Source organism: Flavobacterium sasangense DSM 21067 (genome assembly GCF_000686885.1).
Lineage (GTDB): Bacteria > Bacteroidota > Bacteroidia > Flavobacteriales > Flavobacteriaceae > Flavobacterium > Flavobacterium sasangense.
In genome coordinates, this window is record NZ_JMLU01000021.1 from 1 (window position 1) to 57,671 (window position 57,671).

At 32.4% G+C, this 57,671-nt stretch carries 46 protein-coding genes and 1 riboswitch (1 of these 47 running past the window's edge); of the genes, 15 read left to right on the forward strand and 31 right to left on the reverse strand.

Annotation, left to right across the window (positions count from 1 at the left end; all coding sequences use genetic code 11):
* Nucleotides 1–469: 469 nt before the first annotated feature.
* Nucleotides 470–1,702 carry an ABC transporter permease gene (locus BP92_RS0109620; RefSeq protein ID WP_026725877.1) on the reverse strand — a complete coding sequence of 411 codons (1,233 nt, stop codon included), beginning with the start codon at nucleotides 1,700–1,702 and terminating at the stop codon, nucleotides 470–472.
* Nucleotides 1,703–1,709: 7 nt separating this feature from the next.
* On the opposite strand from BP92_RS0109620, the gene BP92_RS0109625 reads away from it, so the two are divergent.
* Together BP92_RS0109625 and BP92_RS0109630 are read left to right on the forward strand one after the other, a co-directional pair.
* Nucleotides 1,710–2,942 carry an exo-beta-N-acetylmuramidase NamZ family protein gene (locus tag BP92_RS0109625; protein ID WP_026725878.1) on the forward strand — a complete coding sequence of 411 codons (1,233 nt, stop codon included), beginning with the start codon at nucleotides 1,710–1,712 and terminating at the stop codon, nucleotides 2,940–2,942.
* Nucleotides 2,943–2,977: 35 nt separating this feature from the next.
* Nucleotides 2,978–3,244, forward strand: a complete 267-nt coding sequence (locus BP92_RS0109630) for a hypothetical protein (protein WP_026725879.1) — start codon at nucleotides 2,978–2,980, stop codon at nucleotides 3,242–3,244.
* A 221-nt stretch (nucleotides 3,245–3,465) separates the two neighbouring features.
* Here BP92_RS0109630 and BP92_RS0109635 read toward each other — a convergent pair whose 3' ends face one another.
* On the reverse strand, nucleotides 3,466–3,963 hold the full coding sequence (locus BP92_RS0109635) for a YkgJ family cysteine cluster protein (RefSeq protein ID WP_026725880.1): 498 nt from the start codon (nucleotides 3,961–3,963) through the stop codon (nucleotides 3,466–3,468).
* 70 nt (nucleotides 3,964–4,033) lie between these two features.
* Here BP92_RS0109635 and BP92_RS0109640 point away from each other — a divergent pair, with 70 nt between their 5' ends.
* A complete protein-coding gene (locus BP92_RS0109640) occupies nucleotides 4,034–4,741 on the forward strand; it encodes a class I SAM-dependent methyltransferase (RefSeq protein WP_026725881.1) in 708 nt (235 codons plus the stop codon).
* Nucleotides 4,742–4,907: 166 nt separating this feature from the next.
* Here BP92_RS0109640 and BP92_RS0109645 read toward each other — a convergent pair whose 3' ends face one another.
* Nucleotides 4,908–5,540: a 7-carboxy-7-deazaguanine synthase QueE gene (locus BP92_RS0109645; protein ID WP_026725882.1), complete on the reverse strand. Its 633-nt coding sequence runs from the start codon at nucleotides 5,538–5,540 to the stop codon at nucleotides 4,908–4,910.
* A 140-nt stretch (nucleotides 5,541–5,680) separates the two neighbouring features.
* Here BP92_RS0109645 and BP92_RS0109650 point away from each other — a divergent pair, with 140 nt between their 5' ends.
* The 3 genes from BP92_RS0109650 to BP92_RS0109660 are packed head-to-tail and all read left to right on the forward strand — an operon-like array spanning nucleotide 5,681 to nucleotide 7,933.
* The gene (locus tag BP92_RS0109650; RefSeq protein ID WP_026725883.1) at nucleotides 5,681–7,198 is read left to right on the forward strand and encodes a helicase HerA-like domain-containing protein; all 1,518 of its coding nucleotides are present in this window, start codon (nucleotides 5,681–5,683) and stop codon (nucleotides 7,196–7,198) included.
* A complete protein-coding gene (locus BP92_RS0109655) occupies nucleotides 7,198–7,566 on the forward strand; it encodes a DMT family protein (protein ID WP_026725884.1) in 369 nt (122 codons plus the stop codon). Before BP92_RS0109650 ends, BP92_RS0109655 begins: the two co-directional genes overlap by 1 nt.
* A gap of 4 nt (nucleotides 7,567–7,570) precedes the next feature.
* Nucleotides 7,571–7,933, forward strand: a complete 363-nt coding sequence (locus BP92_RS0109660; RefSeq protein ID WP_026725885.1) for a cupin domain-containing protein — start codon at nucleotides 7,571–7,573, stop codon at nucleotides 7,931–7,933.
* A gap of 27 nt (nucleotides 7,934–7,960) precedes the next feature.
* Here the strand turns inward: BP92_RS0109660 and BP92_RS0109665 are convergent, their stop codons facing one another.
* The gene (locus tag BP92_RS0109665) at nucleotides 7,961–9,301 is read right to left on the reverse strand and encodes an FAD-dependent oxidoreductase (RefSeq protein WP_026725886.1); all 1,341 of its coding nucleotides are present in this window, start codon (nucleotides 9,299–9,301) and stop codon (nucleotides 7,961–7,963) included.
* 149 nt (nucleotides 9,302–9,450) lie between these two features.
* Between BP92_RS0109665 and BP92_RS0109670 the strand changes: the two genes are divergently transcribed.
* The 4 genes from BP92_RS0109670 to BP92_RS0109685 all read left to right on the forward strand — a co-directional run bounded on the left by BP92_RS0109670 (nucleotide 9,451) and on the right by BP92_RS0109685 (nucleotide 13,211).
* The gene (locus BP92_RS0109670) at nucleotides 9,451–10,086 is read left to right on the forward strand and encodes a flavin reductase family protein (protein WP_026725887.1); all 636 of its coding nucleotides are present in this window, start codon (nucleotides 9,451–9,453) and stop codon (nucleotides 10,084–10,086) included.
* Nucleotides 10,086–10,253, forward strand: coding sequence for a DUF2256 domain-containing protein (locus BP92_RS16925; protein WP_084329708.1), 168 nt, complete (start codon nucleotides 10,086–10,088; stop codon nucleotides 10,251–10,253). Before BP92_RS0109670 ends, BP92_RS16925 begins: the two co-directional genes overlap by 1 nt.
* Before the next feature lie 120 nt (nucleotides 10,254–10,373).
* Nucleotides 10,374–11,678 carry a DASH family cryptochrome gene (locus BP92_RS0109680; protein ID WP_245598372.1) on the forward strand — a complete coding sequence of 435 codons (1,305 nt, stop codon included), beginning with the start codon at nucleotides 10,374–10,376 and terminating at the stop codon, nucleotides 11,676–11,678.
* Nucleotides 11,679–13,211: a cryptochrome/photolyase family protein gene (locus BP92_RS0109685; RefSeq protein ID WP_026725889.1), complete on the forward strand. Its 1,533-nt coding sequence runs from the start codon at nucleotides 11,679–11,681 to the stop codon at nucleotides 13,209–13,211. It begins immediately after the preceding gene.
* Between the two features lie 54 nt (nucleotides 13,212–13,265).
* Here the strand turns inward: BP92_RS0109685 and BP92_RS16075 are convergent, their stop codons facing one another.
* The 7 genes from BP92_RS16075 to BP92_RS0109720 form a co-directional block, all read right to left on the reverse strand.
* The gene (locus tag BP92_RS16075) at nucleotides 13,266–13,874 is read right to left on the reverse strand and encodes a hypothetical protein (protein ID WP_245598373.1); all 609 of its coding nucleotides are present in this window, start codon (nucleotides 13,872–13,874) and stop codon (nucleotides 13,266–13,268) included.
* Between the two features lie 57 nt (nucleotides 13,875–13,931).
* On the reverse strand, nucleotides 13,932–14,507 hold the full coding sequence (locus BP92_RS0109695) for an NUMOD4 domain-containing protein (protein ID WP_026725890.1): 576 nt from the start codon (nucleotides 14,505–14,507) through the stop codon (nucleotides 13,932–13,934).
* A gap of 70 nt (nucleotides 14,508–14,577) precedes the next feature.
* Nucleotides 14,578–15,654, reverse strand: a complete 1,077-nt coding sequence (locus BP92_RS0109700; RefSeq protein WP_150111910.1) for an agmatinase family protein — start codon at nucleotides 15,652–15,654, stop codon at nucleotides 14,578–14,580.
* 97 nt (nucleotides 15,655–15,751) lie between these two features.
* The gene (locus tag BP92_RS16765; RefSeq protein ID WP_051604437.1) at nucleotides 15,752–17,851 is read right to left on the reverse strand and encodes a T9SS type A sorting domain-containing protein; all 2,100 of its coding nucleotides are present in this window, start codon (nucleotides 17,849–17,851) and stop codon (nucleotides 15,752–15,754) included.
* Nucleotides 17,852–17,928: 77 nt separating this feature from the next.
* The gene (kynU, locus tag BP92_RS0109710; RefSeq protein ID WP_026725892.1) at nucleotides 17,929–19,212 is read right to left on the reverse strand and encodes a kynureninase; all 1,284 of its coding nucleotides are present in this window, start codon (nucleotides 19,210–19,212) and stop codon (nucleotides 17,929–17,931) included.
* 107 nt (nucleotides 19,213–19,319) lie between these two features.
* Nucleotides 19,320–20,369 carry a tRNA preQ1(34) S-adenosylmethionine ribosyltransferase-isomerase QueA gene (queA, locus tag BP92_RS0109715; RefSeq protein WP_026725893.1) on the reverse strand — a complete coding sequence of 350 codons (1,050 nt, stop codon included), beginning with the start codon at nucleotides 20,367–20,369 and terminating at the stop codon, nucleotides 19,320–19,322.
* A 177-nt stretch (nucleotides 20,370–20,546) separates the two neighbouring features.
* Nucleotides 20,547–22,478, reverse strand: coding sequence for a LamG-like jellyroll fold domain-containing protein (locus BP92_RS0109720; protein ID WP_026725894.1), 1,932 nt, complete (start codon nucleotides 22,476–22,478; stop codon nucleotides 20,547–20,549).
* A gap of 193 nt (nucleotides 22,479–22,671) precedes the next feature.
* Here BP92_RS0109720 and BP92_RS0109725 point away from each other — a divergent pair, with 193 nt between their 5' ends.
* Both BP92_RS0109725 and BP92_RS0109730 read left to right on the forward strand, forming a co-directional pair.
* On the forward strand, nucleotides 22,672–25,530 hold the full coding sequence (locus tag BP92_RS0109725; RefSeq protein WP_084329710.1) for a sensor histidine kinase: 2,859 nt from the start codon (nucleotides 22,672–22,674) through the stop codon (nucleotides 25,528–25,530).
* 1 nt (nucleotide 25,531) lies between these two features.
* Nucleotides 25,532–26,278, forward strand: coding sequence for a LytR/AlgR family response regulator transcription factor (locus tag BP92_RS0109730; protein ID WP_026725896.1), 747 nt, complete (start codon nucleotides 25,532–25,534; stop codon nucleotides 26,276–26,278).
* On the opposite strand, the gene aroA is transcribed toward BP92_RS0109730, so the two are convergent.
* The 10 genes from aroA to BP92_RS0109780 all read right to left on the reverse strand — a co-directional run bounded on the left by aroA (nucleotide 26,275) and on the right by BP92_RS0109780 (nucleotide 37,475).
* Entirely contained in the window at nucleotides 26,275–27,525 is a 1,251-nt protein-coding gene (gene aroA, locus BP92_RS0109735) for a 3-phosphoshikimate 1-carboxyvinyltransferase (RefSeq protein WP_026725897.1), read from the reverse strand. The two genes, BP92_RS0109730 and aroA, sit on opposite strands and share 4 nt — an antisense overlap.
* A complete protein-coding gene (locus tag BP92_RS0109740; protein ID WP_026725898.1) occupies nucleotides 27,525–27,851 on the reverse strand; it encodes a DMT family transporter in 327 nt (108 codons plus the stop codon). Before BP92_RS0109740 ends, aroA begins: the two co-directional genes overlap by 1 nt.
* A 92-nt stretch (nucleotides 27,852–27,943) precedes the next feature.
* Entirely contained in the window at nucleotides 27,944–28,270 is a 327-nt protein-coding gene (locus BP92_RS0109745) for a nucleotide pyrophosphohydrolase (protein WP_026725899.1), read from the reverse strand.
* Nucleotides 28,271–28,273: 3 nt separating this feature from the next.
* Nucleotides 28,274–30,271, reverse strand: coding sequence for a DUF3857 domain-containing protein (locus BP92_RS0109750; protein WP_026725900.1), 1,998 nt, complete (start codon nucleotides 30,269–30,271; stop codon nucleotides 28,274–28,276).
* Between the two features lie 10 nt (nucleotides 30,272–30,281).
* The gene (locus BP92_RS0109755; RefSeq protein ID WP_026725901.1) at nucleotides 30,282–32,180 is read right to left on the reverse strand and encodes a DUF3857 domain-containing protein; all 1,899 of its coding nucleotides are present in this window, start codon (nucleotides 32,178–32,180) and stop codon (nucleotides 30,282–30,284) included.
* A 5-nt stretch (nucleotides 32,181–32,185) separates the two neighbouring features.
* Nucleotides 32,186–32,638 carry a D-aminoacyl-tRNA deacylase gene (gene dtd / locus BP92_RS0109760; protein ID WP_026725902.1) on the reverse strand — a complete coding sequence of 151 codons (453 nt, stop codon included), beginning with the start codon at nucleotides 32,636–32,638 and terminating at the stop codon, nucleotides 32,186–32,188.
* A gap of 67 nt (nucleotides 32,639–32,705) precedes the next feature.
* Nucleotides 32,706–33,683, reverse strand: a complete 978-nt coding sequence (rsgA, locus tag BP92_RS0109765) for a ribosome small subunit-dependent GTPase A (protein ID WP_026725903.1) — start codon at nucleotides 33,681–33,683, stop codon at nucleotides 32,706–32,708.
* Between the two features lie 117 nt (nucleotides 33,684–33,800).
* Nucleotides 33,801–35,456: a hypothetical protein gene (locus tag BP92_RS0109770; protein ID WP_026725904.1), complete on the reverse strand. Its 1,656-nt coding sequence runs from the start codon at nucleotides 35,454–35,456 to the stop codon at nucleotides 33,801–33,803.
* 65 nt (nucleotides 35,457–35,521) lie between these two features.
* Nucleotides 35,522–36,604, reverse strand: coding sequence for a bifunctional 3-deoxy-7-phosphoheptulonate synthase/chorismate mutase type II (locus tag BP92_RS0109775; protein WP_026725905.1), 1,083 nt, complete (start codon nucleotides 36,602–36,604; stop codon nucleotides 35,522–35,524).
* A gap of 43 nt (nucleotides 36,605–36,647) precedes the next feature.
* Nucleotides 36,648–37,475 (reverse strand): prephenate dehydratase, encoded by an 828-nt coding sequence (locus tag BP92_RS0109780; RefSeq protein WP_026725906.1) that lies wholly within the window; start codon nucleotides 37,473–37,475, stop codon nucleotides 36,648–36,650.
* Between the two features lie 264 nt (nucleotides 37,476–37,739).
* On the opposite strand from BP92_RS0109780, the gene gldA reads away from it, so the two are divergent.
* Complete coding sequence (gene gldA / locus BP92_RS0109785; RefSeq protein WP_026725907.1) at nucleotides 37,740–38,645, forward strand: gliding motility-associated ABC transporter ATP-binding subunit GldA; 906 nt, start codon at nucleotides 37,740–37,742, stop codon at nucleotides 38,643–38,645.
* 56 nt (nucleotides 38,646–38,701) lie between these two features.
* Here gldA and BP92_RS0109790 read toward each other — a convergent pair whose 3' ends face one another.
* The 8 genes from BP92_RS0109790 to BP92_RS0109830 form a co-directional block, all read right to left on the reverse strand.
* Nucleotides 38,702–39,091, reverse strand: coding sequence for a tetratricopeptide repeat protein (locus BP92_RS0109790; RefSeq protein ID WP_026725908.1), 390 nt, complete (start codon nucleotides 39,089–39,091; stop codon nucleotides 38,702–38,704).
* 463 nt (nucleotides 39,092–39,554) lie between these two features.
* Nucleotides 39,555–40,511: a methylenetetrahydrofolate reductase [NAD(P)H] gene (metF, locus tag BP92_RS0109800; protein WP_026725909.1), complete on the reverse strand. Its 957-nt coding sequence runs from the start codon at nucleotides 40,509–40,511 to the stop codon at nucleotides 39,555–39,557.
* 1 nt (nucleotide 40,512) lies between these two features.
* On the reverse strand, nucleotides 40,513–43,185 hold the full coding sequence (metH, locus tag BP92_RS0109805; RefSeq protein WP_026725910.1) for a methionine synthase: 2,673 nt from the start codon (nucleotides 43,183–43,185) through the stop codon (nucleotides 40,513–40,515).
* Nucleotides 43,186–43,349: 164 nt separating this feature from the next.
* Nucleotides 43,350–44,348 (reverse strand): homocysteine S-methyltransferase family protein, encoded by a 999-nt coding sequence (locus tag BP92_RS0109810; RefSeq protein WP_035693246.1) that lies wholly within the window; start codon nucleotides 44,346–44,348, stop codon nucleotides 43,350–43,352.
* An 81-nt stretch (nucleotides 44,349–44,429) separates the two neighbouring features.
* Nucleotides 44,430–44,537: riboswitch (SAM riboswitch) on the reverse strand.
* A gap of 152 nt (nucleotides 44,538–44,689) precedes the next feature.
* On the reverse strand, nucleotides 44,690–45,862 hold the full coding sequence (locus BP92_RS0109815; protein WP_026725912.1) for a trans-sulfuration enzyme family protein: 1,173 nt from the start codon (nucleotides 45,860–45,862) through the stop codon (nucleotides 44,690–44,692).
* A 127-nt stretch (nucleotides 45,863–45,989) separates the two neighbouring features.
* A complete protein-coding gene (gene thrA, locus BP92_RS0109820; RefSeq protein WP_026725913.1) occupies nucleotides 45,990–48,404 on the reverse strand; it encodes a bifunctional aspartate kinase/homoserine dehydrogenase I in 2,415 nt (804 codons plus the stop codon).
* A 1-nt stretch (nucleotide 48,405) separates the two neighbouring features.
* Nucleotides 48,406–49,371 (reverse strand): alpha/beta fold hydrolase, encoded by a 966-nt coding sequence (locus tag BP92_RS0109825; protein WP_026725914.1) that lies wholly within the window; start codon nucleotides 49,369–49,371, stop codon nucleotides 48,406–48,408.
* 64 nt (nucleotides 49,372–49,435) lie between these two features.
* Complete coding sequence (locus BP92_RS0109830; protein WP_026725915.1) at nucleotides 49,436–50,728, reverse strand: O-acetylhomoserine aminocarboxypropyltransferase/cysteine synthase family protein; 1,293 nt, start codon at nucleotides 50,726–50,728, stop codon at nucleotides 49,436–49,438.
* Between the two features lie 622 nt (nucleotides 50,729–51,350).
* Between BP92_RS0109830 and metK the strand changes: the two genes are divergently transcribed.
* Together metK and BP92_RS0109840 are read left to right on the forward strand one after the other, a co-directional pair.
* Complete coding sequence (gene metK, locus BP92_RS0109835; protein ID WP_026725916.1) at nucleotides 51,351–52,601, forward strand: methionine adenosyltransferase; 1,251 nt, start codon at nucleotides 51,351–51,353, stop codon at nucleotides 52,599–52,601.
* A gap of 96 nt (nucleotides 52,602–52,697) precedes the next feature.
* Nucleotides 52,698–54,782 (forward strand): tail fiber domain-containing protein, encoded by a 2,085-nt coding sequence (locus BP92_RS0109840; protein ID WP_026725917.1) that lies wholly within the window; start codon nucleotides 52,698–52,700, stop codon nucleotides 54,780–54,782.
* A gap of 39 nt (nucleotides 54,783–54,821) precedes the next feature.
* Here BP92_RS0109840 and BP92_RS0109845 read toward each other — a convergent pair whose 3' ends face one another.
* Complete coding sequence (locus tag BP92_RS0109845) at nucleotides 54,822–57,566, reverse strand: carboxypeptidase-like regulatory domain-containing protein (RefSeq protein WP_026725918.1); 2,745 nt, start codon at nucleotides 57,564–57,566, stop codon at nucleotides 54,822–54,824.
* 68 nt (nucleotides 57,567–57,634) lie between these two features.
* A protein-coding gene (locus BP92_RS0109850; protein ID WP_026725919.1) for a GLPGLI family protein crosses the window boundary here: on the reverse strand, nucleotides 57,635–57,671 show its 3' portion. It continues 791 nt past the right edge of the window; only the last 37 of its 828 coding nucleotides appear in the window; its start codon lies beyond the right edge, outside the window; it ends in the stop codon at nucleotides 57,635–57,637.

Genomic DNA, 57,671 nt, shown 5'->3' on the forward strand with positions numbered 1-57,671 from the left:
ACAAGCGTCAATTTTTTTACTTGATACATCAAGTCCTACAGCATACTTTAAATTCATAACTCTTTGATTTTTAGATAAACAAAAAATTACAGTAGACTTTGCTCATTTTTTATACAGCATCTTTCTATTAAAGCAAGTGCTTAAGTACTATTGTGACTATAATGTAATTAAAACCAAGTAGATTACCCTAGTGTATGCAATATCATCTATGATGTATTTCGCCCCGATAGTATTTTGCAACTTGGTTTTGTTTATCAATTATTACTATTTCAAAGATAAATAATTCATATTTTTAAATCTTAACAAAGATATGAGCCCCGATGGGAGTGAAAATCTTTTTTCTTTTTTGTTGCCTTCGAGTGCCTCAGGCAACAAAAAAGAAAACCTCGAGCAACAAAAAAGAAAAAATTGTAGCGGACAGCGGGACTAAAAGTCTTTATGGAATGTGGGATATATGCTTCTAAAAAAATTAATCGAAACGTATTGCTTTTACTGGTGAAATCTTGGTGATGATATAAGATGGAATTAATAATACCAGCAAACAAACAATCACGGTTCCGATATTTAATAATGCGATGTGAAGTAAATTGATACTTACTGGCGCTTCGTTTACGTAATAGTTTTCGGGATTGAGTTGGATTACGCCGAAGAATTTTTGAATTACTAATAAAGAAATAGCGATTAGATTTCCCCAAAATAATCCGCGAGCGATTAAATAGAAAGCGTTGTACAAAAATATTTTTCGGACATTCCAGTTGTTGGCGCCCATAGCTTTTAGAATTCCGATCATTTGGGTGCGCTCTAAAATTAGGACTAATAATGCGACTACCATATTAATAGTAGCTACGACAATCATTACGATTAGAATAACCAGAATGTTGAAATCGAACAATTTTAGCCATTCGAAAATACTATAATATTTTTCTTCGATGGTGATGCTATTATAAGTAGGCGGAATTTCTTTGTAGACTTCCTCGCCTTTTTCTTTGATTTTGGAGAAATCGTCTACAAAAACTTCGAATGCTCCAACTTCTGTTGGCTGCCATTTGTTGATGAGTTGCACGTGGCGAATATCACCTATTATATAAGTAGCATCGAATTCTTGAAAACCTGAGTTGAAAATTCCAGTGATTAGGAAGTTTCTTTTATTAGGAAGTTTTCCGTTTTCTTTCATGAAAAAGGTTAGAAACTTATCGCCTACTTTTAAATGCAGCCGTTTAGCTAAATATTCCGAAATCAGAACTTCGGTATTGAGTTCGGATTTTAGATTTGGGATTTTACCATCGACTAGATATTCTTCTAGATTGGTAAAATTATAATCTTTCCCAACACCTTTATATATGATGCCTTCGAACGCTTTTTCTGTACGAATGATTCCGGCTTTGCTTGCAACCGCTTGCACATGACTGATGCCTTCTACATTTTTGAATTTAGGATAGAAACTTTGATTGATAGAAATAGGCTCGGTAGTGACTTGCGATTGATTATCATCGAAATTAGAAATAATAATGTGTCCGTTGAAAGCTGAAACTTTCTCGCGAATTTTATCTTGAAGTCCAACACCTGTAGCCACCGCCATAATCATCATAATAATTCCGATGGCAATTGCCGTAATCGCAATTTTTATAATTGGCGAAGAAATACTACTTTTATAACTTTTAGCAGCAATTAGTCTTTTGGCTATGAAATATTCTAAATTCAAGGTTTTTATGACATCTAAATTATTTTTCAAAAGTACATTATTATTTTTTTCTTTACTAATCGTTTCGTGTGGAAGTAGTAAAAAGGCTATTCCGCAGAAAAAATCGAGTAGTGATAATGTGACTTTGACTTCCACTTCAACTGATGTCACTTTTAAAACCGGAGCCGAAAACTTTGAAAGTTATTTGCCACTATTGAAGGATAAACGTGTTGGAATAGTTACGAATCAGACAGGAATTCTTTCAAAAGAGAAGCATTTGGTTGATTTTTTAATCGAACAAAACATCAATCTTCAGAAAATTTATGCACCTGAACACGGTTTTAGAGGAACCGCTGATGCTGGCGAATTAATCGTGGATGGAAAAGACACCAAAACAAATTTGCCGATTATTTCCCTTTACGGAAACAACAAAAAGCCAAAACCAGAGCAATTGGAAGGAATTGATATCTTGGTTTTTGATTTACAAGATGTGGGCGCGCGATTTTACACTTATATATCTTCGTTACATTATGTGATGGAAGCTTGTGCTGAAAACAATATTCCGCTTTTGGTTTTAGACCGACCAAATCCGAATGGAACTATTATTGATGGTCCAATTTTAGAAAAGGAACACACAAGTTTTGTTGGGATGCATGAAATTCCAGTTTTGCATGGAATGACGATTGGCGAATATGCAAAAATGATTAATGGCGAAAAATGGCTAAAAGATAGCTTGCAATGTGATTTAAAAGTAGCGCCTTGTTTGAACTATTCGCACGATATGAAATATAGCTTACCTGTGAAGCCTTCGCCTAATTTACCAAATGATCAATCGATTAATTTATATGCGAGTTTGTGCTTTTTTGAAGGCACGAATGTAAGCTTAGGTCGCGGAACGGAGAAACAATTCCAAATTTACGGTTCGCCCTTGTTACCTGAAAGTGAATTTGATTTTAGCTTTACTCCGCAACCTAATTTTGGAGCAAAAGACCCCGTTCATAATGGAAAATTATGCTTTGGAGAAGATTTAACCGAGATTAGAAAAATACACCGATTGGAATTAAAATGGTTATTGAAAGCTTACGAAAACACAGCAGATAAAACCGTTTTCTTCAATGATTTCTTCACCAAATTAGCTGGAACCAAAAAACTCCGTGAACAAATTGAAGCCGGAATGACCGAAAAAGAAATTAGAAAAACTTGGCATGAAGGTTTGGAACAGTTTAAGGAAGTTAGAAAGAAGTATTTGATTTATGAGTGATGTTAGGTGATGGAAGATTTTAAAATTATATTATTATGAAATTAGTGATTTTGATTACAGAAGAAATACTTTTAGGGAAATTTATTTTTACCTTTTTACTTGGTTTATTATTTATCAGTTTTGGATATTTTTTTCTAAAAAAAGACAACAAAAATTCTATGAGGAAAACGGACATAGACGAAAATAAATATAATTCATATTACAACAAAGTGAATCATCATAAAAACTTAATTGCAATATTTTTAGGATTTTTTATAATTATGCTTTCAATGATTTTCTTATATCAGTATTTAACTTTTTAAAATTTAGAAATACAAATAAATCCTTAAGTGACAACTTTCCTCCATTTCATTCAAATATTAAAAGCACTGATGATTTATTATGAATAATGGAAGATGGAAAAATGGAACACAAATTTACAAATTATCACAAATTATATAAAGAGATTCCTAACGGAATGACAAGATTGCGGATAAAACTGAACATTAATCCCGATAGCTATCGGGAGAACACTGACCACTTACTAAAGAGGCAACTTCTCCTTCATTTTCTCCACAATATTAAATGCAGCTGGACAAATCGCAACATTTAGCAAAGTTAAATCGGTGATTTGTTGGAATTTTTTTCTATCTGTGTGTGGGAATTCTCGACAGGCTTTTGGGCGCACATCGTAGATGAAACATTTGTTGTCGCTATCTAAAAACGTACATGGAACACTTTTTAACACATAATCTTGGTCTTCATCTATACGAAGATATTGGTCAATAAACTGTTGTGGTTTTTGACGCAAACTTTTAGAAATTCGTTCAATATCTGCCGAAGTAAATAACGGCCCCGTTGTTTTGCAACAATTGGCACACTCTAAACAATCCGTTTTTTTGAATTCGGCATCGTGTAAATCTTGCATTACATAATCCAAATTCTTGGGTGTTTTCTTTTTTAGCTTGTCAAAATACTTTTTGGTTTCGATATGTGTATCTTTGGCAAGTTTTCCGAGTTCGTTTAAATTTGGCTTTAGCATTTTATGAATTTTCTTCTGCAAAGTTAAACAACTTTTAAACTCCTAAACCTTTAAACTTTTAAACTTTTTTATGAAAGACCTTTTCGGAAAAGCCATTTTAGATTACCAAACGAATAATTCTCCCGAAGATTTAATCACAGAAACTTCTATTTCAGAAGCGGATGAAATGAGCGTTACTTATTTGTTTCGTGATTTTAAAGACATGCCAAAATTGGAACAAAAAGCGTTACAATTGGCCAAAGGAAAAGTATTAGACGTAGGTTGCGGTGCTGGAAGTCATGCTTTGTATTTACAAGAAAAAGGTTTTGAGGTTACGGCAATTGATATTTCAGAAAACGCGATTAAAGCTTGTGAATTAAGAGGTTTGAAAAACTGTAAAGTTTCGGATGTATTGAATTTAGATACTTCAGAGAAATTTGACACTATATTACTTTTAATGAACGGAACTGGAATTTTTGGAAAAATGAATCAGATTTCGAAGTTCTTGCAAAAACTAAAATCACTTTTAAACGAAGGCGGACAAATTTTAATTGATAGTTCGGACTTAATTTATATGTACGACCAAGACGAAGATGGCGCTTACGAAGTTCCTGCTAATGGATATTATGGTGAATTAACCTTCAGTATTCAATATAAAGGAGAAACCGAAGACACTTTTGATTGGCTATATTTGGATTACAACACGCTACAAAATGCCGCGATTTCTAATGGTTTAGAATGCGAATTGATTTTGGAAGGAAAGCATTTTGATTATTTGGCGAAGCTGACTAATCTTTAATCGGAAACACATAGCCACAATAGTTTTCTTTTTGAGCGAAAAGGCATTTCACTTTACATAGAAATCAATAGAGAAACTTAAAACAGAAACACAGATTAAAGAAATTAGATGAATTTTTAAAATTTCTTAAATCTGTGTTCCAAAAAAATTGAATTTGAAATTTCCGTTATGGAATATTCAAATATTTATGCGTTTGCAACGAAACTCTCCATTTCGGATTATTCATTACATATTCTACAATTAAAGGTGTCATTTCTTCTTTTTTGCTCCACTCGGGTTGTAAAAACAAAATGGCGTTTGGATTTACTTTAGCCGCTTGTTCTTCTGCAAAAATGAAATCATGTTTGTTGTAGATGATTACTTTTAATTCGTTGGCAATATCATAAGCACTTTGAACAGGTAATTTATTTTTCTTTGGCGACAAACAAAACCAATCCCAAGTTCCAGAAACTTCATACGCTCCAGAAGTTTCAATATGTACTTTTAAATTTTGTGCTTTTAATTTAGAAGTCAATAACGTCATATCCCAAGTCAAAGGTTCTCCACCAGTCACAACAACCGTGTCAGCGTACTTTTTAGCATTGGCAACAATAATATCGGTATTCGTTGGTGGATGCAATGCTGCATTCCAACTTTCTTTCACATCGCACCAATGGCAACCTACATCGCAACCGCCAATTCTTATAAAATAAGCTGCTGTTCCTGTGTGATAACCTTCACCTTGAATCGTGTAAAACTCCTCCATTAAAGGCAACATTTCGCCTTTTTCAACCGCTAATTGTACTTCTTTCTGTAACATTTCAAATAAAAATAGTGGGCAAAGATACAACTTGGAAGTTAGAATTTAGAAATAAGAAGTTAGAAATTGATTTTACACTTGAACTTGTTCTTGAAATTTCCTTCGATTTTAACTACATTTGAAATTCAAAATACATCAAAATGAGCAAGACAGAAGATTTTAGCAAACATATAAACGAGGGCTACGCTTGTAAAGGCGAATTCATTACATTAGGTGGTGGAATTTTAGATGGCGAAGCGGTTCCAAATACCCACGTAAACATTCCACTAAAAACCTTAAACCGTCACGGATTAATTGCAGGTGCAACTGGAACTGGAAAAACCAAAACCATTCAAGTATTATCGGAACAATTATCTTTAAATGGAGTTCCTGTTTTGATGATGGATATTAAAGGAGATTTCTCTGGAATTGCAATGCCAGGTGAAGAAAAATCATTCATTACAGAACGTCATGCTAAAATTTCAATTCCATACGAAACAAAAGCTTTTCCTGTGGAATTAATGACCATTTCAGAACAAAACGGAGTTCGATTAAGAGCTACTGTTTCTGAATTTGGACCTGTTTTATTCTCTCGAATTTTAGATTTGAACGACACGCAATCTGGCGTAGTTTCCATCATTTTTAAATATTGCGATGATAATAGTTTGCCTTTATTAGATTTAAAAGATTTCAAAAAAGTACTTAATTACGCAACCGAAGAAGGAAAAGCAGAGTTTGAAGCCGAATACGGAAGAATTTCAACCAGTTCAACCGGTTCCATTTTGAGAAAAGTTATCGAATTAGAACAACAAGGTGCGGAATTATTCTTTGGCGAAAAATCATTCGACATCCAAGATTTAATGCGAGTTGACGAAAACGGAAATGGCTACGTGAACATCATGCGTTTGACAGATATTCAAGACAAGCCGAAATTATTCTCGACTTTCATGTTGAGTTTGTTAGCCGAAATTTACAACACCATGCCAGAACAAGGCGATGCTGGACGACCAGAATTAGTAATTTTCATTGATGAAGCCCATTTGATTTTTGACGAAGCCAGCAAAGCATTATTAAATCAAATTGAAACGATTGTGAAATTAATTCGTTCGAAAGGAATTGGAGTTTATTTCATTACGCAAAATCCAATGGATGTTCCAACAGGCGTTTTGGCGCAATTAGGTTTAAAAATTCAACATGCGTTGAGAGCTTTCACGGCAAACGACAGAAAAGCAATTAAAATGACAGCTGAAAATTATCCCGATACTGATTTTTATGAAACCGATGAAGTGCTAACTTCGTTAGGAATTGGAGAAGCTTTTGTAACCGCATTAAGCGAAAAAGGAACGCCAACGCCATTAGTAGCCACCATGATGCGAGCGCCTATGAGTAGAATGGATGTTTTAACAGAAAGTGAAATTGAAGCAAGTATCACAAAATCGAAATTAGCAAAAAAATATAACGAAGTTGTTGACCGAGATAGCGCTTACGAAATGCTAAACAAAAAAATTGCTGAAGCACAAGAAGTCGCAGCCGAACAAGAAGCCGAAAAACCAACCAGAAAAGCAAAAGAAGAACCAAGTACAACAGAAGTTATTGGAAAATCGATTACCAAAGTAGTAACAAGCGCTAGTTTTATTCGAGGCGCTTTTGGTCTATTAATGAAAATGTTCAAGAAATAATGAAAGGATTTATTACAATTGGATTACTTATACTTTCTAATGTTTTTATGACATTAGCTTGGTATGGTCATCTAAAATTCAAAGAATTAAAGTGGTTCGAAAACGCTGGATTAATAACAATTGTATTAATCAGTTGGGGATTGGCTTTATTTGAATATTTCTTTCAAGTTCCTGCGAATAAAATTGGTTATGAAGGCAACGGCGGTCCGTTTTCATTAATGCAACTGAAAGTGATACAAGAAGTAATTACTTTGGTAATTTTTGTGATTTTCTCAATGGTTTTCTTTAAGAACGAAACTTTTAGATGGAATCACGCAGTAGGATTCTGTTTTTTAGTATTGGCAGTTTATTTTATATTTAAGAAGTAATAAAATGAAAAAATATTTTATCCAAAAATCACCATTTGTAGTTCCAACAACAGACGGGAAATTGATTGAAGAACATCACGGATTAGCAACTACAAATAATTCAGCGATTTCAATTGCACATATGATTGCACCACCAGGTTGGAGCGAACCTTTTCAAACTCCAGAATTTGATGAATACACTTATATTATCAAAGGGAAAAAGCAATTCATTATTGAAGATGAAATATTAATTTTAGAAACAGGTCAATCGATAAAAATTGAGAAAAACACTCGCGTTCAATATTCAAATCCGTTTGATGAACCGTGTGAATATTTAGCAATTTGTACGCCTGCGTTTAGTATGGATTCCGTTAACAGAGAAGAATAAAAAAAAGAGGCGATTGCCTCTTTTTATTTATTTTAATAATTCTAAAATTTTATTTTCTACTTCTTCTGAATTCCAATTTTTTTGAATATTATCCATTTTCAAAACTTCTTGCATAATTTCATTTTGAAAATCGCCAATTGCCATGGCTTCTGAATAAGGTTGTAAACTAAAAGTCACACGGCTATATAACGGCAACCATTTTTCTGGATGTTTGTCCGAAAACCATTTTTCGATTTTCTTTTGTAGTAAGAAATTAGCATCCGCAGTTTTTGCACTCATTTCTTCAAAATTTCTTCTCGAAAGTTCGGCAATAGCATCGGCGTTTGGTTTTCTTGAAATTTCGTAGGCTTTAAAAATTCGATCCCAATCGTCTCCATATTGTTGCATTAATTCATTCAGAATCGTAATATCTTCAAAACCCGCATTCATTCCGTGACCATAAAAAGGCACAATCGCGTGCGCAGAATCACCAATTAAAGCAATTTTATCGTTAAAAGTCCAAGGGAAACATTTCATAATCGCCAAATAACTGTTCGGATTTCTGAAAAAATCACGCACTAAATCTGGAATTACGTCTTTTGTATCAGGAAAATAAGTCGCGAAAAACGAAACTAACTTTTCTTCATTAGTTAACGATTCAAACGAATTTTCGCCTTCAATCGGCATGAACAAAGTACAAGTAAAAGAGTTGTCTAAATTAGCCAATCCCATCAACATGAAATTACCTCTTGGCCAAATATGTAAGGAATGAATATCAATTTTTGGAGAACCATCAGCATTAGCAGGAATATGTAATTCTTTGTAACCTATTTTCATGAACTCTTGCGAATAATCAAACATCGATTGACGTTGCATTCTGTGTCTAATTCTCGAGAAAGCGCCATCGGCTCCAAAAACTTTATCATATTTTAACTCGGTCCAATCACCTTGTTCGGTTTCGCCTTCCCACAAAGTTGCTGTGGCTAAGGTTACATCCCAAATTTTACGTTCGAAGAAAAATTCTACACCTTCAGCTTCCGCCAAATCGACCATTTTTCTATTCAAAACGCCTCTTGATAAAGAAAAAATAGCTTCGCCTTCTTTTCCGTAATATTGATAATTCAGTTTTCCATCTTGTAAGTGAATCGCTCTTTTATCTACTGGAATTCCGATTTTTCTAATTTCTTCATCTAAACCTACATCTTCCAATGCTTTCCAACCGCGATTTGACATCACCAAATTAATAGAACGACCTGAAAACTCAACCGTTCTAATATCGGGACTTCTGTCGAAAACATGTACTGTATGTCCAGCTCTTTTTAAATAGATTGCCAATAAAGTTCCTACTAATCCAGAACCTACTACAGCAATTTTTTGTGGCGTTTGCATGAAGATTTTTGTAAAAATTTGGACTGCAAAAATACGGAATAATAAATTTCTAAGCCCGACTTTTATCAGATTTTTCATTTTGAGTTCAAATTTTGTTTAATTATTTTTAATATTAGTTAAACAAAATGTATCTTTGAATAAAAATTGCTATGAGAAAGATTACGAAAGACGAATTGTTCTATATGTCAAAAGTGCCGCGACTGAACTTAGTCAATTGCGTTACCGGTTACAAATCCGCTAATTTAATTGGAACAGTTTCAACTGAAGGCGTATTAAATGTTGCTGTTTTCAGCAGCGTTACGCATTTGGGAAGCGAACCACCATTGTTAGGATTTATAGTTAGACCCACAACGGTTCCAAGAGACACTTATAAAAACATAAAAGAAACTGGATTCTTTACTATAAATCATATTACCGAAGAAATGATTGCCGATGCACATCATACATCCTCAAGTTATGACGAACACATTTCAGAATTCGACAAAACTAATTTAGAACCCGAATTTATAGACCATCACAAAGTCCCTTTTGTAAAAGGAAGTCCTATTCAATTACTTTGTAAATATGTAAACGAATACAAAATTGAAGAAAACGACTGTATTCACATCATCGCTTCGATTGAAACTATTTATGCAGATGAAAATTTGTTTCATGATGACAATTGGATGCAATTAGACAAAGGAAATGTAGTAGCTATTAATGGTTTAGATGGTTATGCTGTTCCGAAACTATCAGACAGATTTCATTATGCACGACCAGATAAACCTTCAACTTCGATGTTATAATGGCGCATAAAAAAGTAAATCTTCCCGAAAAAATATGTAAAACCTGTCAACGCCCTTTTTCATGGCGCAAAAAATGGGAGAAAAATTGGGAAGAAGTTGTGTATTGTAGTGATAAATGTAGAATGAATAAAAATTTCAAAAATCAAGTTCAAGGGCAAGATGAATAATCAAACACAAAAAAAAGGAACACAGATTTGAGAAATAAGAGAAATCTTTAAAATCTTTTATGAACTTTTTCACAAAGTTATTCTGTAAAGAAAACTTATGTGACTTATATGTTTAAAATTATGAACGGATTAGTATGGTTTAGAAACGATTTGCGCACGATTGACAATCATTCGTTGTACAATGCTTGTAGGGAAAATGAAAAAGTAATTGGCATTTATTGTCTAGATCCAAGACAATTCGAAACAACTCAATACGGTTTCAAAAAAACAGAAAAATTTAGAACGCAATTTCTTTTAGAGACTTTAGCCGAATTACAACAAAATTTAGCGGAGAAGAATATCTCCTTATTAGTTTATTACGGTTATCCCGAACAATTGATTCCAGAAGTAGCTGCAAAATATCAAATTGACACGATTTATAGCCAAAACGAATGGACGCAAGAAGAAGTGGATATTGAATCTGAAGTGCGAAATTTAATTCCTGCGGTGAATTGGAAAAAGTATTACGATCAATTCTTATTTCATCCTGATGATGTTCCGTATGAAGATTGGGAGAAAATTCCAGAAGTGTTTACGGAATTTAGAAAACAATTAGAAAAGAAAGTTCGAGTACGACCAACAGTGGCTATTACAATAAAACTTATTTCTAATGTAATTGAAGAAAAAATTACAATTCCTACGTTGGAAGATTTGGGATTTGACTCCGAAGCTTCGGAGTTCAAACAACCGAATAAAACCGCTTTTCCTTTTAAAGGTGGCGAAAATCATGCTAAAAAAAGAATCAAAGACTATTTTTGGGACACCAAAAAGCTAGCTGTTTACAAGAAAACTCGTAATGGTTTGGTTGGAAAAGATTATAGTTCGAAACTTTCAGCTTGGTTAGCGAATGGTAGTATTTCGGCAAGAACAATTTACTGGGAAGTGCAACAATTTGAGAAAAAAGTAGTCAAAAACGAAGATACGTATTGGTTGATTTTCGAATTGATTTGGCGTGATTATTTCAAATACATTTCGCTAAAACACGGCAACAAAATTTTCCAATTGAACGGCATTTTGCAAAAAGAATACCATTGGAATCAAAACACAAAAGCTTTTAATCAATGGACGAACGGCACCACACCAGAACATTTTGTGAACGCCAACATGATTGAATTGCAAAGAACAGGTTGGATGAGCAATCGCGGCCGTCAAAATGTGGCGAGTTATTGGGCAAAAGAATGGGAACAAGATTGGCGCATTGGGGCGGCTTATTTTGAGAGCATGTTGATTGATTACGATGTGCATAGCAATTATGGCAATTGGATGTACAATGCTGGTGTTGGCAACGATCCAAGAGATAGAAAATTCAACATCAAACGTCAAGCAGAAATGTACGATTGCGATGGAAAATTTCAGAAAATGTGGTTAATTCCTGAATTATTTTAGATGAAAACACTTCGATTACTTTTGGGCGACCAACTCAATTCGGAACATTCTTGGTTTGATGAAGTCAATTCCGAAGTGGTTTATGTAATGGCAGAAATGCGACAGGAAACGGATTATGTGAAACATCACATTCAAAAAGTGGTGGCGTTTTTTCTTTCGATGCGCAATTTTTCAGAGGAATTGAAGCATAAAGGTCATCAAGTGGTTTATTATAAAATTTCGGATGCCAATAATCCTCATAATTTAGAACAATTGATTCTGGATTTGGTTGAAAAGAATACAATCGAGCAATTTGAATACCAACTTCCGGATGAATATCGATTGGACGAGCAATTAAAATCCATTTGTGAAAAACTTTCTATTCCCACAAAAGCCGTTGATTCTGAACATTTTTATACTTCTAGAAATGAGTTGGCTGATTTTTTCAAAGGAAAAAAGCAACTTTTAATGGAAAGTTTCTATCGCATGATGCGAAAAAAACACGATGTTTTAATGGTCGGCGATCAACCGTTAGATGGAAAATGGAACTTTGACCAAAACAACCGCAATCAATATAAAAATGAAGTTCCGATTCCGTTTCCTTTGGAATTTCCTAAAAATGTGAAGGAACTTGTTGCCGAAATTGAAGCGCAAAACATCACGACTTTTGGAAGTATTGATATGGAAAATTTCAATTGGCCGACTTCCAGAAACGAAAGTTTACAATTGATTGACTATTTCTGTGAGCATTTGTTGGAACATTTTGGAACGTATCAAGATTCGTTATTTTCTGGACATAAATTTCTATTTCACTCGCGTTTGTCTTTTTCGATGAATTCTAAAATGATTAGTCCGAAAGAAGTTGTGGATGCTGTGATTTCATATTATTACCAAAATCAAGAAACCATTGAATTGGCACAAGTAGAAGGCTTTGTACGACAAATTATTGGTTGGCGCGAATATGTCAGAGGAATTTATTGGAAAAAAATGCCGAATTATGCCCAAATGAACGCCTTAGAAAACTACAATCCACTACCTGAATTCTTTTGGACCGGAAAAACCAAAATGAAATGCATGCAACATTCGATTTCTCAAAGTTTATCGGAAGCATATGCACATCATATTCAGCGTTTGATGGTTATTGGCAATTTTTCGTTATTAGCACAATTACATCCTGATGAAGTTGACGCTTGGTATTTAGGCGTTTACATCGATGCGATTGAATGGGTAGAAATACCTAATACACGCGGTATGAGTCAATATGCGGATGGTGGAATTGTAGCCACGAAACCTTATGTTTCTTCTGGAAGTTACATTAATAAAATGAGCAATTATTGTGGCAGTTGTCATTACAACGTAAAAGAGAAATTGGGCGATAAAGCCTGTCCGTTTAATAGTTTGTATTGGCATTTTTTAGATGAGAAAAAACAGCATTTTGCAAACAATCAAAGAATGAGCATGATGTTAGCTTTACTAAGAAAAATGAAACCTGAAGAATTAGCCGCTACGAAAGAAAAAGCGATATCGATTTTGGAGGATATCAATAATTTATAAAAAAACCGAAGCTTTTAAAACTTCGGTTTGGTTATTTATTTATTAAAATTAATCCTATTCCCATTTGTCAGTTCTTTTTTGTTGATCATTTAGAGTTAAATAGTGAATAGCAATTAACAACTGAATATTAGGATCTTCTAAATCGAATTCTTTCGGATTTTTATAAATACTTTGTTGTAACCAGCCTACTGATTCAAAATCTCCAGCTTCAATAAGTCTATCCGCATAATTTTTAACTTCTGGATTATTTTTTCCAAATTCAGTCAAAAATTTTTGATATTTCCCATTATATTTTGAACCTAAATTTTTTAATTCCAAACCAGTATCTGGATAAGTCGCTTTTCCAAACTCCCATATTTCATCAAACGTAGATTTCGAAATAGAATTGTAAAGTTCTTTTTGTTTTTCAAAATCCACTTTCTCTAAAATCGGGTGCCAACCATTTTCTAATAATCCCGGTAATATTTTAGAAAAACAGACTTTAAAATCAGATTTTTTATTTTCAGATATTTGGTTTTTAAAAAAGTCTCTTATTTTATTCAAGTCAGAGATTTGATCAGTGGAAAAGTTATTCTCTAGTTCAACTGTTGAATATTGAGATTTACAAGAGAAACTCAGTTGCAAAATTATTATTCCAAATATCAATATTAATACTTTTCTCATATTACAAAACAAAAAACTTTAAGAAACTGAAACAAGTTCAGTTTGACAAAAAAATTATTAAACTTGTATATGTCCCCAATTTTGACCCCATTTAATACGGTAAATTTGCATTTCGGAAACATTAAATTCTTTTGCGGTTTTTCTAACGCTGAACTTTTCACCTTGTCGCTTCATTTTTAACTTAATCCGAATGACTTGTGTAGAAGTTAGCTTTTTACCATCTCTTTTAATATTATTTTCTTGAAACTTTTTAAAAGCTTCTTTTACAGCTGGACTTTTGTGTCCGTGAGCGCGCATCTCATTGTAAGTTGCCCATTTTAAATTGTACAACTGATTATTCATTTTATCATAATCAAGATGTAAAACATATTCTTGGTCTTCACTTACTCTTGGAATAAAAAGCTCCGCTACCATTTTATGAATGGCATGAGAATAATAACTTTTCTTTCCGTTAACCGATCTAACATAACGTAAAAATAGAAAACCTTCAGTTGGAGCACCTTTTAGAATTTTCCCGTTTTCAATTTTATCAGTAAAACTTTTAAGTCTACCATAATTAGAAACAGCATATCTAACCTTACCTGGAACTTCAATTGGATATTCTCTCCATTGTTCAATTACAAAATGACTCATATTTTTGTCTTTAAATAAATTAAGGGGCGTATTATTTAAGACTTTCGTCTGATTTAATGCAAGATATAAATTATTTGTTAAACTTGATTTTGTTCCCAACATTCATTTTTTGAGATTTTGCAAAAGCACCACACATATGGAATAACATTCTTGCTCCAACATTCCCATCCCAATCATCATCGCCTGGTGCTACTTCAACTAAATCAAATCCGATAATTTCTTTATTTGTTTCAGCTAAGCGACTGAACAAGTAAGCGGCTTGCTCAAATGAAAATCCTCCTGGAACTGGAGTTCCTGTATTTGGACAATACCAAGGATACATTCCATCAATATCAAAAGAAATACAAACTTTTTCTGGTAATGAAGCGATGATATGGTCGCATTGTTGTTGCCACGTTTTACCTTCGAAAGCTTCCTGTTTTAAATCCATATCAGTATGTACTAAAACTCTATCTTTTAAAGCTACTTCGACTTCTTGTTCACAAAAATCGCGAATTCCTACTTGTACAATTTTTGAAACTTGAGGAATTTGTAACGTATTGTACATAATAGAAGCGTGCGAATAGGTAAATCCTTCATAAGCAATACGTAAATCCATATGCGCATCTAAATGCAAGATTCCGAAGTTGTCATATTTGGTTGCTAAAGCTTGGTAATACCCTAGTGGTGTAGAATGATCTCCACCTAAAAGCACCACTTTTTTACCTTTGTTCATCCAACTTAGCGTTTGCTCGCGAACAGCTTCCACCATATCAGAACACGCATAATTGATTTCTTCTAAATCTTTCATTAATGAAGGATGATGGTCTAAAATCATTCCGCTTTCTAAAGCTTTGATGATTGGAGCCGCTTGTTTTTTGAACTTTTTAGATTTCTTTTTTAACTCTTTAGCGGGTTTATCTATATAAATTCCTAATTTCCATAATTCTGGAAATTCTTGATGATTCAAATCTACCTGAAAAGAAGCGTCTAAAACCGCATCTGGACCTTTAGAAGCTCCAGAACCATAACTCACTGTAACTTCCCAAGGCACTGGAATTACAATAATTTCACTTTGCTCTGCCGAAAATGGCAAACCAAAAATAGTAGCATCTGCCAACCCTGGTTGGGATGGATCAAAATTTTCTAAAATTTGTTCTTTAGTCATGATTTCATGTAATTCGGTTATACACTACAAAGATAATTCATTTTAACAAAAAAAGCCGAACAAGAATGTCCGGCTTTTACTATTTCTTTGAAATTTGTTATTGTTTTACAAATTTGTGAGATGCTTTTGAATTCATAAAATAAACGATGTAAACACCATTCGCTAAATTTGAAATATCAATTGTTGATTCATTTGTAATTAGATTTTTACCTATCACTTTCTGTCCTAACATATTATATACTTCAATTTCTTCATTTTCGAAATTATCTCCTTTGATAGTAATAGTTGTTGATGCTGGATTTGGATAAATACTGAATGTGTTTTTCACTACATCCTCAACACCTAAACTTGCTTGAACCACTAAGTTAAAATTACAATTTACAGAAGTTCCGCTTGTCGCCGTCATTGTAATAACGTGAGTTCCAACCGTAACAACAGTTCCTGCTGCAGGACTTTGAGTTACCACAGCATCGCAATTTGAATTAATTGCATTCGCCAAACTTGCAAAACTTGGAACCGTATAATTTCCTAAACCATCTGCAGTTACTGTTTGAGTCCCTGGGCAATTGATTCTTAAAGCAATTGCTGGCATTACATAACCTGCTGCTGTATATTTTTCAGTCATTACTTTAATATCTGCACAACTGTAATTCATATCAATAGCAGCTTGTCTTACAGCAATTGCAGCATTTTGTTGATTTGTTGAACTGTTCGTTAAAGCTAATCCTTCTAAGAAAGCTTTATCTGTTTTTGTTCTTCCTAAAACATCCCAAATTTTCATATTAACAGTTGACCAAATTTGACCATCTGTATGTATCTGTCCAACTAAACCACCAGGGTATAAAGCTGCATAATTAGTAGTTCTACCTCCCCAACACGCATTATGTCCATCCCAGTTAAACATCCAATGATAAGCTGCATCAGCAGAAGTCCATTGCCCTGACAAGGCTCTACTATTAGATTGTGCCCAATAATCTCCACTTCCTTCACTTAGCCCGTTTACTTGAGATAAAGAACCACCTGTTAACCAATCGTGTAATCCATGTCCAAGTTCATGCCAAATAACGTCACCATCTTCAGCATCATCTACACATCCTTCACCAAAAACCAATTCCCCATTTGTATAATGCGAATTATCAGCTCCATTCTCTCCAGAAGGATCAAACCACAAAACACCAGTATGAGTGCCATTTACATTTTGCAAACAATTAACCCCTAATGTTTCATTGATATATCGTAAATTATTATCGGTGTGATAAAAGACATTTGCTGCTTCAAAACCATCAGCATTTCTAGTAAATGAAAAATTCGCATTTGCTTGAGTGAACAATCCTTTATTAGGATTTTCTAAATTTTTAATTTCAACATAAGAACTTTTTAATTTATAAGTTCCTGCTGTATTATCTACTTCTGGTAAATTCACCAAAACTCTTTGTGCATTTAACTCTGCAGTATCAGTATCACCAGAACCACCTCCGTCAGAGTAATTTCCACCATAAGCCACTCTTGCAGAAGACAAAGGATCTGATAAAAATACCATAGCGGTACCAGGTTGAAATGCTAAAGTTGAAGTAGCTTCTTTTGGCATAAAATATTTTGCAGCTCCAGAAGTATTAGTAGCATTATGATGATTTGAAGTACATTCTGCTCCACAATAAATAGCAATATCTTTTACACTTAAAATGGTTCCATTTATAGCATCCATAATAACTTCCCATGATCCTGACTTTTCTTCAAAGCTAGTTACTGTTCTGTAAACTAATTTTGTATTCTCTAATTTATTATAAACAAACAATTTAGATTCCTGAAAAGTCACCATTCCTGAAACCCCAATTTCTTTATCGGAAATTTCAATTGCACGTTCTTTGGAAATTTGAGGTGTCGTATTAATTTGAACTACCTCTTTTATAATGTTGTGATCTGCATAAGAAACTTGATCATTAAGATCGAAATGCACCACAATTTCCGTATCAAAAACAGGAATGTTATTCACCATTTGTTGAAAACGCAATGTTTCACCCGATATACTTTTACGAACAAAACGTAAATTAATATCGGAATCCGAGTTGATTTTTAATTCTTTTAAATTGGATTTAATCCATTGTCTTGCAACAGCTTCTTTTTCAGAAACTTGCGCAACCAACAACTGTAGGGTTCCAATCAGACAGAACGCCAAAGCAAGTAATGTTTTCTTCATTTTTTATGAGTTTGATTTTAAGGTTGTTACAAATAAACCGAAAAAATATAACAAAACACAAAAAAATGTTAAAAAAATTACTCTTTATTTAAAATCAATTGTTTTAAGATTTGACCAAATTCATACATTTCTTCAAAAGAACAATAAAATGGTGCTGGTGCTAAACGAATTACGTTTGGCTCTCTCCAATCGGTGATTACGCCGTTTTTCATTAATCTATCAAATAACTCTCTTCCTTGTCCGTGAAGGTAAACTGATAATTGACAACCGCGTTCTTCTTGATTTGATGGTGTTAAAATTTCGAAATCAGCTCCCTCTAATTCTTTGTCGATTTCGTGAAGAATAAATTCTAAATAAGATGTAATTAAATTTCGCTTTGTGATTAGTTTATCCATCCCAACTTCAGCAAACATTTCTACAGATGCTAAATATGGAGCTAATGATAAAATTGGAAGATTACTAATTTGCCAACCATCTGCTCCATGAACAGGGTCAAAATCGGGTTCCATTTTAAAACGACGCTCTTTATTGTGTCCGTACCAACCTGCAAAACGTTTTAATTCTTTATCGTTATGATGTTTTTCATGCACAAAGAATCCAGATGCATTTCCTGGTCCTGAATTCATATATTTATAACTACACCAAGCAGCGAAATCTACATTCCAATCGTGCAAATCTAATTTGATATTTCCAGCAGCGTGCGCTAAATCCCAACCCACATAAGCACCGTATTTTTGACCCGCTGCCGTAATGGTTTTCATATCAAACACTTGTCCTGTATAATAATTAACTCCACCAATTAAGACTAGAGCTAATTCACTACCAACTTCGTCAATTTTAGCCAAAACATCTTCTAAACGAATATTTGCCTCTCCTTCTCTTCGTTTGATTTCAACGATAGCATCCTTTGGGTCATAACCGTGAAATTTTACCTGACTTTGGAACATGTATTGGTCGCTTGGAAACGCTTTTTCCTCACAAATAATTTTATATTTCTGTGGTGTTGGATTATAAAAAGACACCATTAATAAGTGAAGATTTACTGTTAACGTATTCATTACCCCTACTTCAGCTGGCTTAGCCCCAACAATATCACTCAATGGAACTGCAAAACGCTCCTGATAATCCCACCAAGGTTTATCAGAATAAAAATGACCTTCTACTGCCAAATTAGCCCAATCATTCATTACTTCGTCAACGTAAGTTTTGGTTCTTTTTGGTTGAAGTCCGAGAGAATTTCCTGTAAAATAAATTACTTGTTTTCCGTTTACGTGTGGAAAATGAAATTCATCTCTGTATTTTCTCAATTCGTCTTGAGCATCTAAACTTTGTGCGAATTCGCGCGTATTTTGAAAAGTCATTAGGTAGTTTTGTTTGAAGGGTAAAATTAGGTAAAAGTTTCAAAGCAACAAAAAGCGAAACCAGTTAAAATAAAAAATCCCAACCTTTCGATTGAGATTTTTAAAAATTATATGATTAACATCGCGTCTCCGTATGAGTAAAAACGATATTTTTCTTTAATTGCTTCTTCGTAAGCTTTTTTCATTAAATCGTGACCACAAAAAGCAGAAATCATCATTAATAAAGTTGATTTTGGTGTGTGGAAATTAGTAATCATACAATCTGCAATACTAAAATCGTATGGAGGATAAATAAATTTATTTGTCCAACCTGTGTAAGGATTTAACGTTCTTTGAGAAGAAACCGAACTTTCCATGGCTCTCATCGAAGTTGTTCCTACACAACATACTTTTTTCTTTTTGGCTTTTGCATTATTAACGATATCACAAGCTTCTTGCGTAATAATCATTTCTTCCGAATCCATTTTGTGTTTCGATAAATCTTCTACTTCAACTGGATTAAAAGTTCCTAAACCTACGTGTAATGTTACTTCTGCAAAATCAACACCTTTGATTTCTAAACGTTTTAATAAATGTTTAGAAAAGTGTAGACCAGCAGTTGGAGCTGCAACAGCACCTTCTTCTTTTGCATAAATAGTCTGGTAACGCTCCGCATCTTCTGGAGTTACTTCACGATTGATGTATTTAGGAATTGGAGTTTCACCAAGTTCTACTAATTTTTCTCTGAATTCTTCGTAAGAACCATCGTATAAAAAACGTAATGTTCTACCACGAGATGTAGTATTATCAATCACTTCAGCCACTAACGAATCGTCATCACCAAAGTATAATTTATTTCCGATACGAATTTTACGCGCTGGATCTACTAAAACATCCCACAAACGTTGCTCTGCATTTAATTCTCTTAATAAGAAAACTTCAATACGAGCACCAGTTTTTTCTTTATTTCCATACAAACGTGCTGGAAAAACTTTGGTATTATTCAAAACCATTACATCTCCGTCATCAAAATAGTCAATAACGTCTTTGAATAATTTGTGCTCGATAGTATTTGTTTTTCTGTTAACCACCATTAAGCGAGATTCATCTCTGTTTTCGGTAGGAAATTCAGCTAATAATTCTTCTGGTAAATTGAAATTGAAATGAGATAATTTCATTTAAAAATATTTAAGAGTTTAAAAGTTTATGTGTTTCTTAGTTTTCTAACTCAAAACACTAAAATTCAGTTGGCAAATATACGATTATGAAATAGGCGTTGTCAAGTAAAATGCGGTTTATTTTACAAAACCCTTGTTTTACTTGACAACGCCCAAATTTTAAAACCTAAAAACTAACTATTTAATTGAGATTTTCTTAGTTGCGATATTGTTATCGATGTCTTGAATTCTTACCAAATACATTCCAGAAGCTAAATCGGAAACATTGATTTGCTTTTGATTAGATGAAATCACTTTTTGACCTTGAATGTTGTAAATTTCTACAGATTGAATATCGTTTTCGCTTTCAATGTTTAAAATATCGCGAACTGGATTTGGATACAAAGAAACTTCTAAATTGTTTTGGTTAAAATCTGAAGATGACAATACGTTGTAATTATACAAATTTGAAATTTCTGTTGGAGATAATTCGTAATTGTAAATTTTTAAATCGTCTACAGTTCCTTCAAATGAGCCTGAAGACAAATTAAACGTTGTGTTATTTGCGGTATTCCATGCAGACTTAACTGCACTTGTAATTAATACACCATCAAGATATATTGATGCTACATCAGTTACACTATTAAAAGTTACCACTAAATGTTTCCATGTATTTAATAGAATACTTGTAGCACTAGTTAAATCATTAGCCCATGCATAATTATTAATTTGACTAGAAGTTAACGAAAAACCATAATATTGATTAGCTGATTGAGTCCCATAACCAAATAAATAATTATCACCCCAATAAGATTGCATTTTTAACCAAATAGAAATAGAACGAGAGGAATTTCCAACAGGTAAATTTTCTAAATTTACAGTTGCACCTGTATTTGTAAACCTTAAAGCATTATTTGGATTTCCATTTCTGTCTAAAGTAAAAACACCTGCTGTCGTAAAATTTTTGTTTCCTGTTATATCAAAGTAGCTATTGTCAAAATTAAATTGATACACTAGAGAATTGCCCATTAAAGCATTATTAGCATATAAACTTGAAATTTGGCTATCATTTAATGCATAATTATAAATCTTTAAATCATCTATCGCCCCAACAAAATTTAATTCACCACCTACTCCAACACCAAGTTTAAATAAATCATTATTATTCAAAGTATTCCAAGATTTTGCTTGAGAACTTAAAAGTACTCCGTTTTTGTATATTTTAGCTGTAGTACCATCATAAACATAAGCAAAATGATACCATGTAGAAGCATTACTGCTACTGCTTGCACTTAAATTATTAGCATAGCCAAAATAATCAACTGTAGTTGAATTGAAAGACCCTCCTATTGCATTATTCATACTACCTTGCCCATATGAAAAAGTCATATTGTAAGGTGTTTGAATCATGTTCAATTTAGCCCAAAATGAAATTGTTCTTGCTGAATTTCCATAAGGTAAACCTGGAATGGTTGCAGAAACTCCAGAATTGCTGGTAATATTTAATGCTCGGTTTGCATTTCCATTTCTATCTGTTGTAAAAGACGTATAAACTGTTGGTATAAAAGGATTAGAACCCGCTGTATTTACATAAGTTCCGTCGAAATTATATTCTGTAGAAGAGTTTGCAGAAATCGCTTGAGTTGCTTGAAGATTATCAATATAAACAACTCCACCACTCACAATAAAATTTATTTGTGCTCTAAAACGAATTGGAGTACCAGCTGGTACAACACCTGCAGCCAAAGTTGCAGATAGAGTTTGACAATTTGTAGAAAAAACATCACTTGTATTTACTTGAGTCCAAGTATTTGTATTGTTAACTTCATAGTATAGCCTTGCAATTAAATAACCAGTACTTGAACTTTGTGCTTTATAACCATAAGAAAATGTGATTGCATTTCCATTCGAAATGTAACTTGTTGTTTGAAGATTAGCATTACTACCACTTGTAAATAAAGAAGCAGTCAATGATTGGGAACCAGAACAACTAGCTGCAGTTGTTACCGAATAATTAGAATTACTCCAACCGGCTGGCAAACCTGATTCAAAACTTTCATTTAAAGTAATTTGCGAAAAAGTAAAGGCACAAGTTAAAAAGAATAAAAAAGAAAATAATTTTGTTTTCATAAATATCGATTTAGAATTTCGATGTAAAATTATTTTTATCAAGTCGTTAATTTTTAACGAGTTTACCAAATACTATTTTCAGTTAACGAAAAAAGGACAGAAACAGATTTCGTTAATTAAAAAGCAGGTTTCACAAACTGAACTATTTCAAACACCTTAATAATTGTTTATATTTGTTAACAAATCGCTCTAATTGAAACTATTTCAAGTCATATTATTTTATTTTCTCACCCAAATAGTATTTGGACAAAACCCTTATTATTATAATATCGATCGAACAAACGGTTTACCATCTAATAGTGTTTATGATATTTTTCAAGACAGTAAAGGTTTTATGTGGTTTGCAACTGGCAAAGGGTTATGTCGTTATGATGGTAATGTTTTTAAAACTTATACATCAGATAGCCAAACCTCAAAATCAGGCTCATGCATTAGGGAAGATAGTTTTGGAAGAATTTGGTATTGCAATTTTGATGGTTATTTATATTATGTTGAAAATGGTGAATTAAAAAGTTTATCTCAAAAAGAATCTAGAGGATATATCAAATACAGCATTATTAAGAACAAACTATTTTTAATGCAACTCAACGGAGTAATAGTTTATGATTTAAAAAGTTTAAAACCTATTTATTTCTATCCTTTAACGGATATAAACATTCGCTCAACATATTCCGTTGGATCAAAATTTTATATCGTTGGTGAATACATTTATGAAATTGATTATCCTAAAAAAATAAAAAAACGTGAGCTTTCGGATGATTTTAAAAAAAATCTAGAAGTTCCTATTGTTCAAGTAATAAAAGACGAACTTTTCATCGTTTCAAAATATTCAAATTATTATTACACTTATAAAGAAAATAAACTTACAAGAAAAGAATTTAGTAACTCATTTGATTTTATACAAAACGTTGCTTTAACAGATAATGCGCCATGGCTTTGCACCCCAAATGGGATAATTAAATATGAAAACAACAAAGCAACGTATTACTTTTCTGAATACAACGTGTCTTATATCTTTAAAGATAAACAACAAAACTATTGGATTTCTACGTTAAATAACGGATTGCTTTTTATTCAAGATTTCAAAAACAATTTCATTCCACTAGATCCAAAACCTACTATTTTTTCTCCTTATAACAATCAACTCTTAATAGGAACAGAAAACGATTTAATATATGGTCTTCAATTAAATGATTTATCAATAAAAACGGTTTACAAAAACAATAGCAACCACCCTATTAACCAAATTATTGGAAACGAAAAAAGTCAAAACATCTACTTTACCTCATCAAAATTTAAAATCTTAGACCAAAAAAACACAATTACAAAAGAGTGGTCAACAGCTGTAAAAGATATAAAAAAAATCGACGACACTTATTACGCTGTTGCTGCAAGTGGTGTTTGTGGGTTATTTAAAGTGGGGAACCAAAAAAGTAAATGGGATAATATTTTTAAAAAATATTACAATGTTCCAAACGGATTTAACGAAAGTTCAATTTTTAGGTTAAATGGGAAATCAACTGCGTTTAACTCTGAAAATAATTGCATTTATTATGCTACCAACATGGGATTGAAATTCGTTAATTTAAACGACGTTAATGAATTAAAATTTCAAAATAAACCGCTATTCATTACCAATTTACAATCTTACAAAAATGTAGTTTATGCTTTATCCACAAGCGAAGAATTATATAAAATTGATGTTAATAACAAGGTAACTAAAGTTTCTATTTTTGAAGAACATTTAAAAGAACGTTTTACCAAGTTTAAAATTCAAGAGAACTCCATTTTTATTTTTACCACAAACGGTATAATTGAATACAATTTAATTAAAAACTACTATCGTAAAATTTTACCTTTAACCAGCGATCTAGAAGTTACCGACGTTGCTGTAATTGGGAATAAAATTTATTTTGCTACCTCAAAAGGGATTATTGTAAAAAATAAATTCAAGAACAAAGAATTTGCCAAACCTGAATTAATCATCAACGAAATAAAAGTTAATGGTACTCTACAAAAAGAGAATAACTTAAATGAATTAGAATACAATCAAAACAATATTACAGTTAATTTTTCTGTACTCTCTTTTAATCCAAATGAAAAAAATAGTGTTTTATACAAAATAAACAATGGGAACTGGAATCGCTTGGATATTGATAACAAGAATCTGATTTTATCTTCTATTTCTCCTGGAGATTATAACGTATATTTAAAAATAGATGCTAATTATGAAACGCCTATTCAACAAATCCATTTTAAAATCAATAATCCCTTTTGGTTAAATCCTTTTTTCTTAATTTATTTAGGACTGATTATCATTGCTTTAGCTTATACTTTTTACAAATATCAAATTCAAAAAATCGAAAAGAAAAACCAACTTTTATTAGATAAAGTCAATTTAGAAAAGAATTTAAATCAATCGAAGCTCAAAGCGATTAAATCCCAAATGAATCCGCATTTCTTTTACAATGCTTTAAATACAATTCAATCTTTTATTTTGTCGAACGATAAAAAACAAGCGGTTTCCTATTTATCAAAATTCTCTACACTAACGCGAACCATTTTAGAGATGAGTGAAAAGGAAAACATAACACTTTCGGAAGAAATTAAAACTTTAGGATTGTATTTAGACATTGAAAAAGCTCGTTTTGATGAAGATTTTAGTTACGAAATCAATATTGGTTATGGTATTGACATTGAAAACATTAAAATTCCATCAATGCTGTTACAACCTTATGTTGAAAACGCGGTAAAACATGGTTTGCTGCACAAAAAAGGAGAGAAAAAAGTAACTATAGATTTCGAAAGAATTTTTGATTCTTTAAAAATAACTATTGATGATAATGGAATTGGACGACAAAAAAGCGCCGAACTAAAAGCTATTAAAAACAAAGATCATTTATCATTTGCTACCGAAGCCATGCAGAATCGTATCGAATTACTCAATCAATATAAACAGCAAAATATTACCATTAATTTTGAAGACAAAATAAACAAAAATGGTCAATCTTCCGGAACAAAAGTTATTATAGAAATTCCAATTACCTACTAAAATGAAAGCCATTATTATAGACGACGAAAAGAGAGCACGAATTTCGCTTGCCTTACTTTTACAAGAATATTGTCCAGAAGTTACCGTAGTAGCCGAATGTGAAAACTTACCAGAAGGCATAAAAGCCATCAGAAAGCAACAACCTGATATTGTTTTATTAGACATTGAAATGCCAGGTCATAGCGGCTTGGAGTTATTGGACTTTTTTGATGAAAACGAAATTAATTTCTCCATTATTTTTACTACTGCTTATAATGAATATGCCTTAAAAGCATTCAAATTTTCGGCAGTCGATTACTTATTGAAACCAATCATTCCAGAAGAATTAGCAGAAGCCATTCAACGTGTTGCCAAACAAAAACAACGTTTTGAAAATTTTATAACCTTTAAAGAAAACTTACAACAAGAAAGCTTAACTAAAATAGCGGTTCCTTCTGGGAATACATTGTTATTTTTAGACACCAATAAAATCATCTACATCAAAGGTGAAGGAGCTTATTCAGAAGTTTTTTGTAGCGATGGTAGCAGACAATTAGTGAGTCGAAACTTAAAGAACTTCGAAGATATATTATGTTCTGATTCTCGCTTTTTACGAATTCATAAATCGTATATCGTGAACTTCAACTTTGTAACGGCTTTCAACAAATCAGATGGCGGAAGTATTGAATTGGAAAATAAAACACAAATTCCTGTTTCACCTGATAAATCGCAAACTATTTTAGATCAAATTCAGATAATAAAACGTTAGTTTATTTCAGAGTTTTCAATTCCAACTAGCTTCAAATCTTTCCAAAAATCTGGATAGGATTTAGAAACTACTTCTGCTTGATTAATTATAATTGGAACTTTCAAAGCTAAAGGAGCAAAAGCCATAGCCATTCTGTGGTCTTGATAAGTTGAGATTGAAATATTTTTCTTAATTTCAGAAGAAGATTTCAAATGTAAAGAATCATTAGTTACTGAAATTTCAGCTCCTAATTTTGTTAGTTCTATTTTTAAAGCTTCTAATCGGTCGGTTTCTTTGATTTTTAGCGTATGCAATCCCGTTAAATTACAAGCTATTCCTAATCCAAAGCAAGTAACTGCTATGGTTTGAGCAATATCAGGACAATTATTTAATTGGTAATTGACAATTGACAATTGACAATTTTTTGTTTTAGAAATCGTAATTGAATTATCACTATTAAAAGTAGTTTCAACACCAAAATCCTTGTAAATATCAATCAAAGCACTATCGCCTTGCAAACTATCCTTTTTATAACTTGAAAGTGTGACTTGAAAACCTATTTCAGATAATGCAACAATGGAATACCAGTAGGATGCTGAACTCCAATCTGACTCAATTGTAAATTGAGATGCTGAAACGAGTTCAGCATGACAAACTGTGATTTTATTTCCAACAAATGTAGTCATCACTCCAATTTCATTCAATAACGCTAAGGTCATTTTAATATAAGGAACTGAAGTAATTTCTCCTTCAAGTGTTAACACTAGACCATTTTCTAATTTAGGCGCAATTAACAACAAGGCTGAAATATACTGGCTACTCACATTGGCTGGAAGCGAAACTTTATTCTTTGTTATTTTTTTTCCTTTAATACGGATTGGCGGGAAACCTTCATTTTCTTCATAAGTAATTTCGGCTCCTAATTCATTTAAAGCGTCAACTAAAATTTTTATCGGACGCTCTTTCATTCTTGACGAACCTGTTAAAACCACTTCTTTTCCTTCTTGAATAGAAAAATAAGCGGTAAGAAATCGCATAGCTGTTCCTGCGTGGTGAACGTCTATGAGTTGTGAGTTGTGAGTTGTGAGTTGTGAATTTAAGGCTCTAGACATCACTTCCGAATCATCTGAATTGGAAGTGTTTTCCAATATTAAATTTGGATACAAAGCTTGCAATAACAACAGTCTGTTAGTCTCTGATTTACTACCAGTGATTTTCACTTTTGCCTTTTGCCTTTTGCCTTTTGCCTTTTCTAAGAATAAATCCATTATTTCGTAACCATTTTTAATCCGACAATGGATAAAATTAATGTGCTAATAAAAAACACGCGCCAAAAAGTTGCAGGTTCTTTAAAAACAATAATTCCTACTAAAACACTTCCTACTGCGCCAATTCCAGTCCAAACGGCATAAGCAGTTCCAATTGGTAATTCTTTGGTTGCTCTAACTAATAATATCATACTGATGGAAAGACATACTAAAAAACCTCCGTACCAAAGTAAAGAAGTGTTTCCAGTTGATTCCTTTGCTTTTCCTAAACAGGTTGCAAAACCTACTTCGAATAATCCTGCTATTATTAGTAAAATCCAGTTCATGTTTTTATTAGGGTGAAAGGAAAAGGGTAAAATGTGAAAGGAAACTAAACATCAACAAGTGATTTTTTTACCTTAAACTCTTTACCATTACCTTATTTTAGTTTTTCGTTATTATGATGTCTATCGTGATCGCGTTTGGTTTTTAAATCCATTTTTTTATCAAAAGCGGCCTGTAAATCAACTCCGGTTTGATTCGCCAAACACAAAACTACAAAAACTACATCAGCAAGCTCTTCACCTAAGTCTTTGTTTTTATCTGATTCTTTTTCGGATTGTTCGCCATAACGACGAGCTATAATTCGGGCTACTTCACCTACTTCTTCAGTAAGTTGAGCCATATTAGTTAATTCATTGAAATAACGAACACCATGTTCTTTAATCCAATTATCTACTTCTTGTTGGGAATTTTTTAGGTTCATAAATTATTTTTTTAACAAAATTACTTTTTCATTTTGTTTTTGAATCATTCTATCAAAAAATTCTTTTAACATTACATAATCTTCCGCTGGAACAATGGACACATTTATTTCAAAATTTACAACAAGTTGAATTTGATTTGCACTTGAATTGATAATATAGCTAAAAACGCCATAATTATTATCCATTGATAAAGTGATTGTTTCTGGTAAAAAAGCAACTTCATAACCATCAGGAACAGCAATCGAAATTGAATATTTATCTTTAAATGGAAATGAAAAATCAATAGGATATTCTCTTTTCTCGACTAAGAATGGATTTTTATCAGCTTTAAAATGCATTAATGGCGAAAATAATATCTTGTTACCAATTTTTTCAATTTCATTCTTATTCACAAAAGCGTATTTTTCAATTACTGGTTCATTTAATGACTCTACATTTGTTACCTCGTAATCATTAATTTCTAATCCATCAAACTTTTTTTCAACATTTTCAACTATTGATTCTTTGTTTAATTTTCTATATTTATTTCTATAATTATAAGCATTATATGCAAAATATTGTTCTCTAGTTTGTCCAGAAATTTCTGATTCATTTTCTATTTTAGCTAATACCGTTACAACATCATTTGATATAAACTGTGGCATTAAATCTAACATCTCTGAATAACCATCGTTCTTCACTAATCTTCCATTCCAATTCAAATCTCTTAAAGGCAAGATATTAATCATTGCATTTTTATCTGTTGCGTCTAAAAAGTAACTTTTTTCATTATTGTTAACTCTGACGATTACATAATTAAAGGCTGTTCTACTAGGGAAAAGTGGAATACCATTAGATCTCGTACTTATCAAAACTGGATCAGCATCAACATTGGCATATTTTAGCATTGCTACTAACATTAAGTTAATATCTGCAACATTTCCAGTTTTGTTTTGATAAGCTTTTTTAACTCCTTCATCGCAGTTATATCCATACAGCCCATTCCAATTCATTCTTGTTTTTACGAATTCGAAAATTTTATTGACTTTATCTTGATCATTTATAAATCCTTTTATATCGTTTTCAAAATAATTTGTAATATTTAATTGTTCTCCGAAATTATCGTTTTTATAAATATTTTTAACCACATCTTCCCAAGTTAATGAAAAAGATTCAAACATGCTATTTGGCATTTTCTTTCCTGACAATTCATGTTGCAATCCCGCAGTATAATTTTCTATGTTATTTACAAAAGACTCATCATTTAATGCTTTTAAATTTTCTAATGTATAAACTACTTTTTCTACAGTATAATTAATACTTTCATTAGTTCTCTCATATTTTATTGCTGCCCCACTTCTTACCAAGTCTTTATTAGTAATTGAAATCGTTTTTCCTTCTTTTGATTTACTTTCAACAGGAATTAAACTTCCTTTTCTGTATACATTATAGGTAAAATATTCTGGAATATTAGTTTCATATTGAGAAAACTTCACTGGAATCGATTTTTGAAACTTCCACTCTGGGAATACAGAATAGTAAGGAGACTTTATTTCATATTTATATTCAATAATTGAACCCTCTCTTACATTTGGCATGGTAATCTTTTTCACAGACCAAAATTTATTTACATTTTCAATAAATTCATTTTCGCCTTTCAACTTAGTTTTTTCAACTTTATCACCAACTAAATTATAAGTAAAAGCTTTTGAAAAATCAACACTCTCCTTTTCATTCCCACCTACATAGAACTGTATCGCTTCATTTGCAAATTCATAACCTTCCTTTGTGTATATCTTTATTTTAACTTCAACTTCTGTAACAAGATAAAATCCTTCTTCCTGAGAATATTGAAAAGTAGTTTTTCCTGTTTGAAATAAAATAGCCGCAGGAGCAAGACTATCAATTGGATGATATTTTTCTTTCAATTCTTCGATTGTTACTTTACCTAATTCTCTTTTTTGAGAAAATAATAAGTTCGTAGTTAAAAATAAAACTACTAAAAGAGGATACTTCATCATGATTATTAATTTAAGCTTTTTTTAAAATAATTTTTGAATTGTCAGATTTTGCTATTTGTTCCATGAATTTTCTATAATTTTCGTACTCTGACTTATCATAAACACCATTGTTTAATATAAATTCTCTTTTAAGAACAAAATTTTCATTTTCTTTATCTAACATGAGTTTATACTTCCCGAACGTACTTTCAATTATTACATTATCAAATTTCCCATCAATTACATAACCATTAGGAAAATTAATTTGTGTTATATCATTATCATGAAAACCTCTCGAAACTTCAAAAGAATTTTTTCTCTCTTTATATCTTTGAGGGATATTTACATATCTATTAAACACATTAAGTGGCACAATCATTAAATCATTACTAATTGTTGCATAAGACTGTGCCATCATCTCAACATCTTCAGTAAATTCGATTTTTTCTTTATCATTCAATTGATTGATTTTCTTTATTTTTAAATTTTTAATCCAAGAAAATCTATTTTTATAATACGATTCTTTATCCTCATTTGATTTTTTCTCTATTGGATAAACAACATCATATTGAATTCCCGAAGACTTAATTTGTATAAATCCAGATAAATTGCCAGTTGCATCAATAGTATATGTTCCAGAAATAATTTGTTTATTTTTAGAATCATTATAATTGGTGGTCTTTACAATTTCACCTCCTTCGGGCTTTACAATTAATGCATAACGATCATCTGTGAAATTTCCATTAAATCCAAATGGACTTGTTTGACTTGTACACTCTAAAAATATATAACCTGTTGCTACTGGTAAAGCTAAAATTATATGATTTCCCTGCATTGAAACGAAATCAGTCTCAAAACTTATCTTTTCTTCCCCTCCATATACAACAGTATAATAGGAATTTACACCAACCGTTTTTAATAAAACGCGAGTGTAATTTGTTAGAGCTTTGCAATCCCCGTAACCCAATCTATCTACATCTGATACCAACATAGGTTTCCACCCTCCAATTCCGACTTGAATGCTAACATATCGCGTTTTATTTTGAACATATTCATATATTCTTTTCGCTTTTTCAATTGGCGAATCAGCGTCTTTAACCAACTCTCTTATAGCATTTTGAGTTTGAATAGAAACTTCTTCGTTATCAGATAATAAACTTTTGTATCTCCATTTTCCAAATTCCTCCCATGTTGTTGCATTTCCTTCAACTCCTTCTAAACTAAAAAAATCTAGTCCGAATAGAACCGAAGGATAAATATTTTTAAAAGATGGTGATAATTCTTCTCGTTTTTGCGCAACAATATTAACTGCTCGATAAGTAATTTGATTCAAATCTTGTTGTTTAGAAATATTATAATTGTTGAAATTTTTCTCTTTATACTTAAATCCTAATCCAGACATATATTTTATAGTGATTGAAGAATTTTCAATACTTTCATAAAAATCATCAAGAGGAAGCCATTTTGGTAAAAATGCAGTATTAGAAGTTTCTAATTCACTGGTATAAACAATTGTAAAAGGATATTCAATTGGTATATAGTCTAAAAATAGTTTTCTGTCATCGCTATAAACAGAAAAACCATCTGCTACACTTTGATCGATAAAGTCTTTTCTTTTAATTTTTTTTATTTCTTTCCCAAAAGAATTATAAATTATGGCTTCAATTGATTTTACACTGGTTGATTTGTCATAATACTCTATCGCATCAATATTTCCCAATCCTTTACTATTTAAAACTGTGACAACTTTATATTTCTTAATTGTCATGTTTTTTTTAGAAAAGATTTCAACATCAATCTTTTGATTACGAACAACACTATTAGCGTTTTCTGTCAACTCTTTTGGAATTAGTATCGTAGTAAAAATATTTTCTTGAGAAAAAATAGAAATTGATAATAAAAAAATAAATAGGAAAAATATTTTTTTCATTGTGTTTACTCTTTATTTTTTGTGTCAATAATTATAGTTACTGGTCCGTCATTAATCAAACTCACTTTCATATCGGCTCCAAATTGACCTGTTTGTATTTTTTTACCCAATTCAATTTCCATTTGTTGCACAAAAGATTCATAAAGAGGAATAGCAACTTCGGGTTTAGAGGCTTTGATATAACTAGGACGATTACCTTTTTTTGTGGCAGCATGTAATGTGAATTGCGAAACTACAATCATTTCGCCATTAATATCTTTTAGTGACAAATTCATTACTTCATTTTCGTCTCCAAAAATTCTAAGATTTGCTATTTTAGAGGCTAACCAATTGATATCTTCTTGATTATCTGCATCTTCAATGCCTACTAAAACTAATAAACCTTGTTGAATTTGAGCTACAATTTCTTTACTTATTGTAACTGATGACTCGGAAACTCGTTGAATTACTGCTTTCATTTTAATGTATAAACATCAAAAATATGAAAAATATCAGAAAAAATTTACGGAAATCCGTAAAAACAAATTATTTTCTGGTTTCGTCACTTGCCCTTCTTTCGGCATCGTAAATATCGGCGCGATATTGTTCTTCGTCGCCTTCTAAAATTTGGGTATAACTTTTATAGCGCGACCAAGAAATCTCGTCATTTTCCAATGCTTTTTTAATGGCGCAATGTGGTTCGTCTTTATGCAAACAATTATTGAATTTACATTGATCTTTCAAAGCAAAAAATTCAGGAAAATAATCACCAATTTCTTGTTTTTCCATGTCGACAATACCAAAACCACGAATTCCTGGTGTATCTATAATTTTGGCTCCGAAAGACAAATCGAACATTTCAGCAAACGTTGTGGTGTGCTTACCTTGTGCGTGCGATTCGGAAATTTGTTTGGTTTTTAAATTCAATCCTGGTTCTAAAGTGTTTACCAAAGTTGATTTTCCAACACCAGAATGCCCTGAAAACATCGAAACTCTGTCTTTCATTAACGCTTTTAGTTCATCAATTCCTTTACCATCTTTTGCAGAAACGCGTAAACATTTATAGCCTATTGAAGAATACACATGTTGTAAATATAATTGTTCGTCTAATGTAGGGTCATCAAACGTATCTATTTTATTGAAGACAATTACGGCTTCAATTCCATAAGCTTCGGCGGTAACTAAAAATCGGTCGATAAAACTGGTAGTTGTTGGCGGATTATTAATCGTAACCAATAAAAAAACCACATCAATATTAGCCGCAATAATGTGCATTTGATGCGATAAATTTACCGATTTTCTTACGATATAATTTTTTCTATCATGAATTGCCGTGATAACTCCGGTAGTTTCGTCAGTGGTATTTTCAATATCATAATCTACAACATCGCCCACCGCAATAGGATTGGTACTTTTGATGCCTTTCATTCTAAATTTACCTTTTATACGGCACTCTAAAAAAGCACCATTTTCTGTTTTAATGGTGTACCAGCTTCCAGTAGATTTATAAACGATTCCTGTCATTAAAAGGTAAAAATTAGAAGTTTGAAAAACCGATTCAACTTCGTTATATCTTGCAAAGATAATGTTTCTATTGAAAATTAAGGCAATAAAAAAGGCTACTCTTGGTAGCCTCTTTTATTAATCCTCTAAAATCATTCTTCCTAACTTATCTTTACTTTTTCTTGAAGAGTAAACAATAAATTCTTTGTCTGATTTTCTATAATATACTCCAGGACGCAATACCAATTCATTTTTAATTACTTCTTCTGGATCTTTTCTTGTCATATTTCCATTAGAATCGAAAATGAATAATGCTGGAACTGCATTGTTATAATTACCTAAGGATTTAATATCATCAATGTTAGTAATTCCTTTGTTTTTAACGTTATCGTTAAAAAGTAAATTAAGTACCCCATCTTTGTAAATTGGAATTGCTCCTAAATATTCAGGACCTTTCCCTAATTGTGTTAATGGAATTTGAATTGAACCACCAACTGCAAAACTTCCGTTACCTCCTGCCATTCCAAATCCAATTGACAATGTAGTTACAGTTGCAGATTGCTCTTTTGGTAAAACATTACCCCATTCAAATGTACCATCAGCTTTTAAACTTGTGATAATAATTTCGTTTTTTGTATATGTTACAGGTGTTGCAGCTAATGGCCCAATACCAGAACTTTGACCTACATAAACATACTGAAATTCAGATAATACGATTAAACCACCATCATTTTTTTCAATAATAGTTGTTATATTATAGAAAGGCTTAACGTCTTTTCCTTTTTTAGCTCTTCTTTCACCTAATAGTTTAACTTTTGTTGCATAATCAAACTCATTAAACTTTACTGCATTAGTTGCATTCGTATTTAAATCAACCGTTGCGTTATAAACTCCTTTAAGTTCTTTATTTGCTTTTCCGTTTTCTCTTACACTTGAATAAAAACCAACAATTTTTAAAGTGTTTTTATTTGTAGAAATCATTTTACAATTGATAATTTCTTTCCCTTTAATATCAATATTTACGATTTCCTTTTTGTATCCGTTACTTCTTTTGAAAGTATGGATTTCAAATTTTTCAATTTGTTCTTTCTTTTTTGAATCTCTATAACTTTCATTAACTACTAAGAAAACATCATCTTGAAAATTAACTTCAAAATCAGAAATTGTAAATTCATAATCTTTTTTACTGTCATCAAACTTAACTTTTTCAGTATTTGAGAACAACGTTCCCATTTTGTCATCAAACAATTTTACTTCATATTTTACCGCATCTTCTTTTGAAAACAATGAAGTATGCATTACTAACAAAGCACCCTCATCTGGAGATAACTTGAAATAAAAATCGCCTCTGCTTGATTTTTTTGCAACTTCAGCATCAAACAATACCACTGGAGATTTACTTAAAACACCTTTATCAGAAACCTGTGTGGCAACTAAATTAAAAATTTTATCTTTTTTATTGTAAACACTACCAATTACATAAAGATTGTCATTTAAAAGAAAAATTTCTTCAAAATCAACTTCTTTGTCACTAATTTGAGGAATTACAATTGGATTAGATGAAATAAGTTTCATTGAACCCGATTCAAATATTTTTATAAAATAATCATCTTTTCCTTTTATAGCTAAAGCAAAGATTTTGTTATTAGATTCTCCAACGATTTTAACGATTTTTTGTTTATCGTCTGCTAACTCTTCTCCATAAGTTAAAGACACTTTGTCTATTTTGTTTTGAGCAACTAAGAATTGAATCCCAAGCACAAAAGCAAACAAAAACAGATTAATTTTTTTCATTATTTATTATTAAAAGATTTGTGGCGCGATATTACAAAAAATGTAAGAATATTTTCTAAAAAAATCTATTTATTAATTACTTTTTCTTGATGTGTAATACTTTCTTGGTGAATTGCTTTAAACAATTGCATTACAAATTCGTTACTCAAACCTTTTTCTTCGCCCTCTAAAATCATTTTTCCTAAGATTTCGTTCCAGCGTTGGTTTTGTAAAATAGCCACATTTTTTTCTTTCTTTAACAATCCGATTTTATCGGCAACTTTCATTCGGTTACCCAAAATTTCTAACAGTTTACCATCAAACTCATCAATTTGCATGCGCAGTTTTGCCATTTTTTGGTTGTATTCGCTTTCATCATCCGACACTTTTCTAACACGTAAATTGATGAACATTTGTTTCAATGTTGCTGGCGTTACTTGTTGGGCAGCATCACTCCAAGCGTTATCTGGGTCAATGTGGGTTTCAATAATTAATCCGTCGTAATTCAAATCTAAAGCTTGTTGCGACACTTCTTGAATCATATCGCGCTTTCCTGTAATGTGCGAAGGATCGCAAATCAAAGGCAAATCGGGAAAACGATTTTGCATATCGATAGCAATTTGCCACTCCGGATTATTACGGTATTTTGTTTTTTCGTAAGTAGAAAATCCTCTGTGAATTACACCTAATTTTTTGATATTCGCATTATACAATCGTTCTAAACCACCAATCCATAAAGATAAATCAGGATTTACTGGATTTTTTAACAAAACGATTTTATCTGTTCCTTGCAAAGCATCTGCAATTTCTTGAACAGCGAAAGGATTTACGGTAGTTCTAGCTCCAATCCACAACACATCGATATCGTGTTCCAATGCTAATTTTACGTGAGCTGCCGTAGCGACTTCCGTTGCCATTAACAAACCGGTTTCAGCTTTGGCTTTTTGTAACCATTTTAATCCAATTTCGCCCACACCTTCAAATCCACCTGGACGTGTGCGAGGTTTCCAAATTCCCGCACGGAAAATAGAAACATCAGAATTCTTCAATTCGTGTGCTATTTTTAAAACTTGTTCTTCGGTTTCAGCACTACAAGGTCCTGCAATTACCAATGGATGATTCAAATGAAAATCATCTAACCAAGTGCGTAATTCTTTTTTATTTTCCATAACCATATTTTCACTGTAAAATTACTATTTATTCTTAAATTATTTATTGTTTACTCTTTTCATATTCGCCCAACACCTTGAAATGCGTTGTCATGATTTCCATTATTTTTTTCGCTTTTTCAAAATGTTTGTATTTTTCAAAAATCACATCTACAAAGAAAGCATAAGTAAAAGGTGTTTCGATAATAGGAAGCGATTGAATTTTCGTTAGATTTAATTTACAATTATTCAACACATTTAAAACAGTTGCTAAGGAACCTGGCGTATCATCTAATTCAAATTTTATTGATGCTTTATTGATGAGTTCTTTTGGAATTTCTTTATTGGATGCTTTTAAAACTACAAAACGCGTTTTATTGCTTTTTACAGTGTGAATTCCGTTTGCAATAATTTCCAAATTGTAAATTTCGGAAGCCACCGGTCCAGCTAGAGCACCGATTCCTTTCAATTGATTTTCCTGAATTCGTTTAGCCGTAATTGCAGTATCCGAACTTTCTACCAACTTAATATGCGGATATTGACTGAAGAAATTCGCACATTGTAGCAAAGCAATTGGATGCGAATGCACTTCTTTGATATCTTGAATTTTTTGACCAGGCAACACCATCAAATTCATGTGAATATCTAAAAAATATTCGCCAATAATATGCAAATCGTATGAATCGATTAAGGCATAATTTGGTAAAATAGCGCCTGCAATTGAATTTTCTATCGCCATGATAGCTTTGTCGGATTGATTGGTTTTCAAACTATTGACCACGTCTCGAAACGAACTGCATTCATCCAAACCAATTGCATCACCAAAATAACGATGTGCTACTTGATGATGAAACGATCCTTGAATTCCTTGAATTGCGATTTTAATTTCCATAATATATGAGCAAAAAAAAATCCCGATTTGCATCGGGATTGTATGTTTATAAAATAAATTTCTTTCTTTATATAATAGCACAACAATCCCTCATCTGTCTCCAGAAGAAATAAAAAGAATTGTTATAAAAAAATGTGCTATTCGTAAGCATTGCGACTTTGTTATTATATTTGGCTAAAGTAATAAAAAAATGTAAACGAAATACTTTTTTAAATAAATTTGAGTTCTTTTAAAAAAAGTTACTTTTGCTAAAATTTACAAGCTATGTCAATAGAAGTTCAAAATATTTCAAAAAATTACGGAGACCAAAAAGCATTGGATAACGTTAGTTTTTCAGTAAAAAAAGGAGAAATCGTAGGTTTTTTAGGTCCAAATGGAGCTGGAAAATCAACTTTAATGAAAATTTTGACTACTTATTTAACGGCTGATAGTGGAACAGCTGTTGTGAACGAACACGATGTAACTTCGGCACAAAAAGAAGTGCAAAAATCGGTTGGGTATTTACCAGAACACAATCCGTTGTATTTGGATTTATATGTGAGAGAATATTTGGCTTTTAATGCTGATTTACATAAAGTTGCTAAATCTAGAATTGACGAAGTAATTGCTTTAACAGGATTAACGCCTGAAAGTCACAAGAAAATTGGAGAATTATCTAAAGGTTACCGTCAACGTGTAGGATTAGCAACGGCTTTATTACACAATCCGGATGTGATGATTTTGGACGAACCAACAACTGGTTTAGACCCAAATCAATTAGTCGAGATTCGTGATTTGATTAAAAACATTGGAAAAGATAAAACCGTTTTTCTTTCCACGCACATCATGCAAGAAGTGGAAGCGATTTGCGATAGAATTATCATTATCGATAAAGGGAAAATTGTTACTGATAAAAAACTAAACAATTTAGTAGCTGAAGAAGCCGAACAAATTATTGAAGTTGAATTTGACAAAAAAGTTTCTGAATCTGATTTTACGGCTTTATCAAATTTGAAATCAGCAAAAAATACGCATGATTTAGTTTGGGAATTGACTTTTACCTCAACTACCGACATGCGCCCAGCATTATTTGATTTTGCTCAAGCTAATAATTTGAGAACCTTGCAAATTGTATTGAAAAGTAAAAACTTAGAGCAGATTTTTAGAGAAAAAACAGCAAAAAAGAAATAAAAAAATCTCCTTACAACTAAAACTGTAAGGAGATTTTAAAAGTATTGTGACCTTTATTACTTAACTGTCACTAAATACTTTTGTCTGAGTTTGTCGTAATCATCGTAAACCACAGAAAGTGCGTAACTCGACAAATTTTCATTCAACAACGAATTGTAAATGAAATCTTCTTCCGTAAAACCATATTTGGTAATGGCCTCTTTGATGTATTTTACGGCAACCTCTTTTTTATTCTGATAAAAGTAACAGTTTGCCACTTCTATATACACGTCTTTTAAATTTTCACCTTTCGACAATTTAATGTAATTTTCATACTCTTTAATTGCTTCAGTATAATTTTTCTTCTCGGTAAGTGATCTAGCCTTTGTTAAGATAGAATCCAATTCATTTGCGAAGGTTAACTGGGAAATGAATAAAATTACGAATGAACAGATAATTTTTTTCATGGGTTTAGTTTTTTGTTAGTATAAATTTACAATTATTTTTCTAATAAAAAATATATTTTTTTTAATCACAATCATTTTAAAGGAAATTTAAAACAAATATTTAACATTTTTATTGTATTATTTTTAAATAAAAACTCATAAAAGCGCATAAACATAAATTAAACCTCTCAAAACAATCAAAAAATAGAAAAATTCGAAAAAATTCACTTTTAAAAAACAATAAAATGTCATTAATCGAATTTATGTGCTTTTCGTCGACAAATTTATTACTAAATAGGTAATCAAAAACCATCTTTCATTTAAAATAACAATTTGTTAATTTAAAATCTGAATGATTACAATTTAATAAACAACGTCCTTGAAACACTAACTTCACCTACGAATAAAAGTCTAACTTGGTTTAAAAAAAAATCTCCTAAGCACAAAATACTTAGGAGACCTAACTTTAAAAAGAGCTAATAATTTAAAAAATCTCTCTTGCAATTGCTTTAACATTCTCCGCTTTTCCCATAGAATAATAATGCAAAACTGGGATTCCAGCTGCTATCAGTTCTTTACTTTGTTGGGTACACCATTCAATACCTATTTGCTTTACAGCATCATTATCTTTTGCTTTAACTACTTCCATGATTAAATCATCAGGTAACTCTAAACTGAATCTGTGTGGAATTAAGTTCAATTGCTTTTTAGTTGCGATAGGTTTTAATCCTGGAATAATAGGAACTGTAATTCCAGCCGCTCTGCATTTGGCCACAAAATCGAAGAATTTTTTATTATCAAAAAACATTTGGGTAATGATATAATCCGCTCCGTTTTTGATTTTTTGCTTTACGAAATGAATATCACTATCTAAACTTGGTGCTTCCATGTGTTTTTCGGGATAACCTGCAACTCCGATGCAAAAATCGGTTTTAGTGGAATTTTGCAAATCTTCGTCCAAATAAATTCCTTTATTCAAATTACTAATTTGCGTTACTAATTCCGAAGCATAGGCATGACCTTCTTTTTCAGGTTTGAAGTAAATTTCACTTTTTACCGCATCGCCACGAAGTGCTACGACATTGTCAATTCCTAAGAAATCCAAATCAATCAATAGATTTTCTGTATCTTCCTTGGTAAAACCACCGCATAAAATATGCGGAATGGCATCGACTTCGTATTTATTCTGAATTCCAGCACAAATCCCAACCGTTCCCGGACGTTTTTTTACTACTTTTTTCTGAAGCAAGCCGTTTTCTAACTCTTTAAATTCGTATTCCTCACGATGATACGTTACATCAATAAATGGCGGATTGAATTCCATCAACGGATCGATACTATCAAAAATAGATTGAATGTTTTGACCTTTTAATGGTGGTAAAATTTCGAAGGAGAACAAAGGTTTTCCGTTTGCGTTTTGAATATGTTCCGTTACTTTCATTTTAATCTGCTAAATTGGGTGATAGCCATTTTTCGGCTAATTCTACACTTATATTTTTTCTTTTGGCGTAATCTTCTAATTGGTCTTTTTTAATTTTTCCTAAACCAAAATATTTACTTTCTGGATTGGCAAAATAATAGCCCGAAACCGAAGCCGCTGGCCACATCGCCATACTTTCGGTTAACTGTACTCCTATTTCTTGTTCCACATTTAATAATTTCCAAATTGTTGGTTTTTCTAAATGGTCAGGACAAGCGGGATAACCAGGAGCGGGACGAATTCCTTTGTATTGTTCTTTGATTAATTCGTCATTTGATAACACCTCATCCGAAGCGTAGCCCCAAATTTCTTTTCGGACTTTTAAATGCAAATATTCTGCAAAAGCTTCTGCTAATCTATCACCTAACGCTTTTACCAAAATGGAATTATAATCGTCTAATTGCTTTTCGAATTCCGAAGCTTTTTCGTCAACTCCAAAACCTGTGGTAACACAAAAACATCCTACGTAATCTTGTTTACCAATTTCTTTAGGAGCAATAAAATCTGCTAAAGCAATATTTGGAGCTCCCACTGTTTTTTGAGATTGTTGTCTTAAAGTTAGAAGTTGGAAGCTGGAAGTTGGAAGATTTACTTCGATGTCATCATCATTAACAGTATTAGCTGGGAAAATTCCTAAAATTCCTTTTGCTGTGAACCATTTTTCTGAAACAATTTGAGAAAGCATTTTTTGGGCATCTTTATATAAATCAGAAGCTTGTTCGCCTACAATTTCATCCGTTAAAATCGCTGGAAATTTCCCATACAATTCCCATGATTGAAAAAACGGTGTCCAATCGATAAAATCTACTAATTCCGAAAGTTCAACTTCAATGGTTTTTGTTCCAATGAAGTTTGGTTTTATTGGTTCGAACGTATTCCAATCGATTTTGAATTTATTTTTGCGAGCTTCTTCAATAGATAAGAAATTTTTCTCTCGACTTCTGTTCAAATAACCATCACGAAGTGAATCGTATTCTTCACGAAGCGATTTTGCATAAGTAACTTTAGTATCGGGTTGTAATAAATGGGTTGCTACAGTTACTGCTCGCGATGCATCATTCACATGAACCACGGTTTCTTTATATTCTGGCGCAATTTTTACAGCCGTGTGCGCACGAGAAGTGGTTGCGCCGCCAATCATTACTGGAATTTTGATGTTCAATTTATCCATTTCTTTAGCCAAATACACCATTTCGTCCAACGAAGGCGTAATCAAACCACTCAAACCTATAATATCTACATTTTCTTTAACCGCAGTTTCTATGATTTTTTCGGGCGGAACCATCACACCTAAATCGATGATTTCAAAATTATTACACGCTAAAACTACAGATACAATGTTTTTTCCAATATCATGTACATCACCTTTTACAGTTGCCATCAACACTTTTCCGGCCGAAGACGATTTTCCATCTTTTGAAGCTTCAATGTAAGGAAGTAAATAAGCCACCGCTTTTTTCATAACACGTGCCGATTTCACCACTTGTGGCAAGAACATTTTTCCACTTCCGAATAAATCACCAACCACATTCATTCCAGCCATCAAATTGATTTCGATAACTTCTATAGGTTTTTCAACTAACTGACGTGCTTCTTCTACATCAATCTCAATAAACTCGTCAATTCCTTTTACTAAAGAATGAGTTAATCGATCTTGAACCGAACTATTTCGCCATTCTGCCACAGCTTTTTCATTTGATTTTATATCGCCTTTGAAACTTTCCGCTAATTCCAACAAACTTTCGGTAGCATCGTCTTTTCTGTTTAAAAGAACATCTTCAACATGTTCAAGCAAAACCTTGTCAATTTCATCATAAATCTCTAACATTTCTGGATTTACGATTCCCATTGTCATTCCATTTTGAATGGCATGATATAAGAAGGCCGAATGCATCGCTTCACGAACTTTATCGTTGCCACGGAAAGAAAATGATACATTACTAACTCCGCCCGAAATATTCGCATACGGAAGATTTTCGCGAATCCATTTGGTTGCTCGGAAGAAATCTAAAGCATTTAATTTATGCTCTTCCATTCCGGTTGCGACTGGAAAAATATTAGGATCAAAAATGATGTCTTCAGCTGGAAAACCAACTTTTTCAACTAATATATCGTAACTTCTTTTACAGATTTCAATACGTCTTTCGTAAGTATCGGCTTGACCATTTTCGTCAAAAGCCATTACGATTACAGCGGCTCCGTATCGTTTGATTAATTTGGCATGATGAATAAAAGTAGCTTCTCCTTCTTTTAAAGAAATCGAATTCACCACACCTTTTCCTTGAATGACTTTCAACCCAGCTTCGATGATTTCCCATTTTGAAGAATCAATCATCACAGGAACTCGGGCAATATCGGGTTCGGCCGCGATTAGATTTAGGAATTTGGTCATAGCATAAACACCATCTAACATTCCTTCATCCATATTAACATCGATGATTTGCGCGCCACCTTCTACTTGAGCACGTGCAATTTCTAAAGCTTCATCGTATTTTTCTTCTTTAATTAAGCGAAGAAATTTTCTAGAACCGGTTACGTTTGTTCGTTCTCCAACGTTTACAAAATTGGTTTCTGGAGTTACAATCAAAGGTTCTAAACCTGATAATTTTAAATATTTATCGGAATTATAACTCATTACTTATTCTTTTATAATGTTTCGCAACATCTTTCCAAAAGGATTTACTGTTGCTGACGTATTGGCAAACCCAACATCGTTGCGACTGTAAAAATGTTTCGAATTGTATTTTTATGGTACTGTTTTTCATTGTTTAATTTTTCAAATAATTGATAAATCAATTATTAAGACAACGTATACGTTGTCTCTACGGTGCGTGGTTTGAATTCTTTTGCTACCTCCGCAATTAATTTGATGTGTTCTGGGGTTGTTCCACAACATCCGCCGATGATATTTACTAAATTTTCCTGTAAATACTCCCTAATCAATTGTTGCATTTCTTCTGGTGATTGATCGTATTGTCCGAAGGCATTTGGCAAACCTGCATTGGGATGTGCCGAAATATTTAACGAGGTATTATTTCCTAATCGTTTCAAATACGGTTTTAATTGGTCCGCTCCTAAAGCGCAATTAAACCCTACACTCAACAAAGGAATATGCGAAATCGAAATCAAAAAAGCTTCCACCGTTTGTCCCGATAATGTTCTTCCAGAAGCATCGGTAATTGTTCCGGAAACCATTACTGGAATATCGATATTTCGTTCTTCTTTTACTTCTTCAATAGCAAACAAAGCGGCTTTCGCATTCAACGTATCAAAAATCGTTTCTACCAAAAGTAAATCGCAACCGCCATCAACTAAAGCTTCGACTTGTTGTTTGTAGGCAATTTTTAAATCGTCAAAATTCACTGCTCTGAAACCTGGGTCATTAACATCAGGACTCATAGAAGCGGTTCTATTTGTTGGACCGATGGAACCCGCCACAAATCTTGGCTTATCGGTAAATTCACCCGCTACTTCACGAGCGATTTTAGCCGATTGAAAATTCAATTCGTAGACTAAATCTTCCAAATAATAATCGGCCATTCCAATAGTCGTTCCCGAAAAAGTATTGGTTTCTACAATATCAGCACCTGCTTCAAAATAAGCGCGATGTACTGATTTTACAGCTTCTGGTTGGGTAATGGAAAGCAAATCGTTGTTTCCTTTTAAAGGATATGGAAAATCTTTGAAACGTTCGCCTCTAAAATCTTCTTCTTCAAATTTATAACGTTGTAACATCGTTCCCATGGCTCCATCGAGCACGAGAATTCGTTTTTTGATTTCTTCTTGAATTTTTGACATTGTATTCTCTCGCAAAGGCTAATTACCTAATTTTCTTGATTAACTTAATTTGTTACCGCAGAAAGTTGGAGAGCAATTCTAACGTTATCTGCTTCCGATAAATCGGAATAGAATGTAGCACCTTTCCACTAGCGCGGGAGGTTGCTAAGCTTTCACAGGGTCTATTCCCTCCAGCTTTCGTGATAACAAACACTATAATTATGAACACTGCAAATGTAGTGACAAAATTGAAATAATGAAATATTTTCTAAAATTTCATTAATAAAATAATTTTAATAGATTTATATTCTAAATTAATCGTCTTAAAAAGAATACAAATCTATAAAATAGTTTGAAAACTTTTATTCTAACGCTTGTTTTAAGTCGTTAATTACGTCTTGAACGGTTTCCAAACCAACAGAAACGCGCACCAAACCATCCGTAATACTAACTGCCAAACGTTCTTCTTCTGTTAATTTACTATGCGTTGTAGAAGCTGGATGTGTTACAATAGAACGCGTATCACCTAAATTCGCAGACAACGAACACAGTTTGATTTTATCTAAAAACTTTCTCCCGGATTCAATTCCGCCTTTGATTTCAAACGCTACAATATTTCCGCCTAATTTCATTTGCTTTTTAGCGACTTCATATTGGGGATGCGATTTCAAAAAAGGATATTTTACTGAAGCGACATTTGGATGATTTTCTAAAAATTCAGCAACTTTTAAAGCATTTTCACAATGTTTTTCGATACGAACCGGCAACGTTTCTAAACTTTTAGACAACACCCAAGCATTGAATGGCGATAACGCTGGACCAGTATTTCGGGAAAACAAATAAATTTCACGAATTAAATCGGAGCGACCAACGGTTACTCCACCTAAAACACGACCTTGACCATCAATTAATTTGGTTGCGGAATGAATCACTAAATCGGCACCAAATTGAATTGGATTTTGAATGTAAGGAGTCGCAAAACAATTATCTACAATTAAAATCAAATTGTGTTTTTTGGCAATTTTCCCCAACAACTCCAAATCTAAAATATCAACCGCTGGATTGGTTGGTGATTCTGCGTAAAGAATTTTGGTATTCGGTTGGATGTAATTTTCAATCGTTTCCGGTTGGTTCACATCGAAATAACTCGTCGTAATATTCCATCTCGGAAAATATTTGGCAAACAACGTATGTGTCGAACCAAAAACACTACTCGCAGAAACAATATGTTCACCAGAATTCAATAAAGCAGCAAAAGTTGAATACACAGCCGCCATTCCGGTTGCGAAAGCGTAGCCGTCTTCTGCTCCTTCCATTTGACAAATTTTTTCAACAAATTCAGATGTGTTGGGATTGGAAAATCGGCTGTAAATATTGCGTTCTTTCTCTTCAGCAAACGAAGCGCGCATATCTTCGGCATCTTCAAAAATAAAACTCGAAGTTAAATATAGCGGAACGGAATGTTCTAAATACTGTGTACGTTCTAATTGCGTTCTGATGGCTTGGGTTTCTAACCCTAAATTTTGATTGCTCATGGTTTTGTTTTGTTTTTAAAACATATAAGTCATAGAAGTTTTACTTGACTTATAAAGAATAGTTTAAGTTTATTTAAGTGTAAAACCCACAAGACTTTTACATCTTGCAGGTTTTGAGCTTGGGTGGTTATAATTTTTTTTCGGATAAACGTAAAATATCTCCAAAAACACCTCTTGCGGTAACAGATGCTCCTGCTCCTGCTCCTTGAATTACAATAGGTTGTTCACCGTACGATTCTGTATAAATTTCAAAAATAGAATCCGAACCTTTTAACGAGCCTAAAGCAGAATTGGCTGGAACCGAAATTAGTTTTACTTCTAATTTTCCTTTGTCTTGTTGTAAATCGCCGGATAATTCGCCGATGTATCGCAACACTTCGTTTGGTCCTTGAGCGTCTTTGATGTTTTGGTAAATTCCATCTAATTCAGATAAGCGTTTTAGAAAATCTGAAGCGCTTCCTTCGCGTAAAGCTTCTGGAATTAAGTTTTGGATTTGGATTTCTTCAAATTCGTTTTGTAAATCTAATTCACGTGCTAAGATTAATAATTTTCGTCCCACATCGTTTCCATTTAAATCTTCTCTTGGGTCAGGTTCAGTAAAACCTTTTTCGATAGCTTCTTGCAATACTTCGCTGAATTTCTTTTCTTCAACTGAAAAATTATTGAATAAATAACTCAAAGTTCCAGAGAAAACACCTTTTATCTTGGTGATATTTTCACCTGATAAATGCAGTAATTTTATCGTATCTATTAAAGGTAAACCTGCGCCAACATTCGTTTCATACAAATATTCTTTTTGGTTATCTTTTAGCACTTTTCGTAGTTTTTTGTAAAAATCAAAGCTTACCGTATTCGCGACTTTATTTGACGAAATCAAATCGAAACTATTTTCAGCTAAGGAAATGTAATTTTCAATGAAAGTCGCACTCGCGGTGTTGTCAATTGCGATTAAATTTTCCAAATGGTGCTCTTTAGCGTAAGCGATAATATCTTCTACTTTATATTCCTGACCTTTGTCTTCTAATGTAGCTTTCCAATTTTCGCTAATTCCAAATTTATTCAACAAGACCTTCTTTGAATTCGCAATCGCAAATACATTCAACTTGATTCCTTTTCGCTTTTCGATGTTTTTTGCGGATTCTAAAATTTGAGAAATCAAAGTTCCGCCAACCGTTCCATGACCGAAAATTGCGATGTTGATTTTTTTCGCTACACCAAAAATTTCGCCATGAATCACATTTAAAGCTCGTTTGAATTCATCTTGACTAATTACCAAACTGATATTTCTTCCTGTAACCGTATTATTCAATAAAATTGGCGTGATTTTATTTCGGATTAAAGCCGTGTATGGTTTATGGAAATTCGTTAAATCTTGACCAATAATCGAAATCACAGCAATGTTATCGTTTACCGAAATTTTGTTGACATCTTTCATGTAAAAATCGGTTTCAAATTCTTTTTCCAAGCCCACTAACGCTTTCGAAGCCTTATCAGAACTGACGACTAAACCAATTCCTCTCTCTGAAGAACCTTGCGAAATAATGCTTACGCTAATGTCGTTTTCAGCCATCACACGGAAAATTCTTGCATCAACCCCTGTTTTTCCTAACAAACCTCTTCCTTCTAAATTTATCAACGACACATTCGTTAAAACCGAAAGCGATTTGATGCCTTCATTGGTTTGTTCAGAAGTGATTAATGTTCCATCATTTTCAGGATTGAAAGTGTTTAAAATGCGCAACGGAATATTTTTTTCTACCAAAGGAATGATGGTTTTGGCATGTAAAATTTGTGCTCCAAAATTTGCCAATTCATTCGCTTCATTAAATGACAAGCGCTCAATTTTTTTGGCATCGGCAACTAAATCAGGGTTTGCAGTGAAAATTCCGTCAACGTGAGTGTAATTTTGAAATTCTTCGGCGTTCAGATAATTAGCTAATAAAGAAGCCGTGTAATTACTTCCGTTTCTTCCTAAAGTAGTGGTTTCGTTATGTAAAGTTGAACCAATAAAACCCGTAACAATATTCACTTTATCCGAATTTTTCTCGAAATAATCTAAAACATTTCGCTTCGAAACAGCTTCAATTGGCTGGGCATTTCCGAAGTTAATATCGGTTTTTATTAATTGACGCGAATCGGTGAATTGTGCTTTGATGCTGTTTTCGTTTAAGACATAAGCGACATATTTTGCCGATAGAATCTCGCCATACGCTATAACTTGATCTTTAATTTTTTCGCTGTAATCTCCTAAAAGCGAGACACCTTCTAGTAATTTCTGTAAAACCGAAAATTCTTCTTCGAAGATGTTTTCTTTCAAACCTTCTAATTGGTATTTTTTGAATTGCTCAAAATCCGCTTGAAAATTGATGTTGGCTTGTGCTTTTTTTAATAGAATTACCAATTCGTCAGTAGCATTTCCTCTTGCCGAAACTACGACTGCAATGGGTTCGTTATTGAAATATTTTTGAGCAATCGTTTGAATTACTTTTTGCAATCCTTCTCCGTTTGCTAATGATTTTCCTCCAAATTTTAATATTTTCATTTTAATTAAATATAGGTTTAAGTATGTTGTTTAGTTGTTCAAATTCTATCAAGAAAGCATCGTGTCCGTGAATGGATTTGATTTCGTGATAAAATGCATTGTTTTTGTAGTTTTTGACTTCCTGAAAAGCAGTTTTAATTTCGTTTGCCGTAAAAAAGTAATCAGTATCCACGCTAATTAGATGAATGTTTGATGTAATGTTTGTAATAACTTCTGACTTACTTTTGTTTTTAAAAATATCTGTAGTTTTCAATAAATGATTCATGAGTTTGTAAGCCGAAAGCTGAAATCGATTTTGCAATTTTTCTCCGTGATGCAATAGCCAACTTTCCACTTGAAACAATCCTTCTGAGTTTTGCAATTTAGTATTGAATTTTTCTTGTAGTGATTCAGGTGTTCGATATAATAACATGGCGTGAATTCGGGCATCGTGAATTGGATTTTTGGAATTATTCAAAATAAAATCTTGAATTAATACATTTCCAATCAACCAATCAGAAGCTTTCCAATTTGTAGCAACCGGAATTAAATTCGCAATCGCTTTTGGTCGAATTGCCGCCATTTCCCAAGCAATTGCTCCACCTAAACTTCCACCAATCACTGCAAAAACTTGATTGACTTTAAATGAATCGATTCCTTTCCAAAATAAATTGGCGATATCATAAGTGGTGAAATCTTTATAGTTTTGAATCAAATTTTCCGCATCTTGGTAACCGTTTCCAGGAATATTGAAAGCTAAAACCGCATATTTTTTGGTATCGATAATTTTATCATCGCCAATTAACGATTGCCACCAACCATTTTCGCCAATAACTTGCGAATTTCCAGTTAAAGCATGATTCACTACCACCAAAGGCGCTGAACCAACTGGTTGTCCAAACAACTGATAGGACAAAATCACTTTGGATTGCACTACTCCATTTTGCAATGGAACATTTTGGAACACTATTTTTTGAATTGTACTCATCTTTCTTTTTAAAAAAAGGCTACCTTTAGGTAGGTCTATCGGTAGCCTTCAAACAAACAAAAACCTAAACTAAATTTTGAACTGGCAATTTTTCGAAAACACTTTGCAAATCGGCTTTCAAATCTTCAATATCTTCTAATCCAACTGATAAACGAATTAAATCTTTCGTTACTCCAGTTGTGATTTGTTGTTTTTCTGACAATTGTTGGTGCGTAGTACTTGCTGGATGAATAATTAATGATTTCGTATCACCAATATTCGCTAACAATGAGAAAAACTGGGTTTCATCCGCAACTTTTTTTGCGGCTTCATAACCACCTTTTAATCCAAAAGTTACGATACCACTTTGTCCTTCTGGCAAATATTCTTGAGCTAAATCATAATATTTTGATGAAATCAATCCTGGATAATTTACCCAAGCTACTTCTGGACGTTTTTGTAACCATTTAGCTAATTCCAAAGCGTTTTCACTGTGCTTTTTGATTCGGATAGCCAATGTCTCCAAACCTTGAATAATTTGAAACGCATTAAATGGACTTAACGAAGCGCCCAAATCGCGTAATCCTTCAATTCTAACTTTTGCCATGAACGAAGCTGCCCCTAACACTTCATAATATTTTAATCCGTGATAACCAGCTGAAGGCTCTGTGAATTCTGGGAATTTTCCGTTGCTCCAATCGAAATTTCCCGCATCAATGATAACCCCTCCAAGAGAAGTTCCGTTTCCACCGATGTATTTGGTTAACGAATGAATTACGATGTTAGCTCCGTGTTCGATTGGGTTTAGCAAAAAGGGTGTTGCCACTGTGTTATCCACAATAAAAGGCACTTTGTAGGTTTGTGCTGCTTTTGAAATGGCTTTTAAATCGAGTACATCTAATTTTGGATTTCCTAAACTTTCTGCGAAGAAAACTCTAGTATTTTCTTGTGCTGCGCTTAAGAAATTTTCTGGATTTGATGGATCTACGAATGTTGTGGTGATACCTAATCTTGGCAAAGTCACGTTTAATAAATTATACGTTCCGCCATATAAACTATTTGAAGCTACGATATGGTCGCCAGCTTTTAACAACGTTAACAAAGCAGTTGAGATTGCTGCGGTTCCTGAAGCGGTTACGACAGCTCCAATTCCGCCTTCTAATTTGGCTAAACGTTGTTCTAAGATGTCGTTTGTCGGGTTATTTAATCTTGTATAAATAAAACCGGCTTCAGCTAAACCAAAAAGATTGGCTGCGTGGTCTGAATTATTGAAAACGTAAGATGTAGTTTGGTAAATTGGAACCGCTCTTGTTCCTGCGTTTTTAGTTGTATCGTGTCCTGCGTGTAAAGCGTTTGTTGCAAATTTATTTGTGCTCATGATATTTTTATTTTTGATGTTATTATATTTTTAAATGTTTTTAATTGTACTGAGTTTGATTCAGCTACACATTCGACAACATCGTCTTGGATTGTAAATGGCTATTTTCATGTTCTGTTGTGTTTTTTAGAAATAAAAAAACCTCTGCTTTCGACAGAGGTTATATTGAATTAATTTACTTTTAAAATTATGCAATAGTCTTCCTCTGCGGATTGTTCCACATCATCATACACATATTGCACATTGTAAAGTTCATCTTCTATTTCTTTTAGTTTGACAGGGCAAAATTAGATTTATTTTCTACAATAAAAAAATAAATAGATTATTTTTCTGAATTTTGTTATTTTAAAATCTATATTTAGAATAATTTTCACTAAAACAATTTTTAAACCGAAAATTATTCTAAAAAACCTTCTAATTGTAATTTCGAAATGAATAAAATAAAAAAAAGTTAACAATCATTTGGAATTCAATTTCATTTCATACATTTGCATCCGAAAACTAAGAGGAAAAATTTGAACTGATTGCAACCTCATTAAAAAATGCTAAAGCAGTAATTACTACTCCTTTAGGCACTACCTGCAATTATTTTTCCTCGCTTAAAATTTAAAAATAATTTATTATGGCTTATTTATTTACGTCAGAATCAGTGAGTGAAGGACATCCTGACAAAGTTGCGGATCAAATTTCAGACGCATTAATTGATAACTTTTTAGCATTTGACCCTGAGTCAAAAGTAGCTTGTGAAACTTTAGTTACTACAGGTCAAGTAATTTTAGCTGGAGAAGTAAAATCAAATACTTATTTAGATGTACAAACTATCGCAAGAGATGTAATCAAGAAAATTGGTTACACGAAAAGCGAATATATGTTCGAAGCAAATTCTTGTGGAGTTTTATCTGCTATTCACGAACAATCTGCCGATATTAATCAAGGAGTTGATAGAGCAAGCAAAGAAGAGCAAGGTGCAGGTGACCAAGGAATGATGTTTGGTTACGCTACAAATGAAACAGCTGAGTTCATGCCGTTAGCTTTGAAATTATCTCATCAAATTCTTCAAGAATTAGCGGATTTAAGAAGAGAGAATAAAGAAATCTCTTACTTACGTCCAGATGCGAAATCTCAGGTTACTTTAGAATATTCTGATGATAACAAACCGGTTCGTATTGATGCTATTGTAGTTTCTACACAACACGATGATTTTGCTGATGAACCAACGATGTTAGCGAAAATCAAAAAAGATATTATTGAGATTTTGATTCCAAGAGTGATTGCTAAAAATCCACAATATGCTCATTTATTTAATGATGCAATTAAATACCACATCAACCCAACAGGAAAATTCGTAATTGGAGGACCTCACGGAGATACTGGTTTAACTGGAAGAAAAATTATCGTAGATACTTACGGAGGAAAAGGAGCTCACGGTGGTGGAGCATTCTCTGGAAAAGACCCATCTAAAGTAGACCGTTCTGCTGCTTATGCAACACGTCACATCGCTAAAAACTTAGTTGCTGCTGGTGTTGCTGACGAAATTTTAGTACAAGTTTCTTATGCTATTGGAGTTGCCGAACCAACATCAATCAACGTAAATACTTACGGAACAGCAAAAGTAAATTTAACTGATGGAGAAATCAGCAAAGTTGTTGAAAGCATTTTTGATATGCGTCCTTACTTTATTGAACAACGTTTAAAATTAAGAAATCCAATCTATAGCGAAACAGCAGCTTACGGTCACATGGGAAGAACTCCTGAAACCGTAACTAAAACGTTTACTGCTCCAGGTGGTTTAACAAAAACGGTTACAGTTGAGTTATTTACTTGGGAAAAATTAGATTTCGTAGATAAAGTAAAAGCAGCTTTTAACATCTAATAATCTACTGAATACAAAATAGTTAAACCCATTTATTTTAAAATAAGTGGGTTTTTTATTTTCAGATTTTATACTTTAGCAAAAAATTCATTTTTAATGAAAACCATTATACAAATATTCTTTTTTGTGATTTTTTTAAATAGTTTCGCAATCTTTTCACAAATTGGAATAAACACAACAAATCCAAAATCTACATTAGATATTGTAGCTACTGATAGTAACTCACCCTCAAATACGGATGGAATTCTAATTCCAAGAGTTAATAATTTTCCGGCCACTAATCCAACAAGTGATCAAAATGGCTTATTAATTTACCTAGCAACAACAGTTGGCAATAACGCACCTGGTTTTTATTATTGGGACAACAATAGTGTTTCTTGGAATTCTGTAACAAACACAAAAAATGTTTGGTTGATAAATGGAAACACCAACACCAATCCAAACAACAACTATATTGGAACAAAAGACAATACGGACTTCATTTTTAGAAGAAACAACAATCATTCAGGAATTATAGCTATCAATAATACTTCTTTTGGAAATAACTCTTATCGACCTGTTGGAAGTAGCTCTAATAATACTGCGTTTGGTAGTTTTTCGCTAAGTAGCACTACTAATGGAAACTCTAATACAGCCGTAGGATTTAATACTCTAAAAAACAATACTACAGGGTATTCCAACAGTGCAATTGGAGCCTTATCTATGACCAATAATACCGTTGGAAATTCTAATACAGCTTTAGGAATATATTCATTAAACAACAATACTACTGGAAATTCAAATACATCAATTGGATCAAATTCATTATTAATGAATATTTCAGGAAATGAAAATTCTTCTTTAGGAAACAACAGCCTATACAACAATACTAATGGAAACTACAATGTTGCAATAGGAACTTACTCGCTATACACCAACACAAGTGGAAATAATAATACTGGGATTGGTTCTTATACACTAACTGCTAACTCAACAGGCAGTAATAATGTTGCTGTAGGACTAGCCTCCTTAAGTTTCAATACAATTGGCTATCAAAACACCTCAATTGGTAATAATTCTTTAAACAATAATACTATTGGTTTTCAGAATACTGCCGTTGGAACTTTTTCTTTGTACAAGTCTAAAACTGGAAATCAGAATACCGGATTAGGCAGCAACTCCTTGTACAACAACGATTCTGGCTCAAATAACACAGCCATTGGTTTTAATAGTTTATACAACAACCTATCAGGAAACAATAATAGTGCTTTTGGAAGCAATGCTTTGTTTAGTTCAACCATTGGAATAGGAAATTCCGCTTTTGGAAATCAATCATTATACGCAAATACTGGAAATTACAATTCTGGTTTTGGGGAATTCACTTTAAAAGCAAATACAACTGGAAATAATAATGTAGCTGTTGGATCAAATTCATTGGAAAACAATACAACAGGAAGTTTCAACACTAGTATTGGCAGAAATGCTTCAAAAAACAACAATACAGGAGAAAACAATATAAGTTTAGGCTACAATGCTTTAATGAATAATACTTCAGGAAATCATAATATTTCCTTGGGAAACAACTCTTTATCAAGCAACAATGGTTCTTTTAATACTAGTATTGGAAACAACGGGTTGGTTTCAAATAATTCAGGAAATTACAATACAGCTATTGGTTATAATGCTTATAATTCAGGAGATTACAACAATTCAACCGCAATTGGATATAATACATATGTTTCAGGTGACAATCAAATTAGATTTGGTAATTTTGACATTACCAGCATTGGCGGAGCTGTTGGATGGTCTAATTTATCAGATGGACGTTTGAAAGAAAACATTCAAAATAATGTTGTAGGATTAGATTTTATTTTAAATTTAAAACCTGTTACTTATAATTATAATTTTAAAGCTATTGACCCAAAAAGTCAAAACAACAACATTAGATATTCTGGATTTATAGCTCAAGAAGTCGAGCAAACTGCCAAGAAAGTCAACTATGATTTTAGTGGTGTTGATGTACCAAAAAACAAAAATGATTTTTACAGTTTACGTTATGCCGAATTTGTTGTTCCAATAGTAAAATCAATACAAGAACAACAAAAAACAATTGAAGCATTAAAACTAGAATTAGAACTCCAAAAACAAAAAAACGAAGCTTTGGAAAAAAGGCTAAAAGCGATTGAAGAGAAACTTAACTAAATAAAAAGTCCCGAAATATTTCGGGACTTTTTATTTAGCTTATAATCTGTATTTTAAACTAAGAATTACAAATCTTGGTTGCACTCTATAACTTGAAAAAGTACTCGTTCCTCCTAGCTGACTAAAACTGTTAGTGTCTAACGATTTTGTATCTAGTAAATTGGTTCCTGAAAGTTTCCATTCCCATTTACTATCTTTCTTTTGATACATTAAACTTGCCGTTAAGAAATCGTATTCACTATCAATAGTATTTGACTTGTTTCGGTTGTGATAATAAGAGTATTCCGAAACGAATGAAAATGCATCAAGGAAAAAATATTCTAAAGTAACTGTTGGGCTATCCACATAAATTACATCAGAAAAATTGTCGTTAATAGTAAAATTATAACCCAATGTTAAATTAGGCAATGTTTTGTAATTAGTTGAAAAACTCAAACCATAGTTTTGTGAAACAGATTCTGTAGTTTGAATTTTAGTTGGATTATTATTTGGATCAGAATCCGAATCAGGAAAAACTCGAATATTATTAAATTTTGACCAATTTACTCCTGCTCTCGCATTTGCTTTATAATATTTAGCAAAAGAACGTCCGTAATTTCCAGTAGCCGATAAAGTTTCATCAGGGAAAGAAGAGTTGATATTTACAGCTGATGAAATTTGATTTACTCCAACCAATAACGCTCTGGTTTTAATACCTTCTAATTGTCTTGTATACGAAATATTAGCAAAAATATTTTCGAAGTTAAACATGTTATACTTAAAATAACGCAATGAGTGAACTTGAGAAGTCGAATTTTCTAAGAATCTATTTCCGCTAAACAAACTATTATAATTTGAAAACACATAACCTTGAGCTAACTTGTTGATATCTGTAAAATTGTTTGTTAAAGAATAATTATAAGTCAGTGTTTCTGATTTTTTAATTTGCCATAACGCGTATACATCTGGTAAAATTCTATTGAAAGACTGCTTGTTTGATGTTCCAAGTTGTTGATCATTAGTATTAAACTGATGCACACTAAATCCTGGATTAAAAGTAAACTTTCCGGTCATGAATTTATAATGCAATCCTAAAAACACATCGTTAAACGAATAATTAACATTATTCATTGTACTTGCATCTGTTAGATTGTTCTGAGTACCATTATTCAAAATCTGGAAAATAGACGAATCAAAGTTTTGGTACGAATAGGTGTTTCCTAAAGTTAAATTGATATTGCTTTTTGGAGTCAACATGTAATAATAATCAAACTTTGTATCCACTTTATTGGTTTGAACAAAACGTTTCTGAGTTACATCGTCTCTTACTCCTGCTCCTTCATTTATGTAACCTGTTAACAAAGGTGCAAAAGGTAAAGTTTCAAGGTTAGCATTATAAAATGGATCTTCATTTTGATACAAATGCTGCATTTCAAAACCAAAAACATGCTTATCACTTAATGTGTAGTAGTAATTAAGATTTTGATTTATTGAAAAAGGATTTTGTTTTTTTGCTGTATAAATATCAGACAACAAGCTAGAAAAAACGCTTGTATTTTCTTTTTGGTCAGAAATCTTAATTAATGCATCGTAATCAAAATGTTTTTTTTCAGACGGCACATAACTCGAACTCAATTTAAACAAAACTTGATTACTTTTTTGTCTTGTAAAATCTTCACGAGTTTCTGTAATCGTTTGAGAAGTTCCATCTGGTAAATTATCTACACGATTAGAAACTGTTCTGTTTTCTATTTCGGTTTTATTTCCTAATAAAATTCCAAAACCACTTAATGTCCATGCTTTTGAAGGATTAAAACTAAAGTTGGCAGCACCAAACGTTGATTCGATATTAGCTGCTTGATTGTTACGAAGTCCCATAATTCCCAAATCATTAGACACAACATTAAAAGAAGAACCTCCTTTTCGCATCATATTTTTGAAACCTCCTGTAAATTTGAAATAATCTTGAGCTGTTAATGGTAATTCTCCAATATTATTCACATTACCAATAACATTTAAACTGTATTTGGGATTATAATAAAACAATTTAGGATTCACGATATAACGCGCATCATCCATCCCAACACCAATTCCGGCCGTCATATCTCCAAACCAGAAGTTCTTTTTCCCTTCCTTAAGCTTGATATTTAATGCAATACTTTCCTCGTTATTTTCTAAACCTTTTAAGTTAGAAACTTCGTTATAATTTCGCAAAACTTGGATTTTATCTAAAGCATCTGCTGGAATATTTTTGGTAGCCAATTTTGTATCGCCGTCAAAGAAATCTTTCCCTTCCACCATTACTTTTTGGACTTTTTTCCCTTCTACTTCAATTTCTCCGTCTTTGTTTACCTCAACACCTGGAAGCTTTTTCAATACATCTTCCAACTTTCGCTCAGTACCATTGGTAAAAGAATCAGAGTTATAAATAATCGTATCACCCGAAACACTTACTGGCATTTCTTGAACAATCTCAACTTCATTTAGCTGTGTTCCTTCTTTTAAAACTACTGGGTAATTCATTGTAGTTGTTCCAGTAGTAACCGATTTTTCGAAAGTTTGAAAACCTATATAACTCACTTTAAGAGTGTAAGTTGTATTAGATTTTAAAGTCAAGATAAATTTTCCGGCTTCATTAGTAATTGCATAAGCATCCATTGCTTTAGTTTGCTGATTTACAGCCATAATATTAGCCATTTCTAAACCAACTCCTGTGGTATCTTTAACAGTTCCTTCGAAACGTATATTTTGAGAAAAACTAATTGAGCTAAATAATAAAAATAGAAATAATATATTTTTTTTCATTTGTTAATAATATTAAGTAAGACTAATATTATGATGTTTTGTTACAAATTTATTAATCAAAATTTTTGTTACATTTTAATTTCTATAACTCCATCTTCATTTTTC

What these genes read in the sequence shown, in the direction of transcription:
- BP92_RS0109625 (WP_026725878.1), top strand. Translation starts at nt 1,710, where the DNA reads ATGACATCTAAATTATTTTTCAAAAGTACATTATTATTTTTTTCTTTA.
- BP92_RS0109630 (WP_026725879.1), top strand. Translation starts at nt 2,978, where the DNA reads ATGAAATTAGTGATTTTGATTACAGAAGAAATACTTTTAGGGAAATTT.
- BP92_RS0109635 (WP_026725880.1), bottom strand. Translation starts at nt 3,963, where the DNA reads ATGCTAAAGCCAAATTTAAACGAACTCGGAAAACTTGCCAAAGATACA.
- BP92_RS0109640 (WP_026725881.1), top strand. Translation starts at nt 4,034, where the DNA reads ATGAAAGACCTTTTCGGAAAAGCCATTTTAGATTACCAAACGAATAAT.
- BP92_RS0109645 (WP_026725882.1), bottom strand. Translation starts at nt 5,540, where the DNA reads ATGTTACAGAAAGAAGTACAATTAGCGGTTGAAAAAGGCGAAATGTTG.
- BP92_RS0109650 (WP_026725883.1), top strand. Translation starts at nt 5,681, where the DNA reads ATGAGCAAGACAGAAGATTTTAGCAAACATATAAACGAGGGCTACGCT.
- BP92_RS0109655 (WP_026725884.1), top strand. Translation starts at nt 7,198, where the DNA reads ATGAAAGGATTTATTACAATTGGATTACTTATACTTTCTAATGTTTTT.
- BP92_RS0109660 (WP_026725885.1), top strand. Translation starts at nt 7,571, where the DNA reads ATGAAAAAATATTTTATCCAAAAATCACCATTTGTAGTTCCAACAACA.
- BP92_RS0109665 (WP_026725886.1), bottom strand. Translation starts at nt 9,301, where the DNA reads ATGCAAACGCCACAAAAAATTGCTGTAGTAGGTTCTGGATTAGTAGGA.
- BP92_RS0109670 (WP_026725887.1), top strand. Translation starts at nt 9,451, where the DNA reads ATGAGAAAGATTACGAAAGACGAATTGTTCTATATGTCAAAAGTGCCG.
- BP92_RS16925 (WP_084329708.1), top strand. Translation starts at nt 10,086, where the DNA reads ATGGCGCATAAAAAAGTAAATCTTCCCGAAAAAATATGTAAAACCTGT.
- BP92_RS0109680 (WP_245598372.1), top strand. Translation starts at nt 10,374, where the DNA reads ATGAACGGATTAGTATGGTTTAGAAACGATTTGCGCACGATTGACAAT.
- BP92_RS0109685 (WP_026725889.1), top strand. Translation starts at nt 11,679, where the DNA reads ATGAAAACACTTCGATTACTTTTGGGCGACCAACTCAATTCGGAACAT.
- BP92_RS16075 (WP_245598373.1), bottom strand. Translation starts at nt 13,874, where the DNA reads ATGAGAAAAGTATTAATATTGATATTTGGAATAATAATTTTGCAACTG.
- BP92_RS0109695 (WP_026725890.1), bottom strand. Translation starts at nt 14,507, where the DNA reads ATGAGTCATTTTGTAATTGAACAATGGAGAGAATATCCAATTGAAGTT.
- BP92_RS0109700 (WP_150111910.1), bottom strand. Translation starts at nt 15,654, where the DNA reads ATGACTAAAGAACAAATTTTAGAAAATTTTGATCCATCCCAACCAGGG.
- BP92_RS16765 (WP_051604437.1), bottom strand. Translation starts at nt 17,851, where the DNA reads ATGAAGAAAACATTACTTGCTTTGGCGTTCTGTCTGATTGGAACCCTA.
- kynU (WP_026725892.1), bottom strand. Translation starts at nt 19,212, where the DNA reads ATGACTTTTCAAAATACGCGCGAATTCGCACAAAGTTTAGATGCTCAA.
- queA (WP_026725893.1), bottom strand. Translation starts at nt 20,369, where the DNA reads ATGAAATTATCTCATTTCAATTTCAATTTACCAGAAGAATTATTAGCT.
- BP92_RS0109720 (WP_026725894.1), bottom strand. Translation starts at nt 22,478, where the DNA reads ATGAAAACAAAATTATTTTCTTTTTTATTCTTTTTAACTTGTGCCTTT.
- BP92_RS0109730 (WP_026725896.1), top strand. Translation starts at nt 25,532, where the DNA reads ATGAAAGCCATTATTATAGACGACGAAAAGAGAGCACGAATTTCGCTT.
- aroA (WP_026725897.1), bottom strand. Translation starts at nt 27,525, where the DNA reads ATGGATTTATTCTTAGAAAAGGCAAAAGGCAAAAGGCAAAAGGCAAAA.
- BP92_RS0109740 (WP_026725898.1), bottom strand. Translation starts at nt 27,851, where the DNA reads ATGAACTGGATTTTACTAATAATAGCAGGATTATTCGAAGTAGGTTTT.
- BP92_RS0109745 (WP_026725899.1), bottom strand. Translation starts at nt 28,270, where the DNA reads ATGAACCTAAAAAATTCCCAACAAGAAGTAGATAATTGGATTAAAGAA.
- BP92_RS0109750 (WP_026725900.1), bottom strand. Translation starts at nt 30,271, where the DNA reads ATGATGAAGTATCCTCTTTTAGTAGTTTTATTTTTAACTACGAACTTA.
- BP92_RS0109755 (WP_026725901.1), bottom strand. Translation starts at nt 32,180, where the DNA reads ATGAAAAAAATATTTTTCCTATTTATTTTTTTATTATCAATTTCTATT.
- dtd (WP_026725902.1), bottom strand. Translation starts at nt 32,638, where the DNA reads ATGAAAGCAGTAATTCAACGAGTTTCCGAGTCATCAGTTACAATAAGT.
- rsgA (WP_026725903.1), bottom strand. Translation starts at nt 33,683, where the DNA reads ATGACAGGAATCGTTTATAAATCTACTGGAAGCTGGTACACCATTAAA.
- BP92_RS0109770 (WP_026725904.1), bottom strand. Translation starts at nt 35,456, where the DNA reads ATGAAAAAAATTAATCTGTTTTTGTTTGCTTTTGTGCTTGGGATTCAA.
- BP92_RS0109775 (WP_026725905.1), bottom strand. Translation starts at nt 36,604, where the DNA reads ATGGAAAATAAAAAAGAATTACGCACTTGGTTAGATGATTTTCATTTG.
- BP92_RS0109780 (WP_026725906.1), bottom strand. Translation starts at nt 37,475, where the DNA reads ATGGAAATTAAAATCGCAATTCAAGGAATTCAAGGATCGTTTCATCAT.
- gldA (WP_026725907.1), top strand. Translation starts at nt 37,740, where the DNA reads ATGTCAATAGAAGTTCAAAATATTTCAAAAAATTACGGAGACCAAAAA.
- BP92_RS0109790 (WP_026725908.1), bottom strand. Translation starts at nt 39,091, where the DNA reads ATGAAAAAAATTATCTGTTCATTCGTAATTTTATTCATTTCCCAGTTA.
- metF (WP_026725909.1), bottom strand. Translation starts at nt 40,511, where the DNA reads ATGAAAGTAACGGAACATATTCAAAACGCAAACGGAAAACCTTTGTTC.
- metH (WP_026725910.1), bottom strand. Translation starts at nt 43,185, where the DNA reads ATGAGTTATAATTCCGATAAATATTTAAAATTATCAGGTTTAGAACCT.
- BP92_RS0109810 (WP_035693246.1), bottom strand. Translation starts at nt 44,348, where the DNA reads ATGTCAAAAATTCAAGAAGAAATCAAAAAACGAATTCTCGTGCTCGAT.
- BP92_RS0109815 (WP_026725912.1), bottom strand. Translation starts at nt 45,862, where the DNA reads ATGAGCAATCAAAATTTAGGGTTAGAAACCCAAGCCATCAGAACGCAA.
- thrA (WP_026725913.1), bottom strand. Translation starts at nt 48,404, where the DNA reads ATGAAAATATTAAAATTTGGAGGAAAATCATTAGCAAACGGAGAAGGA.
- BP92_RS0109825 (WP_026725914.1), bottom strand. Translation starts at nt 49,371, where the DNA reads ATGAGTACAATTCAAAAAATAGTGTTCCAAAATGTTCCATTGCAAAAT.
- BP92_RS0109830 (WP_026725915.1), bottom strand. Translation starts at nt 50,728, where the DNA reads ATGAGCACAAATAAATTTGCAACAAACGCTTTACACGCAGGACACGAT.
- metK (WP_026725916.1), top strand. Translation starts at nt 51,351, where the DNA reads ATGGCTTATTTATTTACGTCAGAATCAGTGAGTGAAGGACATCCTGAC.
- BP92_RS0109840 (WP_026725917.1), top strand. Translation starts at nt 52,698, where the DNA reads ATGAAAACCATTATACAAATATTCTTTTTTGTGATTTTTTTAAATAGT.
- BP92_RS0109845 (WP_026725918.1), bottom strand. Translation starts at nt 57,566, where the DNA reads ATGAAAAAAAATATATTATTTCTATTTTTATTATTTAGCTCAATTAGT.